The sequence below is a fragment of the Streptomyces sp. NPDC127177 genome (assembly GCF_042672475.1).
In the GTDB taxonomy this organism is placed as follows: domain Bacteria; phylum Actinomycetota; class Actinomycetes; order Streptomycetales; family Streptomycetaceae; genus Streptomyces.
In genome coordinates, this window is record NZ_JBHXUW010000063.1 from 1 (window position 1) to 46992 (window position 46992).

General features: G+C 71.4%; 43 protein-coding genes. 22 read left to right on the forward strand and 21 right to left on the reverse strand.

All coding sequences use genetic code 11. The features are described from left to right. Positions 1–144: 144 nt before the first annotated feature. Positions 145–858, reverse strand: a complete 714-nt coding sequence (locus tag ACFVJX_RS29790; protein ID WP_384123138.1) for an RDD family protein — start codon at positions 856–858, stop codon at positions 145–147. Positions 859–1086: 228 nt separating this feature from the next. Between ACFVJX_RS29790 and ACFVJX_RS29795 the strand changes: the two genes are divergently transcribed. The 4 genes from ACFVJX_RS29795 (at position 1087) to ACFVJX_RS29810 (ending at position 5693) form a co-directional block, all read left to right on the forward strand. After that, on the forward strand, positions 1087–1953 hold the full coding sequence (locus tag ACFVJX_RS29795; protein WP_384123136.1) for a bifunctional methylenetetrahydrofolate dehydrogenase/methenyltetrahydrofolate cyclohydrolase: 867 nt from the start codon (positions 1087–1089) through the stop codon (positions 1951–1953). A 20-nt stretch (positions 1954–1973) separates the two neighbouring features. Next, positions 1974–2792 (forward strand): DUF3017 domain-containing protein, encoded by an 819-nt coding sequence (locus ACFVJX_RS29800; RefSeq protein ID WP_384123134.1) that lies wholly within the window; start codon positions 1974–1976, stop codon positions 2790–2792. A 504-nt stretch (positions 2793–3296) separates the two neighbouring features. Further along, positions 3297–4496 (forward strand): helix-turn-helix domain-containing protein, encoded by a 1200-nt coding sequence (locus ACFVJX_RS29805; protein ID WP_384123132.1) that lies wholly within the window; start codon positions 3297–3299, stop codon positions 4494–4496. Between the two features lie 207 nt (positions 4497–4703). After that, complete coding sequence (locus tag ACFVJX_RS29810; RefSeq protein WP_384123130.1) at positions 4704–5693, forward strand: malate dehydrogenase; 990 nt, start codon at positions 4704–4706, stop codon at positions 5691–5693. A 91-nt stretch (positions 5694–5784) separates the two neighbouring features. On the opposite strand, the gene ACFVJX_RS29815 is transcribed toward ACFVJX_RS29810, so the two are convergent. Then, positions 5785–6513 (reverse strand): isocitrate lyase/phosphoenolpyruvate mutase family protein, encoded by a 729-nt coding sequence (locus tag ACFVJX_RS29815; RefSeq protein WP_384123128.1) that lies wholly within the window; start codon positions 6511–6513, stop codon positions 5785–5787. A gap of 70 nt (positions 6514–6583) precedes the next feature. Further along, positions 6584–7096, reverse strand: a complete 513-nt coding sequence (locus ACFVJX_RS29820) for a carboxymuconolactone decarboxylase family protein (RefSeq protein ID WP_384123126.1) — start codon at positions 7094–7096, stop codon at positions 6584–6586. A gap of 47 nt (positions 7097–7143) precedes the next feature. On the opposite strand from ACFVJX_RS29820, the gene ACFVJX_RS29825 reads away from it, so the two are divergent. Continuing rightward, positions 7144–8547: a PLP-dependent aminotransferase family protein gene (locus ACFVJX_RS29825; protein WP_384123124.1), complete on the forward strand. Its 1404-nt coding sequence runs from the start codon at positions 7144–7146 to the stop codon at positions 8545–8547. 122 nt (positions 8548–8669) lie between these two features. Here the strand turns inward: ACFVJX_RS29825 and ACFVJX_RS29830 are convergent, their stop codons facing one another. Continuing rightward, complete coding sequence (locus ACFVJX_RS29830; RefSeq protein WP_384123386.1) at positions 8670–9524, reverse strand: hypothetical protein; 855 nt, start codon at positions 9522–9524, stop codon at positions 8670–8672. A gap of 47 nt (positions 9525–9571) precedes the next feature. Further along, entirely contained in the window at positions 9572–10777 is a 1206-nt protein-coding gene (gene rocD, locus ACFVJX_RS29835) for an ornithine--oxo-acid transaminase (RefSeq protein ID WP_384123122.1), read from the reverse strand. Between the two features lie 407 nt (positions 10778–11184). On the opposite strand from rocD, the gene trpS reads away from it, so the two are divergent. Next, a complete protein-coding gene (trpS, locus tag ACFVJX_RS29840; protein WP_384123121.1) occupies positions 11185–12198 on the forward strand; it encodes a tryptophan--tRNA ligase in 1014 nt (337 codons plus the stop codon). Between the two features lie 106 nt (positions 12199–12304). Continuing rightward, on the forward strand, positions 12305–12895 hold the full coding sequence (locus ACFVJX_RS29845; protein WP_384123119.1) for a 2'-5' RNA ligase family protein: 591 nt from the start codon (positions 12305–12307) through the stop codon (positions 12893–12895). Positions 12896–12945: 50 nt separating this feature from the next. Here ACFVJX_RS29845 and ACFVJX_RS29850 read toward each other — a convergent pair whose 3' ends face one another. Continuing rightward, positions 12946–13764, reverse strand: a complete 819-nt coding sequence (locus tag ACFVJX_RS29850) for a decaprenylphospho-beta-D-erythro-pentofuranosid-2-ulose 2-reductase (RefSeq protein ID WP_384123117.1) — start codon at positions 13762–13764, stop codon at positions 12946–12948. 64 nt (positions 13765–13828) lie between these two features. Continuing rightward, on the reverse strand, positions 13829–15187 hold the full coding sequence (locus tag ACFVJX_RS29855; protein ID WP_384123115.1) for an FAD-binding protein: 1359 nt from the start codon (positions 15185–15187) through the stop codon (positions 13829–13831). A gap of 140 nt (positions 15188–15327) precedes the next feature. Here ACFVJX_RS29855 and ACFVJX_RS29860 point away from each other — a divergent pair, with 140 nt between their 5' ends. After that, positions 15328–16347, forward strand: a complete 1020-nt coding sequence (locus tag ACFVJX_RS29860; RefSeq protein WP_384123113.1) for a YihY/virulence factor BrkB family protein — start codon at positions 15328–15330, stop codon at positions 16345–16347. Here ACFVJX_RS29860 and ACFVJX_RS29865 read toward each other — a convergent pair. Continuing rightward, entirely contained in the window at positions 16295–17557 is a 1263-nt protein-coding gene (locus ACFVJX_RS29865; RefSeq protein WP_384123111.1) for a D-alanyl-D-alanine carboxypeptidase family protein, read from the reverse strand. The two genes, ACFVJX_RS29860 and ACFVJX_RS29865, sit on opposite strands and share 53 nt — an antisense overlap. A gap of 121 nt (positions 17558–17678) precedes the next feature. On the opposite strand from ACFVJX_RS29865, the gene ACFVJX_RS29870 reads away from it, so the two are divergent. The 3 genes from ACFVJX_RS29870 (at position 17679) to ACFVJX_RS29880 (ending at position 21099) form a co-directional block, all read left to right on the forward strand. Beyond that, positions 17679–17924: an SCO4848 family membrane protein gene (locus ACFVJX_RS29870; protein ID WP_384123109.1), complete on the forward strand. Its 246-nt coding sequence runs from the start codon at positions 17679–17681 to the stop codon at positions 17922–17924. 63 nt (positions 17925–17987) lie between these two features. Further along, positions 17988–19322 (forward strand): metallophosphoesterase, encoded by a 1335-nt coding sequence (locus ACFVJX_RS29875; RefSeq protein WP_384123107.1) that lies wholly within the window; start codon positions 17988–17990, stop codon positions 19320–19322. Between the two features lie 223 nt (positions 19323–19545). Beyond that, the gene (locus ACFVJX_RS29880) at positions 19546–21099 is read left to right on the forward strand and encodes an ABC transporter substrate-binding protein (protein ID WP_384123105.1); all 1554 of its coding nucleotides are present in this window, start codon (positions 19546–19548) and stop codon (positions 21097–21099) included. Between the two features lie 82 nt (positions 21100–21181). On the opposite strand, the gene ACFVJX_RS29885 is transcribed toward ACFVJX_RS29880, so the two are convergent. From ACFVJX_RS29885 to ACFVJX_RS29900, 4 genes are all read right to left on the reverse strand, one after another. Then, positions 21182–21904 carry a TetR family transcriptional regulator gene (locus tag ACFVJX_RS29885; RefSeq protein WP_384123104.1) on the reverse strand — a complete coding sequence of 241 codons (723 nt, stop codon included), beginning with the start codon at positions 21902–21904 and terminating at the stop codon, positions 21182–21184. Next, positions 21898–22365: a thiol-disulfide oxidoreductase DCC family protein gene (locus tag ACFVJX_RS29890; protein WP_384123102.1), complete on the reverse strand. Its 468-nt coding sequence runs from the start codon at positions 22363–22365 to the stop codon at positions 21898–21900. Before ACFVJX_RS29890 ends, ACFVJX_RS29885 begins: the two co-directional genes overlap by 7 nt. Positions 22366–22374: 9 nt before the next feature. Beyond that, a complete protein-coding gene (locus ACFVJX_RS29895) occupies positions 22375–22806 on the reverse strand; it encodes a hypothetical protein (protein ID WP_384123100.1) in 432 nt (143 codons plus the stop codon). A gap of 67 nt (positions 22807–22873) precedes the next feature. Continuing rightward, positions 22874–24100: an MFS transporter gene (locus ACFVJX_RS29900; RefSeq protein ID WP_384123098.1), complete on the reverse strand. Its 1227-nt coding sequence runs from the start codon at positions 24098–24100 to the stop codon at positions 22874–22876. A gap of 87 nt (positions 24101–24187) precedes the next feature. On the opposite strand from ACFVJX_RS29900, the gene ACFVJX_RS29905 reads away from it, so the two are divergent. Beyond that, positions 24188–24697 carry a MarR family winged helix-turn-helix transcriptional regulator gene (locus tag ACFVJX_RS29905; RefSeq protein WP_384123096.1) on the forward strand — a complete coding sequence of 170 codons (510 nt, stop codon included), beginning with the start codon at positions 24188–24190 and terminating at the stop codon, positions 24695–24697. Between the two features lie 78 nt (positions 24698–24775). On the opposite strand, the gene ACFVJX_RS29910 is transcribed toward ACFVJX_RS29905, so the two are convergent. From ACFVJX_RS29910 to ACFVJX_RS29935, 6 genes are all read right to left on the reverse strand, one after another. Continuing rightward, a complete protein-coding gene (locus tag ACFVJX_RS29910) occupies positions 24776–25597 on the reverse strand; it encodes a hypothetical protein (protein ID WP_384123094.1) in 822 nt (273 codons plus the stop codon). A 153-nt stretch (positions 25598–25750) separates the two neighbouring features. Then, positions 25751–26527 carry a succinate dehydrogenase iron-sulfur subunit gene (locus ACFVJX_RS29915; RefSeq protein WP_384123092.1) on the reverse strand — a complete coding sequence of 259 codons (777 nt, stop codon included), beginning with the start codon at positions 26525–26527 and terminating at the stop codon, positions 25751–25753. Next, on the reverse strand, positions 26527–28287 hold the full coding sequence (gene sdhA, locus ACFVJX_RS29920; protein ID WP_384123090.1) for a succinate dehydrogenase flavoprotein subunit: 1761 nt from the start codon (positions 28285–28287) through the stop codon (positions 26527–26529). Before sdhA ends, ACFVJX_RS29915 begins: the two co-directional genes overlap by 1 nt. Positions 28288–28317: 30 nt before the next feature. After that, the gene (locus ACFVJX_RS29925) at positions 28318–28791 is read right to left on the reverse strand and encodes a succinate dehydrogenase hydrophobic membrane anchor subunit (protein ID WP_384123088.1); all 474 of its coding nucleotides are present in this window, start codon (positions 28789–28791) and stop codon (positions 28318–28320) included. 5 nt (positions 28792–28796) lie between these two features. Further along, positions 28797–29177 (reverse strand): succinate dehydrogenase, cytochrome b556 subunit, encoded by a 381-nt coding sequence (gene sdhC, locus ACFVJX_RS29930; protein WP_073732547.1) that lies wholly within the window; start codon positions 29175–29177, stop codon positions 28797–28799. Positions 29178–29397: 220 nt separating this feature from the next. Next, on the reverse strand, positions 29398–29850 hold the full coding sequence (locus ACFVJX_RS29935) for a 2-oxo-4-hydroxy-4-carboxy-5-ureidoimidazoline decarboxylase (RefSeq protein WP_384123384.1): 453 nt from the start codon (positions 29848–29850) through the stop codon (positions 29398–29400). Positions 29851–30232: 382 nt separating this feature from the next. On the opposite strand from ACFVJX_RS29935, the gene ACFVJX_RS29940 reads away from it, so the two are divergent. From ACFVJX_RS29940 to ACFVJX_RS29965, 6 genes are all read left to right on the forward strand, one after another. Further along, positions 30233–31840 carry a glycoside hydrolase family 20 protein gene (locus tag ACFVJX_RS29940; protein ID WP_384123086.1) on the forward strand — a complete coding sequence of 536 codons (1608 nt, stop codon included), beginning with the start codon at positions 30233–30235 and terminating at the stop codon, positions 31838–31840. A gap of 170 nt (positions 31841–32010) precedes the next feature. After that, positions 32011–32802 carry a DUF4328 domain-containing protein gene (locus tag ACFVJX_RS29945; RefSeq protein WP_384123085.1) on the forward strand — a complete coding sequence of 264 codons (792 nt, stop codon included), beginning with the start codon at positions 32011–32013 and terminating at the stop codon, positions 32800–32802. 135 nt (positions 32803–32937) lie between these two features. Beyond that, positions 32938–33507, forward strand: coding sequence for a hypothetical protein (locus ACFVJX_RS29950; protein ID WP_384123083.1), 570 nt, complete (start codon positions 32938–32940; stop codon positions 33505–33507). A 17-nt stretch (positions 33508–33524) separates the two neighbouring features. Further along, a complete protein-coding gene (locus tag ACFVJX_RS29955) occupies positions 33525–33677 on the forward strand; it encodes a hypothetical protein (protein WP_384123081.1) in 153 nt (50 codons plus the stop codon). A 373-nt stretch (positions 33678–34050) separates the two neighbouring features. Beyond that, positions 34051–34872 carry an RNA polymerase sigma factor gene (locus ACFVJX_RS29960; protein WP_384123383.1) on the forward strand — a complete coding sequence of 274 codons (822 nt, stop codon included), beginning with the start codon at positions 34051–34053 and terminating at the stop codon, positions 34870–34872. Beyond that, the gene (locus ACFVJX_RS29965; RefSeq protein WP_384123079.1) at positions 34872–36014 is read left to right on the forward strand and encodes a hypothetical protein; all 1143 of its coding nucleotides are present in this window, start codon (positions 34872–34874) and stop codon (positions 36012–36014) included. Before ACFVJX_RS29960 ends, ACFVJX_RS29965 begins: the two co-directional genes overlap by 1 nt. Before the next feature lie 197 nt (positions 36015–36211). Here ACFVJX_RS29965 and ACFVJX_RS29970 read toward each other — a convergent pair whose 3' ends face one another. Continuing rightward, positions 36212–37126, reverse strand: coding sequence for a L,D-transpeptidase family protein (locus ACFVJX_RS29970; RefSeq protein ID WP_384123077.1), 915 nt, complete (start codon positions 37124–37126; stop codon positions 36212–36214). 187 nt (positions 37127–37313) lie between these two features. Between ACFVJX_RS29970 and leuE the strand changes: the two genes are divergently transcribed. Next, the gene (gene leuE / locus ACFVJX_RS29975) at positions 37314–37976 is read left to right on the forward strand and encodes a leucine efflux protein LeuE (protein ID WP_384123075.1); all 663 of its coding nucleotides are present in this window, start codon (positions 37314–37316) and stop codon (positions 37974–37976) included. A gap of 4 nt (positions 37977–37980) precedes the next feature. On the opposite strand, the gene ACFVJX_RS29980 is transcribed toward leuE, so the two are convergent. Then, on the reverse strand, positions 37981–39402 hold the full coding sequence (locus tag ACFVJX_RS29980) for an FAD-dependent monooxygenase (protein ID WP_384123073.1): 1422 nt from the start codon (positions 39400–39402) through the stop codon (positions 37981–37983). A 60-nt stretch (positions 39403–39462) separates the two neighbouring features. On the opposite strand from ACFVJX_RS29980, the gene ACFVJX_RS29985 reads away from it, so the two are divergent. Continuing rightward, positions 39463–40107, forward strand: a complete 645-nt coding sequence (locus ACFVJX_RS29985) for a TetR/AcrR family transcriptional regulator C-terminal domain-containing protein (RefSeq protein ID WP_384123071.1) — start codon at positions 39463–39465, stop codon at positions 40105–40107. A gap of 34 nt (positions 40108–40141) precedes the next feature. On the opposite strand, the gene ACFVJX_RS29990 is transcribed toward ACFVJX_RS29985, so the two are convergent. After that, positions 40142–42646 (reverse strand): YfhO family protein, encoded by a 2505-nt coding sequence (locus tag ACFVJX_RS29990; protein ID WP_384123069.1) that lies wholly within the window; start codon positions 42644–42646, stop codon positions 40142–40144. Positions 42647–42934: 288 nt separating this feature from the next. Here ACFVJX_RS29990 and ACFVJX_RS29995 point away from each other — a divergent pair, with 288 nt between their 5' ends. Next, positions 42935–44491 (forward strand): hypothetical protein, encoded by a 1557-nt coding sequence (locus ACFVJX_RS29995; protein ID WP_384123067.1) that lies wholly within the window; start codon positions 42935–42937, stop codon positions 44489–44491. After that, on the forward strand, positions 44488–46854 hold the full coding sequence (locus tag ACFVJX_RS30000) for a glycosyltransferase (RefSeq protein ID WP_384123065.1): 2367 nt from the start codon (positions 44488–44490) through the stop codon (positions 46852–46854). The genes ACFVJX_RS29995 and ACFVJX_RS30000 overlap by 4 nt, the downstream gene beginning before the upstream one ends. The last annotated feature ends 138 nt before the right edge of the window (positions 46855–46992 follow it).

Consider the following 46992-nt stretch of genomic DNA (forward strand, 5'->3'; position numbering starts at 1 on the left):
TGGCCCGCAATCTGGGGGGGTTTTCTTATTACAAACCGGGCCCCCGCAAATTTCACCCACTGCCGCGGCCTACCCCAACGACCAGGGGGGCCCCCCCCCCACGGTGTGGGGCCCCCCCGGCCCTTCGTGCGTTGCTCCGCGGTGTTACTTCTTGATCACCAGGGTGTTCGCGGCCTTGTCGTGCCAGCCACGCAGCTGTCCGGTGTTGTCGAAGAACGGCGAGATCACGATCAGGATGTAGCCCAGGAAGCAGGTGATGTAGCCGAGGCCGATGGGGAAGCCCCAGCGGACCAGCGCCGGGCCGAAGGTCGGCTTCTGACCGGTCCGGGAGTTGACGATCCGCATGCCGAGGATCATCTTGCCGGGCGTGGAACCCATCGTGCTGACGAAGATGACGTCGTAGAAGATGAACGTCAGCGCCGAGACGAGCAGCGAGGCGAAGAGGGACCCCAGGGCCACTCCGGCGGACGCGCCGTTGTCGTCGTTCGTGCTGGTACCGGCGAACGCGGCGCCGAAGATGATCAGGTTGAGCACGATCACCACGATGTACGCGAAGATCATGTCGAGCAGTCGTGCGCCGAAGCGCGCACCGTAGGTTCCGACCTCCACCGTTCCCAGGCCGGGCACGTTCGCGTAGCCCTCGGGCGCGGGGCCTCCCGGCTGGCCCGGGTAGGGCGGAACCCCGCCGTAGGGAACCTGGCCCGGCTGCTGCGGGTAGCCGTAGCCCTGCGGCGGAACGCCCTGCGGGGCCTGCTGCGGGTAGCCGTAACCGGGCTGGCCCTGGGGCGGCTGCCCGTGCGGCGGCTGACCGGGCTGCTGGCCGTAGGGGTTGTTCGGATTCGGGTCGCCGAAGCTCATCTGGGGTGTTCCTCCAACGGGACGTACGGGGACGAATGCGGCCGCGCGGAGGAAGAAAACATCAGCGGTCCGCCCCCCGGGTACTTCTGCGGCACTGCGGCCTTCATCGTTATAAGCGGGAAGTAAGTTTGTCCACCCGCTGCGTAAGACGTTGTCCAAGTGCAACCTTGTGTCCACGGCCGGTGCCCGCAATTGGTCCGGGGTGGGGTCATCCGCGAGAATGCCCGCATGACTGCCCAGATTCTCGATGGCAAGGCCACCGCAGCCGCGATCAAGTCCGATCTCACCGTCCGCGTGGCGGCTCTCAAGGCCCGGGGTGTCACCCCCGGCCTGGGAACCCTGCTGGTGGGGGACGACCCGGGCAGCAGGTGGTACGTGAACGGCAAGCACCGTGACTGCGCGCAGGTCGGCATCGGCTCCATCCAGCGCGAACTCCCCGACACCGCGACCCAGGAGGAGATCGAGGACGTCGTACGGGAGCTCAACGCCGACCCCGAGTGCACGGGTTACATCGTGCAGCTGCCCCTCCCCAAGGGGATCGACACCAACCGCGTCCTGGAGCTGATGGATCCGGCCAAGGACGCAGACGGTCTGCACCCGATGAACCTCGGCCGGCTCGTGCTCAACGAGACGGGCCCGCTGCCCTGCACCCCGCAGGGTGTCGTGCAGCTGCTCCGCCACCACGGTGTGGAGATCAACGGGGCGGATGTCGTGGTCGTCGGACGCGGTGTCACCATCGGCCGCTCGATCCCGCTGCTGCTGACCCGTAAGTCCGAGAACGCCACGGTCACCCAGTGTCACACCGGTACCCGTGACCTCTCCGCCCACCTCCGGCAGGCCGACATCATCGTCGCCGCCGCCGGTGTGCCGCACATCGTCAAGCCCGAGGACGTGAAGCCGGGCGCGGCCGTGCTCGACGTCGGTGTCAGCCGGGACGAGAACGGCAAGATCGTCGGAGACGTCCACCCGGGCGTGGCCGAGGTGGCCGCCTGGATCTCGCCCAACCCGGGTGGTGTCGGCCCGATGACCCGCGCCCAGTTGCTCGTCAACGTGGTCGAGGCGGCCGAGCGCGACTCCGCTCCGTCCGCAGGCTGATCAGAACCGGAAGGAACCCCATGGGTGCTGGTACGAGTCCGGCCGACCGGGCTGCCGCCGCCGCTGCGGACGGTCCGGCCGCCGAACAGGCCGACGGCGCGGCCGGGCCCCCGGCCGACGGTGGTGCCGACGCCTCGGCCGGCCGTGCTGCGGACGCCCCCGACGGACCGGACGGCAATGAGTCGGCGACCGGACCGGAGGACGGGGCACCGGCCGGTTCGGATGACGGTGCGTCTGCGGAGTCGGGCGAGGGCGCGTCTGTGAAGTCGGGTGAGGGTGCGTCGGGCGAGGGTGCGTCGGACGAGGGTGCGTCTGCGGAGTCGGGTGACGGCGCGCCGGATGACGGTGCGTCCGGCGACCGCGTGTCCGCGGAGTCGGATGACGGTCCGGATGCCCGCCGCACCGGCAGCCATCCGGCACCCGGTTCCGCCCCGGCGCCCGCGGCTGGGCGGTCGCGGACGGAGCTCACCCGGGACACCGCGCGCCCCGAGGGCGGCGGCCGGGCGGCCGGCGGGGACGCTCCCGCGCCCGCCCGTCAGTGGCCGTTGCTCGCGGTGCTCTGCACGGCCGGGATCGGCCTGCTGATCGTGGCCTCCGACCCCTTCGAGGAGGCCTTCAGGATCGGCACGATACTGATCGGCGTGGCCCTCGTGGGAGGTGCGGTGCTCCGCGTCGTGGTCCCCTCGGTGGGCATGCTCGCGGTGCGTTCCCGCTTCACCGACCTGGTGACGTACGGACTGCTGGGCGTCCTCATCATCATGCTCTCGCTGATGGCGCAGCCCAAGCCGTGGCTGGACATCCCGTTCCTGGAGAACGCGGTCCACTTCACCATCCGCTGACCCGCGCGGCCGCTCGGCCGCGGACGGTGCCCGTCCCCTCCCCCGAGGAGGGACGGACACCGGGGACAGGGCACGCCGGAGCGAAAAGCTCCGGAATACGGCGACTTGAGCGGCCTTGCCCTGTCCTGGTTCCAGCCTTGTGGTCGGCGCACGTCTGTTCAAGGGATGACTGTGGCCTGTGGCACGGAAGTGACCATTCCGCCACGGTGTGATCGTCAGGCAACGGTGGCAGACTGGCCGGGCAGACGGCCGACAGCAGACAGGGCGAGGCGGACCCGGACAGGGCGAGGCGCGGGCGCGCGAGGGTGCGGGCCGCTCGCCCGAGTGCAACCGTGCGCTCCCTCGCCAGGAACTGGCAGTCTGCGTTCGCGCATCTACCTGAGTAGTCCGGAACGGAAGACCACCGCTTCCGGACAGGGGGCAGGGCGGCGTGCGATGTCCCGGGCGTACGGGGCAGCGGAAGCCGATACGGAGTGACGTGGGAACGGGAAATAGGGGGAAGTAATGCCTCGCTGGAAGGCACTGCCGGAGGATCTCGACCCACAGGTACGGGAGTTCGCGGGACAGCTCCGCAGACTCGTCGACCGCAGCGGCCTGAGTATCGCCGCGGTGGCCGACCGCACGGGATACAGCAAGACCTCGTGGGAGCGGTATCTGAACGGGCGGCTGCTCGCCCCCAGGGGTGCGATCGTCGCGCTCGCCGAGGCGACGGGCACCAATCAGGTGCACCTCAACACCATGTGGGAGCTGGCGGAACGGGCCTGGAGCCGTGCCGAGATGCGCCACGACATGACGATGGAAGCCATCCGGATAACCCAGGCGCGGGCGGCGCTCGGTGAGACCGGGCAGCCCGCGCGCGGACACGGCAGGAGCCGTCCACCGGGCGGTGTCGGCACGGCCGACGGCGGGGCGCACGTGGCGCCGGGCGAGAGTGACGGGGACCGCTCGGCGTCCGTACCGTTCCAGCGCGGCAGCGTCCCGCGGGTGCCGCAGCAGCCCTGGACCCGGCCGGAACCGGCGACGGGCAGGGACCCGCGCCTGCCCGTGGAGGCCCACCGCGGTTATCCCGGCGTTCCGGGCTCGCCGCCCGCGGCGGACGCCCATGAAGACTTTCCCGGTGCTCCCGGTGCTCCCGGTGCTCCCGGTGCTCCCTATGGCCCCGGGCAGCCGTCGGCGCGGCGTGACAGCGGCCGGGGCCCGGCCGGTGGCCGCCGCAAACCGTTCGTGATCGCCGCGGCCGCGGTGGGCGTCCTGCTGGTGGTGACCGGCGTGGTGCTGTTGACCGGGCCGGGCGACAACCCGGACGCCGACAAGGCAGCCGCCCCCTCCCCGTCGCCGACGACCAGTGCGCCGAAGCTGCCGGCCGGCGTCGGCTGCAACGGCGCCGACTGCTCCGGACAGGACCCGGAGGAGATGGGCTGCGGCGGCGACTACGTTCGTACGGTCTCCAGCGCCACCGTCGGCGGCAGCCTCGTCGAGGTGCGCTACAGCAGGACCTGCGCCTCGGCGTGGGCCCGGATCAGCAAGGCGGGCGCGGGCGACACCATACGGATCAGCGCGGGCGGTGCGGGGCAGGACGGCACGGTGTCCGGATCCGCGGACACGTACACCCCGATGGTCGCCGTCAAGCGGATCGCCGACGTCAAGGCGTGCGCCACGCTCTCGACCGGGGCGCAGGGGTGCACCGCCGAAGCATCAGGCTGAGCGCGCCGTCGAGGTGAGCGCGCGCCGCCGGTGCGAGCGGGGTGAGCGGTGAGTGACCGGTTGTGTGCGGTGCCACAGGGGGCCGGGCGGCCACGGGGTTCCGGGTCGGATAGCCTGACCGACGGATATCTCTTCACATCAAGATTCAGGGATGTCCCGCACCAGGGGCCAGGAGCCCCCACCGCCAGCTGTCTAACGGAGATCGCCATGACCCGCACTCCCGTGAATGTCACCGTGACCGGCGCAGCCGGCCAGATCGGCTACGCGCTGCTCTTCCGCATCGCCTCCGGCCACCTGCTCGGCCCGGACGTGCCGGTCAACCTGCGTCTCCTGGAGATCCCGCAGGGGCTGAAGGCCGCCGAGGGCACCGCGATGGAGCTCGACGACTGCGCCTTCCCGCTGCTGCGCAACATCGAGATCACCGACGACGCGAACGTCGGCTTCGCCGGCGCCAACGTCGCCCTGCTCGTCGGCGCCCGCCCGCGCACCAAGGGCATGGAGCGCGGCGACCTGCTCTCCGCCAACGGCGGCATCTTCAAGCCGCAGGGCAAGGCGATCAACGACAACGCCGCGGACGACATCAAGGTCCTCGTCGTCGGCAACCCGGCCAACACCAACGCGCTCATCGCGCAGGCCGCCGCCCCGGACGTACCGGCCGAGCGCTTCACCGCGATGACCCGCCTCGACCACAACCGCGCGATCTCGCAGCTGGCCGCCAAGACCGGTGCCGCCGTCTCCGACATCAAGAAGCTGACGATCTGGGGCAACCACTCGGCCACCCAGTACCCGGACATCTTCCACGCGGAGGTCGCCGGCAAGAACGCCGCCGAGCTCGTCAACGACGAGGCATGGCTGGCCGACAACTTCATCCCGACCGTCGCCAAGCGCGGCGCCGCGATCATCGAGGCCCGTGGCGCCTCCTCGGCCGCCTCCGCCGCGAACGCCGCCATCGACCACGTGCACACCTGGGTCAACGGCACCGCCGCGGGCGACTGGACCTCGATGGGTATTCCGTCGGACGGCTCCTACGGCGTCCCCGAGGGCATCATCTCGTCCTTCCCGGTCACCACCGAGAACGGCACGTACAAGATCGTCCAGGGCCTGGACATCAACGAGTTCTCCCGTGCGCGCATCGACGCGTCGGTGAAGGAGCTCACCGAGGAGCGCGACGCGGTCCGCGAGCTCGGCCTCATCTGATCCACCCACCCGTTCACGGGTACGCCTACGCCCCCGGCAGCAGTCGCTGCCGGGGGCGTTCGCGTTTCCGCCGTGGACCGGGGGAGGGCGGTCAGTCCGCCCGCAGGTCGTCGGCGATCTGGCGGAGGGCCGCCATGGCCCGGTGCTGGAGCCCGGGACCGAAGGTGATCCGGGTGGCTCCCAGCTCGCCGAGCCGGCGCGGGCCGGGGCCGTCCGGCCGGGCAAGCGCGTTGAGGGGTACGGGCACGGCGGCGGCCAGGCGGGGGAGCGCCTCGGGCGGGGCGAGGATCGGGTAGACGCAGTCCGCGCCCGCCGCCGCGTACAGCAGCGCGCGGCGTACGGTCTCCGCCTCCTGGTCCGTGCCGTCCGGGACGCCGCGCACATAGGTGTCGACGCGGGCGTTGACGAAGAGCCGGTCCCCGGCGACGGCCCGTACCTCCGCCAGCCGGTCCGCCTGCCACCGCGCATCCATCAGGACCCCGTCCACCGAGTCCTCCAGGTTGCAGCCGACGGCCCCGGTGGCCAGCAGCCGCTCCACCAGCTCCTTCGGTGCCAGCCCGTACCCCGCCTCGATGTCGGCCGACACGGGTACGGGAACGGCTCGGGCGATCCTGGCGACCGCCGCGAACATCTCGGCGGCGGGCGTCGCCCCGTCCGCGTGCCCCAGCGCCGCGGCGACCCCCGCGCTCGGGGTGGCGAGGGCCGGGAATCCGGCGTCGGCGAGGACACGGGCGCTCGCGGCGTCCCAAGGGCCGGGGAGGACCAGGGGATCACCGGGGGTGCGGCCGTGGTGCAGCGCGCGGAGGTCGGACGCGGTCATCTCAGTGGCTCCTGGGTGGCGGGAGGGCGGGATGCGGGCGGTGCGGGGACGGCGAACGGGCGCGGGCCGATCAGCCCCGGTGCTCGCCGGGGGTGTAGTGGCCCGGGACCATGCGGGTGGTCACGGCGAACCGGTTCCAGGCGTTGATCGTGATGATCGCGGCGATGAGGCGGGTGAGTTCGGCCTCGTCGAAGTGCTTGGCGGCCTTCGCGTACACCTCGTCCGGCACGAAACCGTCGGTCAGGACGGTCACCGCCTCGGTCAGCTCGATCGCCGCGATCTCCTTCGGCGTGTAGAAGTGCTGCGACTCCTCCCAGGCGCTGAGCTGCACGATCCGCTGGATGGACTCACCCGCCGCGAGCGCGTCCTTGGTGTGCATGTCGAGGCAGAACGCGCAGTGGTTGAGCTGTGAGGACCTGATCTTCACCAGCTCGGCCACGACCGGGTCGAGGCCCTTGCGGGACGAGGCCTCCAGCTGGGCCATGGCCTTGTAGACATCGGGGGCGTGCTCGCTCCACTGGATGCGGGGCGTGTGCTCGGTCGTGTACTCGGACGTTGCGTGGCTGTGCTGGTTCGTGGTCATGCATACGACGCTACGCGCGTGATGGCGCAGCGGTATGGTCCATTTTCATGACGGATCCCTGGGCCACTTTCGGTGCTGACCTGCACATCGACCCGACCGGCACCGCCGGGCTGCGGGCCGGGCTGATGGACGCCCTGCGCGAGGCGGCCCGGACGGGGCGGCTGGCCCCGGGAACCCGGCTGCCGTCGTCCCGCACACTCGCGGCCGACCTCGGCGTCGCCCGCAACACCGTCGCCGACGCCTACGCGGAACTGGTCGCCGAGGGCTGGCTCACCGCCCGTCAGGGCTCCGGCACCCGGGTGGCGCAACGGGCCGAACCGCGCCGGGGGGCCACCAGGGCGCCACGCTCCCGGCCGCCCCGCAGCAGACCGGCGTACAGCCTGATGCCCGGCTCGCCCGACCTGGCGACGTTCCCGCGCGCGGAATGGCTCAAGGCGGCCCGGCGCGCCCTCACCAAGGCGCCCAACGACGCCTTCGGCTACGGCGATCCACGCGGACGCATCGAGCTGCGCACGGTGCTCGCCGAATATCTGGCCCGGGCCCGCGGGGTGTACGCCGACCCCGAACGCATCGTGCTCTGTGCCGGCTTCGTCCACGGCCTGATGCTGATGGGGAAGGTGCTTCGGGAGCGGCGGGTACGGGAGGTGGCCGTCGAGTCCTACGGACTGGACGTGCACACGAGGCTGCTCGCCGAGGCCGGTCTGCGCATCCCCTGTCTGCCGCTCGACGAACTCGGCTCCCGGACCGGCGAACTGCCCGGGATGCGGGGCGCGGGCGCGGTGCTGCTGACACCCGCGCACCAGTTCCCGACCGGGGTGCCGCTCCACCCCGACCGGCGGGCCGCCGCGGTCGACTGGGCGCGGAGCACCGGCGGTCTGATACTGGAGGACGACTACGACGGGGAGTTCCGCTACGACCGCCAGCCGGTCGGTGCGCTCCAGGGGCTGGACCCCGAACACGTCGTGTATCTGGGCACGGCCAGCAAGTCCCTGGCGCCGGGGCTGCGGCTGGGCTGGATGGTGGTCCCGCGGGAGATGGTGGCCGAGGTGACCGCGGCCAAGGGGGTGAGCGACTGGGCGTCCAGCGCACTGGACCAGCTGACCCTCGCCGAGTTCATCGCATCCGGCGCGTACGACCGGCATGTGCGCTCCATGCGGCTGCGCTACCGCAACCGCCGCGACGAGCTCGTCGAGGCCCTGGCGGAACGAGCCCCGTCCATCCGGGTCAGCGGTATCGCCGCCGGGCTGCACGCGGTGCTCGAACTCCCGGAGGGCGGCGAGGCGGCGGTGACCCGCGCCGCGGCCTGGCAGGGGCTAGCGGTCGAGGGGCTCTCCTTCTTCCGCCACCCGGAGGCCGAGGTGACCCGGGAGGCCCTGGTCATCGGCTACGGAACCCCGACGGACAGCGCTTGGGCGGGCACGCTCGACGCACTGTGCCGAGTCCTGTCCTGAACCAGCCGGGCGTCCCATCCGGGGCCGTGGGCCTCAGCGTCCGCCCGGCGGCCCCACCGCGTGCGTGCCCGGGACCTCAGCGCGTGCGTGCCCGGGACCTCAGCGCGTGCGTGCCCGGGACCTCAGCGCGCGCCCGGGACCGCCGGTTCGGGGGTCTGAGCCGGGGCCTCGCCGAACCGGGCCAGGGCCAGCGCGCCCGCCACGGCCACCGCGAATCCGGTGATCGCCAGCCAGCCGAGCCCCTCGCGGGTGCGGTCCCCGAGCCAGACGACGCCCACCAGCGCGGGCCCGATCGTCTCGCCCAGGACCATCCCGGCGGTGGCCGTCGTCACCGAGCCGCGTTGCAGCGCCGATGTGAGGAGCAGGAAGGCCGAACCGCCACCCACCAGCAGCGCGTACACGGCAGGGTTGGCCACCAGCGCGGACGGTGACACATCGTCGATCAGCCGGACGGCGACCTCCACCACCCCGAATCCGCATCCCGCACCGAGCCCCAGCACCAGGGCACGCGCCCGCTCGGGCAGCCGACCGGCCACCGTGCCGATCAGCAGGATGGCGAGGGCGATCCCGAGCATCGACCAGCGCAGCGCGTCCGATCCGGCCCGATGACCCTCCCCGCCGGAGGCCAGCCCCAGCATGCCGAGCCCGGCGCAGACGACGGCGACGGCCGTCCACTCGGTGGCGCTCAGCCGCACCTGGAGGAGGCGGGCGGCGACGACGGCCGTCACGGCGAGGCTCGCCGCCAGCGCCGCCCCGACCGCGTAGATGGGCAGGGAGCGCAGGGCGATGATCTGCAGGACGAAGCCGAGGCCGTCGAGTCCGAGCCCGGCGACGTAACGCCACTGCCGCACGGCCCGCAGCAGCAGCGCCGGATCGACCCCCGCACCGGCCCCCGGCTCGGCCGCGGCCCGCGCGGCGACGGCCTGAAGAACGGAGGCCGTACCGAAGCAGACCGCGGAACCGAGCGCACAGATCATCCCCAAGAGCACACCGCGGACTCTACTGGGGTGCGCCCCGGCGGGTGTCAGCCGCGCAGCACCTCACGGAGCTGTTCCAGGCCCCAGTCCAGGTCCTCCTTGCTGATCACCAGCGGTGGGGCGATGCGGATCGTCGAACCATGGGTGTCCTTCACCAGCACCCGGCGATCCATCAGCCTCTCGGAGATCTCCCGGCCCGTGCCGTGTCCGGGCTCGATGTCGACGCCCGCCCACAGCCCGCGCCCCCGCACCCTCTCCACCGCACCGCCACCGACCAGCAGCCCCAGCTCCTGATGGAGATGGTCGCCCAACTCCGTCGCCCTCTGCTGGAACTCGCCGGTCCGCAGCATCGCGATGACCTCCAGCGCTACCGCGCAGGCCAGCGGATTCCCGCCGAACGTCGAACCGTGCTCACCGGGCCGGTACACCCCCAGCACGGCGGCCGACGACACCACCGCCGACACCGGCACCACCCCGCCGCCCAGGGCCTTGCCGAGGACGTACATGTCCGGCACGACACCCTCGTGCTCACAGGCGAAGGTCTTCCCGGTCCGGCCCAGGCCCGACTGGATCTCGTCCGCGATGAACAGCACGTTCAGCTCGCTGGTCAGCTCCCTGACCCCGGCGAGGTAGCCGGGCGGCGGCACCAGGACCCCCGCCTCGCCCTGGATCGGCTCCAGCAGCACCGCCACGGTGTTCTCGGTCATCGCCGCACGCAGCGCGGTCAGATCCCCGTACGGCACGATCTCGAACCCCGGTGTGTACGGGCCGAAGTCCGCGCGGGCCTCCTGGTCCGTGGAGAAGCTGATGACGGTCGTCGTCCGGCCGTGGAAGTTGTTGGCGGCGACAATGATCTTCGCCATTCCGTCCGGGACGCCCTTGACCCGGTAGCCCCACTTCCGGGCGGTCTTCACCGCCGTCTCCACTGCCTCCGCCCCGGTGTTCATGGGCAGCACCATCTCCATGCCGCACAACTCGGCGAGCTGCGTACAGAACTCGGCGAACCTGTCGTGGTGGAAAGCCCGCGAGGTGAGTGTCACCCGCTCCAGCTGAGACCTGGCCGCGTCGATCAGACGCCGGTTGCCGTGGCCGAAGTTGAGTGCCGAGTAGCCGGCGAGCATGTCGAGGTATCGCCGTCCCTCGACATCGGTCATCCAGGCGCCGTCAGCCGAGGCGACGACGACGGGCAGCGGATGGTAGTTGTGCGCGCTGTGCGCCTCGGCGGAGGCGATGGCGGTTTCCGTGGTCGACACGGGATCTCCGTTCGTCGTGCGGCGTGGGCATGGGTGGTGCCCACTTTGTATCGTCGGTCGGATCTCGCACGAGGAAACCTCGGTTCCCGGCGCGCCCCGCGTTTTTCCCTGTGGCTTCCCCGCGCCCGACCGCCGTTTCGGAGGTCGAGAAGACCCCACGGCCGCCCGGACCGGTCAGACTCTCCGGCTCTCCGTACCGCGTGTCCACGACGGCGAGCGCCGTCGTCGTCCCCGTCCCGGGAGGGGTGACGAGGACCTCCTCGCCCTGCCGTCTCCGGCGCCGCTGTCGGTGCCGCCGCCGCTGCTCCGCCGGCCCGGCCGCCGCCGGATCCGCCGTGTCCCGGGTCCTCACACCTTTCCCGCACCGGCTGCCCGAGATCGGTTCCGCACCTGAGACAATGACTTCCATGGCCTCTGAACGTCCCCGTGTGCTTTCCGGAATCCAGCCCACCGCAGGCTCGTTCCACCTCGGCAACTACCTCGGCGCGGTCCGCCAGTGGGTGGCCCTGCAGGACTCCCACGACGCCTTCTACATGGTCGTCGACCTGCACGCGATCACCGTCCCGCAGGACCCGGCGGAACTGCGCGCCAACACCCGGCTCGCCGTCGCCCAGCTGCTCGCGGCCGGACTCGACCCGGAACGCTGCACGCTCTTCGTCCAGAGCCATGTCCCCGAGCACGCCCAGCTCGGCTGGGTCATGAACTGCCTGGCCGGATTCGGTGAGGCGTCCCGGATGACGCAGTTCAAGGACAAGTCCGCCAAGCAGGGAGCCGACCGCACCACCGTCGGGCTCTTCACCTACCCGATGCTGATGGTCGCCGACATCCTGCTCTACCAGGCCGACCAGGTCCCGGTGGGCGAGGACCAGCGCCAGCACCTGGAGCTGACCCGGAACCTCGCCGAGCGGTTCAACGGCACCTACGGCGACACCTTCACCGTGCCGGACCCGTACATCCTCAAGGAGACGGCCAAGATCTACGACCTCCAGGACCCGTCGGCGAAGATGAGCAAGTCGGCGGCCACCCCGAAGGGCCTGATCAACCTCCTCGACGAGCCGAAGACCACCGCCAAGAAGGTGAAGAGCGCGGTCACCGACACGGACACGGTGATCCGCTTCGACCGGGCGGAGAAGCCGGGCGTCAGCAATCTGCTGACCATCTACTCCACCCTCACGGGCACCTCAGTCCCGGATCTGGAGCAGAAGTACGAGGGCAAGGGTTACGGTGCGTTGAAGACCGATCTCGCCGAGGTGATGGTCGAGTTCGTCACACCGTTCCGGACCCGCACCCAGGAATATCTCGACGACACCGAGACGCTGGACTCCATCCTGGCCAAGGGCGCGGAGAAGGCGCGGGCCGTGGCCGCCGAGACCCTGGCTCGCACCTATGACCGAATGGGCCTTCTGCCCGCGAAGCACTGAGTCCAAGGACCCTGGCGGTACACCCCGCACAGGCGGCACACTGGCGGCGTGAAGCTTGTGTCCTGCAGTGGCTGAAAACAGACCATCGAAGATTGAGGAGAACGACGTGGGGACCGTAACGCTCGGCGTTTCGATCGCGGTCCCGGAGCCCTACGGCAGCCTGCTCCAGCAGCGGCGCGCGAGCTTCGGGGACCCTGCCGCACATGGCATTCCCACCCACGTCACCCTCCTGCCGCCGACCGAGGCGGAGGCGGCCACCCTGCCCGCGATCGAGGCGCATCTCGCCGGGATCGCGACCGGCGGCCGCCCCTTCCCGATGCGGCTCTCCGGCACGGGCACCTTCCGTCCGCTCTCACCGGTCGTCTTCGTCCAGGTCGTCGAGGGCGCCTCGGCCTGCTCCTGGCTGCAGAAGCGGATCCGGGACGCCTCCGGCCCGCTGGTGCGTGAGCTCCAGTTCCCGTACCACCCGCACGTCACCGTGGCGCACGGCATCAGCGAAGAGGCGATGGACCGGGCGTACGCCGAGCTCGGCGACTACGAGGCGTCCTGGACCTGCGGTTCCTTCGCGTTGTACGAGCAGGGCCCGGACAGCGTCTGGCGCAAGATCAACGAGTTCCCGTTCGGCGCGGGCGGCGGAGCCCCCGCCCTGCCCGCGCAGAGCGGCAGCTCCGTGGACGCGCCCTCGTTCCACCCCTGAGGCCCTGAGGCCCTGAGGAACCGGCCCGGCCCCGGGCGCGGCCCCGTTCCTCAGACCGGCAGGCGCCTGAACAGCGGCCGCGGTACGTGCCGCAGCGCCGACATCACCGCCCGCAGCGCCCCCGGCACCCACACCGTCTCCGAACGCCGCCGCAGACCCGTCACGATCGCGGCCGCGACCGCGTCGGGCGTGGTCACGAGCGGTGTCCGGGTGAACGGGATCGTCGCGAGCGGTGCCCCGGCCGACGTGTCCGCCCGTCCATCCGTCCCGGCACCGGCCCCCGCCGCACCCGCCGGCCGGACGAGACCGGGGCGGACGACCATCACATGCACACCCGTACCGTGCAGCGCGTCCCCGAGCCCTTGGGCGAACGCGTCGAGGCCGGCCTTGCTCGACCCGTAGATGAAGTCCGCGCGCCGGGCGCGCTCTCCGGCCACCGATGACAGCACCACCAGCGAGCCGTGCCCCTGCGCCTGGAGTGCGCCCGCGCACACCAGCCCGGCCGAGACGGCCCCCGTGTAGTTGGTCTGTGCGACCCGGACCGCCGAGAGGGGCTCCTCCTCGTCGCGCTCCTGGTCGCCGGGGATGCCGAAAGCGAGGAGAACCATGTCGATGTCGCCCTCGGTGAAGATCTTGCCGAGGGTGGTCTCGTGGGAGTCGGTGTCCAGGGCGTCGAAGTCGACGGTACGGACGTAGGCCCCGCGCCTGCGCAGCTCGGACGCGGCCGACTCCAGCGCGGGGGAGGGCCGGCCGGCCAGGCAGACCGTACGGGTACGGCAGGCGATCAGGCGGCGTGCGGTGGCGAGCCCGATCTCCGATGTGCCGCCGAGGATGAGCAAGGACTGCGGGGCACCGAAGGCATCCTTCACGGAAACGCTCCTTACAGAAGGCGGAAGTCAGGGGGAGGAAGACGAGCAACAACCGAGGCGGCGGTCAGATCGACAGCCGGCGCGAGAGGTCCGAACGGAACGCCCCGTTCGGGTCCAGCTCGGCCCGCAGCGCCCGGAACTCGCCCAGCCGCGGGTACATCGCTGCCAGCGCTTCCGGACGCAGCCGGGAGTCGTTCGTCAGCGCGACCCGGCCACCGGCGGCCGCCACCTCCTCGTCCAGGCCGTCGAGGAATCGGGCCAGACCGGGCAGGGCGGCCGGCAGGTCCAGGGACAGCGTCCAGCCGGGCACCGGGAACGACAGCCAGCCGGGATCGCCCACGCCGAGCCGTCCGAGCGAGGCGAGGAACGAAGGGCAGCGCCGCTGCGAGATCTGCCGGACGATCCGGTGCAGCGTCTCCTCCTGGCCGTGGCCGACGGCGAACTCGTAGTGCACGAAGCCGCCGCGGCCACGGATCCGGTTCCAGTGCGGTACGGCGTCCAGCGGGTGGAAGAAGGCGGGGATCTGCTGGAGCTCACCGGTGCGGGACCGGGGCGCCCGGCGGTACCGGAGCTCGGCCAGGGCGGTCGCGGAGGCTCGGCCGAACAGCCCGCCCGGGAGGAGTTCCGGAACGAGGGAGCGGGGGGCGGGCAGCGGAGCAGCGCGCAAGGAGAGTGGTCTGCGCCGGGCGTGCGCCGGGAGCGCATCCAGGGGTGCGTGCTCCCCCCGGGTCAGCACGGCCCGGCCCGTCGCCCTGCCGCGTGCGGTCAGATCGACCCAGGCGGACGCGTAGCGGTGGCGACTGCCCGTGGTGAGCCGGGCCATCAGGTCGTCGAGGTCGGCGGCCCGTTCCGTGTCGACCGACATCAGCGACGTCGCGACGGGGTGCATCCGGAGCGTGACCGCGAGGATCACCCCGGTCAGGCCCATGCCGCCCGCCGTCGCGTCGAAGAGCGGGGAGCCGGGACGGACCGTACGGACCTCGCCGTCGGCGGTGAGCAGTTCGAACTCCGTGACGTGGCGGGAGAAGGTCCCCGCCACGCGGTGGTTGTGGCCGTGCACGTCGGAGCCGATCGCGCCGCCCACCGTGATGTACCGGCTGCCGGGCGTCACCGGCACGAACCAGCCGAGCGGGAGCAGCACCTCCAGCAGCCGGTGCAGGCTCACACCCGCGTCGCACACCACGACACCGGCCCCGGCGTCGAAGGCACGGATCCGGTCCAGCGCAGACATGTCGAGGACGGAACCCCCGGCGTTCTGTGCCGCGTCGCCGTGCGCCCGGCCCAGTCCGCGGGCGATCGATCCGCGGGGCCCGCCGCCGCGCACGGTCGCCGCCGCCTCCTCGTGACTACGGGGGCGGAAGCGCAGCGCGGTCGTCGGGGCGGTACGGCCCCAGCCGGTCAGGGACACGGTGTCGACAGACATGAGGGTGACCGTATCGCCCGAGAAAACACCTTTGAGGGATTTGTTACAGCACTCACCGAAATGGGTGATTGAAAGGGTGTCATCTCCTACGCGGTGCACCGGACACCGGTTTTCGGTGGCAGGGAGGGTAGTCGTACGTCATGGACTGGCTGAAAAAACTCCCTGTCATCGGGCCGCTCGTCTCCCGGCTGATGGAGACGCACGCCTGGCGCAGTTACGAAACGCTGGTACGGGTCCACTGGGCGAGGCTCGCCGCGGCGATCACGTTCCTCAGCTTCCTGGCGCTCTTCCCGCTGATCGCGGTCGCCGCCGCGATCGGTGCGGCGCTGCTCTCCGACAAGCAGCTGGACAAGATCGAGGACAAGGTCGCCGAGCAGGTGCCCGGCATCTCCGACCAGCTGGGCATCGACAACCTGGTGGCACACGCGGGCACGGTCGGGCTGGTGGCCGGTGCGCTGCTGCTCTTCACCGGTATCGGCTGGGTCGGTTCGATGCGGGACTGTCTGCGGGCGGTCTGGGAGATGGACGACCTGGACGAGGGCAATCCGGTCATCCGCAAGCTCAAGGACGCCGGGGTGCTGTTCGGCCTGGGCGGGGCGGCCCTGGTGACCCTGGCGATCTCCTCGGTCGGCTCGGTCGCCGTCGGCTGGGTGGCGGACCTGCTCAACATTCCGGAGAACGGCGCGGGCGGCGTGCTGCTGCGGATCGCCGCCCTGCTGGTCGGGGTGGCCGCCGACTTCCTGCTGCTGCTCTACCTGCTGACCCTGCTGCCCGGCGTGGAGCCGCCGCGGCGCCGGCTGGTGGTGGCCTCACTCGTCGGCGCGGTCGGCTTCGAGCTGCTCAAGCTGCTGCTCGGCAGCTATATGAGGGGCGTCGCGTCGAAGAGCATGTACGGCGCGTTCGGAGTGCCGATCGCCCTGCTGCTGTGGATCAACTTCACCGCGAAGCTGCTGCTGTTCTGCGCCGCGTGGACGGCGACGAGGAGTAAGGACGCCGAGGAGCCCCGGCCCGTCGACGCATCCCGGTCCGCCGACGAATCCCGGTCCGTCGAGGACGGCACGGCCGGAGACGGCCGGGCCCGGGGCGCGGGGGCCCCGGGCGGCCGGGTCAGCGGCGAGGAAGGCGGCGCACCAGGTCCGGCAGCGGCCAGCGCCGGTTGACCAGGAAGGCGGCCCCGGCAAGCAGTACCAGCACCCCGCCGGCGATGCCGAGTGCGATCCCGACTCCGCCGGAGCCGCTCGCGGCGGCGGCCTTCGTGGTCCGCGCCGCCCCCTGCTTGTCCTTGCCCGCGGTCGGTCCGTCGGCCTCGGCGCCCTTGCCCGTGCCGTCGCCGGTCTCGGCGGACTTCGGGGGGACCAGCTCGCCCACCGGCGTCACCTTGCCGGCGGCGCTGAAGCCCCAGTCGAGCAGGCTCGCCGCTTCGTCGTACACGGCGTTCGACTCGTCGGACGACGGGTTCATGACGGTGACGAGCAGCACCTTGCCGTTGCGCTCGGCGACACTGGTGAGGGTGTTGCCCGCGTGCGTCGTATAGCCGTTCTTGACGCCCGCGATGCCCTTGTACGGGGTCACGCCGCTGGCCCCGGTGAGCAGCCGGTCGGTGTTCTGGATGCCGAAGCTCTCGCGCTTCTTGCCCTTCTCCTTCTTGCCCGGGAACTCGGCCGTGGCGGTCGAGCAGTACTCGCGGAAGTCCGCGTTCTGCAGCCCGCTGCGGGCGAACAGCGTGAGGTCGTAGGCGCTGGAGACCTGTTCGGGGGCGTCATAGCCGTCGGGCGACACGACATGGGTGTCCAGGGCCTGGAGCTCCTCGGCGTGCGACTGCATGTCGCGGACGGTCTTGGGGACACCGCCGTACATCGAGGCCAGCACGTGCACCGCGTCGTTGCCCGAGCGCAGGAAGACCCCGAGCCACAGGTCGTGGACCGTGTAGGTGAGGTCCTCCTTGACGCCGACCAGGCTGCTGCCCTCGCCCATGCCGGCGAGGTCCTCGTCCTTCACCGTGTACTCGCGGGTCTTCGGCTGGACGGCCGGCGCCGGCAGCACGGTGTCCGCGAAGAGCATCTTCAGCGTGGAGGCGGGGGGCAGCCGCCAGTGCGGGTTGTGGGAGGCGAGCACCTCACCGCTCTCGGCGTCCGAGACCATCCAGGACCTGCCCGTCAGGCCCTTGGGCAGGACCGGGGCGCCGGGGCCGAGATTGACCTGGGTGCCGGACCGGCCCAGCTGTTCGCCACCGACCTGCGACATGCCGGAGGGTGGCTTCGGCACACCGTCCGAGGTGTCCTTGGGGACCGCCGAGGCCGGGCTGACGGCAAAAGTGGACAGCAAAGCGGCAGAGGTGACCGCCAGTGCGGTCTTCTTGAGAGCTGACACGGTCGAAAACGTACATGCAGTTGATGTGAAAATAGGCACCGACGGTATGACCCGCCGTGCGTACCGCCAGGACAGCCCACCCCGGGCGAGGCGAGGCGGGCGAGGCGGAGATACTGGGTCCATGAAGCTCAGCCGCCCCGTCTCCTGGTTCCTGCTCGCATTCGGGGTGTGGAGCTGGTTCATCTGGATCACTTTCGTCAAGAACCTGTGGAAGGACGGCAGCGGTCTCGCCTTCGACGACGCCGGAGACCCTACTGCGTACTTCTGGGTGCATCTGCTGCTCGCCATCACGTCCTTTCTTCTGGGGACGGCGGTTGGCGTGATCGGGTTCCGTGGCGTCAGGGCATTGCGCGGCCGGGCCTCGTAACGACGCGGCACCTCGTACGGACCGGATACGGACAAAAAGGGCAGGGCGGTACACGTGGCGGTCATGGGATTCGCTCTGCTGGGACTCGTGGTGCTCGCACTGCTCGTCGCCGTGCACCGCTATGTGTGGCGCCGCCTCGTCGGTGACACGACGGCGGCGGGCAGCCCGCTGCGCCGGGCGGGCACGGTCGCGGCGTACGTCCTGCCGCTGCTGAGCGTCGGCGCCCTGGTCTCGGGCCGTACGGGCGTGCCCTTCTGGCTCCAGCGGGTGCTGGCCTGGCCGGGCTATCTCTGGCTCGCCGCGCTGCTGTATCTGACGCTGGCCCTGCTGGCCGGCGAGGCGCTACGGCCACTGCTGCGCAGGCTGCTCGCGCGCCGGGCGGCGGCGTCGGGGCCCGAAGAGGCACCCGAGGTGGCGCAGGCGCAGACGCCCGAGGCGGAACCGGCCGGAACCGTCGCCGGCGGCCCGGCGCGGGCAACGCAGCCCGGCCCGGCCGGAACCGTCACCGCCGAGGCCTCCGGACCGGGCACCGGGACGGCCCTCGCGCCCGCCGCTCCGCCCGCCGTCGAGGGGCCGTCGCGCCGGCTCTTCGTCGCCCGTGCCGTCGGCGGAGCCGCCGCCGTCGCCGGGCTCGGCACGGTCGGCTACGGCACCTACGGGGTGCTGCGCGGACCGAGGGTCAAGCACGTCACCATCCCGCTCGCCCGGCTGCCGCGCTCCGCGCACGGCTTCCGGATCGCCGTCGTCAGCGATATCCACCTCGGGCCGATCCTGGGACGGTCACACACCCAGCGCGTCGTCGACACGGTCAACCGGACCCAGCCCGATCTGATCGCCGTCGTCGGCGACTTGGTCGACGGATCGGTCGCCGATCTCGGCCCGGCCGCCGAGCCGCTCGCGCGACTGCGCTCCAGGCACGGCTCCTTCTTTGTCACCGGCAACCACGAGTACTACTCCGGTGCGGCCCAATGGGTGGATCATGTAAGGGAATTGGGTCTGCACCCGCTGGAGAATGCCCGAGTGGAGATCGACGGCTTCGATCTGGCCGGGGTGAATGACATCGGTGGTGAGGCCGAAGGGCAGGGTCCCGACTTCGGCCGCGCCCTCGGTGACCGGGACCGGTCGCGCGCCGCCGTCCTCATGGCCCATCAGCCCGTACTCATCGACGAGGCCGTCGCGCACGGCGTGGACCTGCAGCTCTCCGGCCACACGCACGGCGGCCAGCTCTGGCCGGGCAACTACATCGCGGAGCTCTCCAACCCCACGGTCGCCGGGCTCGAACGCTACGGCGACACCCAGCTCTACGTCACCCGGGGCGCGGGTGCCTGGGGCCCGCCCGTGCGGGTCGGCGCCCCCTCGGACGTCACCGTCGTCGAACTCGCCTCCAAGCAGGCCTGAGTACTGGCCCGTAGATCCCGTAGCCGGGCGAATTCGGTGACCGGTGACCAACCCTCTGTATTCGGCTATCCCGCCCAAGGTTTCAAGTAGCGAACAAAAGGCTATGAGCCTCTGATTTCCTCTTCCAGATGTGAAAATCGTGTGATTGGGTGAGCTTGAACGTGCGGTGATCTGCGTATCTGAGCGCGACACCGAGGTGGGGCTGTTAAGGGAGAGCACGGCAATGCGGTCGATCCGACTACGGATTCTCGCGATTCTCGCGGTTTTGGTCATCGCAGGCGTCGGCGCCTGGCAGCTGATCCCCTCGGACGGGGAGAAGAAGGATCCGGTCCTGGTCGGCACGACCGACGAGGTGACCTCGCTCGACCCGGCGGGCGCCTACGACGCCGGCTCCTGGGCCATGTACAGCAACGTCTACCAGTCCCTCATGACGTTCAAGTCCGGGGCGATCGTGCCCGAGCCGGACGCGGCCGAGAGCTGCGGCTTCATCGGCGGGAAGCTCCAGACGTACCAGTGCAAGCTCCGTGACGACCTGACGTTCTCCAACGGACGGAAGGTCACCGCCGAGGACGTCAAGTACTCCTTCGAGCGCATGCTCCGGATCAAGACGGACGTCGGTCCTTCGGTGCTTTTCCCCAGCCTCAAGAACGTGGTCACCGAGGGCCGGACGATCACCTTCAACCTCTCCTCGCGCGATGCGACCTTCCCGCAGAAGCTCGCCACCGGGGCCGGCTCGATCGTCGACCACGAGGCCTACTCGGAGAACAAGCTGCGGGACGACGGCCAGGTCAGCGGCTCCGGTCCGTACGTGCTCAAGTCCTACGAGCCGGGCGTCAGCGCCGAACTGGTGCCGAACACCAAGTACAAGGGCGCGCTGAAGAAGACCGGCGGTCCGGTCACCGTGCGCTACTACAAGGAGTCGAGCGAACTCCTGGCCGCCTGGAAGTCGGGCCAGGTCGATGTCACGCACCGTCAGCTCCCGCCGTCCACGCTCGCGGAGCTGAACCCCGGTGACTCCGACCAGCGCATCACCGAGGCGGACAGCGCCGAGATCCGCAACCTCGTCTTCAACGTCCGTAACGGATCCCCGCTCCACGACAAGCGGGTCCGGCAGGCCATCGCGGCGATCATCGACCGCGCGCCGCTGGTGACCGATGTCTACAAGGGCACCGTCGAACCGCTCTACTCGCTGATCCCGCAGGGCTACATCGGGCACAGCACCCCGTTCTTCGACGCGTACCCGGCGCCCGACCCCAAGCGCGCCAAGGAGTTGATGCAGGAGGCGGGCGTGCAGCTGCCGCTGCACATCACCTTCGCCTACCGCGCCGACGACGCCTACACCAAGGAGACGGCGGAGATCCGGCGTCAGCTGGAGGCGGACGGGCTGTTCAAGGTCACGGTGAAGGCCGTGGAGTGGAAGGCGTTCCAGAAGGGTTACGCCGCCGGTGACTACGACGCGTACACCGTCGGCTGGCTTCCCGACTACCCGGACCCCGACACCTTCAGCCAGCCGCTCGTCGGCCGCGACACCAGCCTCCACAACGGCTACAGCAGCAAGAAGATGGACCGGTTGATCAGCTCCACGCTGGAGTTCAGCGACCGCAGCCGCACCTCGGCCGACTTCAAGGAACTCCAGAAGCTCGTCGGCGACGACGTGCCGCTCGTACCCCTGTGGCAGAAGAAGGACTACGTCGTCGCCAAGCCCGACGTCGCCGGTTCGCAGTACCTCTCGGACGGCACCGGCATCTGGCGCCTGTGGGAACTCGGCTGGATCTGACCGACCCGCACAACCGCACCGAGCGGCCGCCCCCGCACCGGGGGGCGGCCGCTCGGTCGTTCGCGCCGTCAGCGGGCCGCGGTCAGCGGGGTCCGCCCGCGGCCCGGCCCGCCGCTCCGGGCAGGAACTCCTCCAGCACCTCGTGGACCTGGCGCACCAGTGGCCGCAGTATCCGGAACCGGGACAGGGCGATCGCCCGCGCGATGATCGGCGCGGTGCGCTCGACGAGACGGCGGCTGCGTTCGGCGTCGTCCGTCCGGTCGTAGACCCAGTAGAGGACCAGCCCCATCTGGTTCAGCCACATCAGCTGCGGCAGCAGCTCGGCCAGCTCGGGGTCGACCTTGGTGCCGGAGCCCGCCAGGCAGCGCTCGTGTACGGAGATCGCCGCCTCGCGCGCGGCGAAGGAGTCCTTGGAGAACGGGCTGAGCGGGCTCTCCGGGTCGGCGGCGTTCTTGAAGAACTGGGCCGCGAAGCGGTGGTACGGCTCCGCCACGTCCAGCCAGCTGAGCAGGACCCCGCGGATGCGTACCGCGAGGTCCTTGTCGCCGGCCAGAACCGGCCGGACCGCCGCCTCGTGCTCGGCGGCGATCCGGTCGTAGAAGCCCTGGACGAGGTGCTCCTTGGACGAGAAGTAGTAGTACGCGTTCCCTACGGAGACCCCGGCCTCCTGGGCGATGGCCCGCATCGTCGTCTTGTCGTAGCCGCGTTCCTGGAAGAGCCGGAGCGCGGTCTCGAGGATGAGTGTGCGGGTCTGCTCGCTCTTGGGAGCCTTGACTTCCTTCACGTCCTTCTCTTCCTTCACCACGGTCCCGAGGGTATCCGGGATACCTGGAGGGCGGGCTCCGGGCCCTCTGCCGCGCAGGAGCCGTTCCCGTCCGCCCGGCAGGGCGCGGCGGTCAGGGAGCGGTACTTCGCGGCGGCGAGGACGGTCGCCCTGGCGAACGGCCGGCCGGCCGGGGTGCTCAGCCAGTGGGCCTTCGGCCGGTGCTCGGCCAGTGCCCAGAGGCAGACGATCCACGCGGAGGTCGAGCGGTAGATCTGCCCGCCGTCACCGATCACCGTGATCTCCTCCAGCGTCTGCGCGTGGTCGAGACCCGGGAAGCGGCGCTGTGCCTCCGCGGAGGCTGCCGGGACGAGGTCGAGCGGGACCAGCTGACGCTGCCTCATCAGCCACTGCCGCAGATGGACGCAGAGCGAGCACTGTGCGTCGTAGAGCACGGTGAGCCGCTCGACGGCCGGCTGCCGCCCATCGGTCCGGGACCGCACGGCCGGCCCTCACGCCTTGGTGGCGGGCGCGGTCCACGGCCCGGTGCCCGGCGGCATCCAGCCCTGCGGCGGCACGGGCGGGGTCTGCTCACGCTCCATCAGGCCCCGGCGGCGGATCTTGTTGAGCACATAGACGTTGCCCAGGTGCATGATGCCGAGGACGAGCAGTACGACGCCGACCTTGACCGAGAGCGCGTCGAAGAGCCCGCGGGCGTCGGCGACCTCGTCGGAGTTCTTCAGATAGAGCGTCACGAACCCGAGGTTGACCAGGTAGAAGCCGACCACCAGCAGGTGGTTGACGGCGTCGGCGAGCTTCTCGTTCCCGTGCAGCACGTCGGCGAGGAACACCTTGCCGTTGCGGCTGAGCGTGCGGGCCACCCAGACCGTGAGTGCCACGCTGATGAGCAGGTAGATGACGTACGCGACAACAGTGAGGTCCATGCCCCACCCTCCCTTGAACGCGTTCAAATGCTGTTGTCATGGACTGTAGACCTGCATTTGAACATGTTCAAGCCGGTGCTTCGGTGGTGCGCGTCACCTTGTCGGAGGGCGCCCGGAGACGCCGTACGCCCGGTACCGCGGCGGTGGCCAGGCAGGCCGCGCCGACGGCCACCCCGGCCGCCGCGAGCGGGACTTCGGCGCCCCAGGCCGAGGCCGCCGGCGGGGCGAGGGCGTAACCGAGCGGCATCGCGCCGAGGGAGAGCAGCCAGTCGTACGAGGTCACCCGGGCCAGCGCGTGTGCGGGCACGGCGGACTGGACCGCGGTCTCCCAGACGGGGTTGAGGTAGCCGAGTCCGGCCTGCGAGATCCCGTACGCGCAGATGGTCGCCGCGACCGGCGCGTGCGCGGCCAGCAGGCAGAGCGGCAGCGCATACAGGGCGAGGCCCATGTTGGCGATCAGGACCGGGCGCCGCGGCCGGGCCCGGCCCGCCAGCAGGGAGCCGAGCAGGAGTCCGACCGCACCGGTCTGGAGAAAGGCGATCCAGGTGCCCCTGCCTCCGGGTTCGTGCAGGAAGAGGGCCGGTCCCACCGTCATCAGGACGGCTGCCGCGCCGTTCCAGACGGCGTGGGCGATCAGGCTCGTCCAGTACCAGTCGCGGCCCCGGACCTCGCCCCAGCCCTCCCTGAGGTCGCTGAGCACGGAGCTGCGCGCCACGCTGACGTGCCGCACGTCGATCGCGGACAGCAGTGCCGCGCTCACCGCGAAGCTGGCGCCGTCCAGCACGAACGCCCAGCCGGGTCCGGCGGTGAGGACCAGCGCCCCGGCGACGGCGGGGCCGCCGATCCGGGTCGCGCTGTTGACCACCGCCATCAGGGAGTTGGCGCGCAGCAGTCCGGACTCCGCCACCGTGCCGCGGATCAGCGGGGAGACGGTCGGCATGGCGAAGGCCCCGGCGGCACCGCCGAGCGCCTCGGCCACGGCGATCTGCCACAGGGCCGGCGAACCGGAGAGCAGTTCGGCGCCGACGAAGAGCTGGCTGGCACACCGCACGAGGTCGGTGGTGAGTGCGACCGTACGGGCGTTGAAGCGGTCTCCGGCCACGCCGCCGAGCGGCAGCAGCAGCAGTTTGGGCACCATCGCGCAGGCGAGGACGAGGGCGAGCGCGCCGGTCGAGCCCGTGGCCAGGTAGACGGCGAGGGTGAGGGCCGCCGGGATCGCGGCGTCGCCGAGCATCGAGAGGCTGCGGCCTATGAAGAGCAGACGGAAGGAACGGGTGCGTAAGGGATGGGACATGGCGCAGAATATATTTCGCTTCCGAACTATTCGTCAACGAAATATTGTGCTCTGAAGGGAAGTCGGGGTCCGGCGTAGGCTTGGGCCATGGAGCCACGGGACTGGACCGACGGACATGTGGAGCGGTGGATGCCGGTCCTTCCGGAACTCGACCCGGACGTCGAGGGCGCGGTGACCCGGATGAAGAAGCTCTCCGTCCATCTGCGACGGGTGCGTGAGCAGTCGCTGGTCGATTTCGACCTGGACCGCCAGGAGTTCGACACCCTGCACAAGCTGGCCGGCCGCGGGGGCAAGGCGGCCCCGTCCGATCTGGCCGCCGATCTCGATCTGGCGCCCGCCTCCGTCACCGGCCGACTGGACGCGCTGGAGCGCCGCGGGTTCGTCCGGCGCACTCCCTCGACCACCGACCGGCGGCGCGTGGACGTGGAGTTGACCGACGCGGGGCGCTCGACCTGGATCGGCGCGATGGATTTCCTCGGCAATGAGGAGGACCGGCTGCTCGGCGTCCTCGACAAGGACGAACGCAGGCTGCTCAACGCCATGCTGCGGCGTGTCATGGTGGTCGCCGAGGACCGGGGCGGCGCGGCCTGGGACTGACGGCGGTCCGGGAAGCCCCCGAAGCCCGCCCCTCCCGGCCGTCCGGAAACCCCTGAGCGGCCCCGCCGCACGTCGAGTTCAGCCGCGTTCCTCCCGGACCTCCTCGGAGTCCTTGCGGTCCCCGGACGGCTGCGCTCCTTCGGCCGCGTGCCGCAGCAGCTCGGCGCGGAGTTCGTCCGGTCCGAGGGCCAGCAGTTCGCCGAGCGCCTCGTCCCATCCCTCGGCGGCCCGCTCCACCCCGGTCCGGAAGCCCCGCCGCAGCGGCCCGCCGGCCAGCAGCAGGACGACCGCGGCGACCGGCCGCAGCAGCCACCTGCCGCGCAGCGTCACGGCGACCTCCACCCGCCACCAGCCGTCATCGGCCCGCCGCGGCCGCAGGTACAGCCGGGCCTCGCCCAGCCGGTGCTTCACCCGTGCGGTCGCCGGGGCGCGCGCCACCGGAGGGGCCCCGGGCGCGAGGTCCGCCGCCGTCCACCACGCGCCGAGATCGATCCGTGCCTTCCCCGATCCGCTGTACATCGCGCCCGAGCCCTGTATCCGCCCCTCGGCCTCCAGCAGCCGCGGCCGGTCCGGGCAGGCCAGACGCGCCGTCAGCCGGGCGTTCACGTCCGGCGAGCCCAGCAGCTGTTCCACGGCGATCGCGCCGCCGCGCCGCCACTCGCGTATACGCAGCGACACCTTGTCCGTGGCGCCGGCCTCCGCGAGCTCGTACCGCGCACCGGCCCGCAGATGACGTCCGCCGGTCAGCCGGACGTCCGCCACCGGCTGCCCGTCCGGCATGACGATCACCTCACCGCGGGCCCGGGTGGACTCGGCGACGTCGCAGAACAGGGTGGTGAGCTCGGCCAGCCGACCCGGTTCCAGGGCACGGACGGTGACGGCGTGCCGGAGAACGGCCATGGCCGGGCCTCCCTCGGTGTCGGGCCCCGGGACCACACCGAGGGCGTACCCGACCGTACCGCCGGGGCGCCCCCGCAGAGCCGAGAGGCCCCGCCTCCCGCACTGTTCGTGCGGAAGACGGGGCCTCTCGGTGTAACGGGTGTGACAGGCGGATCAGAAGCGACGCGTGATCAGCGCGCGCTTGACCTCCTGGATCGCCTTGGTGACCTCGATGCCACGCGGGCAGGCGTCCGTGCAGTTGAAGGTGGTGCGGCAACGCCACACCCCGTCACGGTCGTTGAGGATCTCCAGGCGCTGCTCGCCGCCCTCGTCGCGCGAGTCGAAGATGAAGCGGTGCGCGTTGACGATCGCCGCCGGGCCGAAGTACTGCCCGTCGTTCCAGAACACCGGGCACGAGGACGTGCACGCGGCGCACAGGATGCACTTGGTGGTGTCGTCGAAGCGCTCGCGGTCCTCGGCGGACTGCAGACGCTCGCGGGTCGGCTCGTTCCCCTTGGTGATGAGGAAGGGCATGACGTCGCGGTAGGCCTGGAAGAACGGGTCCATGTCGACCACGAGGTCCTTGAGGACCGTGAGGCCCTTGATGGCCTCGACCGTGATCGGCTTCTCCGGGGACAGGTCCTTGATCAGCGTCTTGCAGGCGAGCCTGTTCTTGCCGTTGATCCGCATCGCGTCGGAGCCGCAGATGCCGTGGGCGCAGGAGCGGCGGAAGGTCAGCGTTCCGTCGGTCTCCCACTTGATCTTGTGAAGGGCGTCGAGGACACGCTCCTTCGGGTCGATCTCGATCTGGAAGTCCTGCCACTGGGACTCCTCGGAGACCTCCGGGTTGAACCGGCGGATCCGGAAAGTGGCGGTGATGTACGGGGAATCGGCGAAGCCGGCCTCGGGCTCAGGGGCCTTGTCCGCCTTCTCCATCGTGGGGGTAGCCATCAGTACTTACGCTCCATCGGCTGGTAGCGGGTCTGGACGACCGGCTTGTAGTCCAGCCGGATCGACTCGGTGCCGTCGTCGGCGACCTCGCGGTACGCCATGGTGTGGCGCATGAAGTTGACGTCGTCGCGGTTCGGGTAGTCCTCGCGGTAGTGACCACCGCGCGACTCCTTGCGGGCCAGCGCCGAGGTCGCCATGACCTCGGCGAGGTCGAGCAGGTTGCCCAGCTCGACGGCCTCCAGCAGGTCCGTGTTGAACCGCTTGCCCTTGTCCTGGATGGACACGTCGAGGTACCGCTTGCGCAGCTCGGCGATCTTGTCCACCGCGGTCTTGATGGTCTGCTCGGTGCGGAACACCATCACGTTGGCGTCCATGCACTCCTGCAGCTCCAGCCGGATCGCCGAGACGCGCTCGGTGCCGGTGGAGTTGCGCAGCCGCTCGACCTGGTCGACGACCTGCTGCGCCGGGTTCTCGGGAAGCGCGACGTAGTCGTTCTTCGCGGAGTACTCGGCGGCGGCGATGCCCGACCGGCGTCCGAAGACGTTGATGTCGAGCAGCGAGTTGGTGCCCAGACGGTTGGCGCCGTGCACCGAGACGCAGGCGACCTCGCCGGCGGCGTACAGGCCCGGGACGACGGTGGTGTTGTCGGCCAGCACCTCGCCCTCGACGTTGGTCGGAATGCCGCCCATGGCGTAGTGCGCGGTCGGCTGGATCGGGATCGGGTCCGTGTAGGGCTCGATGCCGAGGTACGTACGCGCGAACTCGGTGATGTCCGGGAGCTTGGCGTCCAGCTGCTCCGGCGGCAGGTGCGTCAGGTCCAGGTAGACGTGGTCGCCCTCGGGGCCGCAGCCGCGGCCCTCGCGGATCTCCGTGTAGATCGAACGGGAGACGACGTCACGGGACGCGAGGTCCTTCATGACGGGCGCGTACTTCTCCATGAAGCGCTCGCCGTCCTTGTTGCGGAGGATGCCGCCCTCACCGCGGGCGCCCTCCGTCAGCAGGATGCCCATGCGCCAGATGCCCGTCGGGTGGAACTGGAAGAACTCCATGTCCTCCAGCGGCAGACCGCGGCGGTACGCGGCGGCCTGGCCGTCACCGGTCAGGGTGTGCGCGTTCGACGTCACCTTGAAGAACTTGCCGGTGCCGCCGGAGGCGAAGATGATCGCCTTCGCCTGGAAGACGTGGATCTCGCCGGTCGCCAGCTCGTACGCGACGACGCCGGCGGACTTCTTCACGCCGGTCTCGGGGTCCTCCTGGAGCAGGAGGTCCAGCACGTAGAACTCGTTGAAGAACTCCACGCCCTCCTTGACGCAGTTCTGGTACAGCGTCTGGAGGATCATGTGGCCGGTGCGGTCCGACGCGTAGCAGGACCGGCGGACCGGGGCCTCGCCGTGGTTACGGCTGTGGCCGCCGAAGCGGCGCTGGTCGATCTTGCCCTCGGGCGTGCGGTTGAACGGCAGGCCCATCTTCTCCAGGTCGAGGACGGAGTCGATGGCCTCCTTCGCCAGGATCTCGGCGGCGTCCTGGTCGACCAGGTAGTCGCCGCCCTTGATCGTGTCGAAGGTGTGCCACTCCCAGTTGTCCTCCTCCACGTTGGCGAGCGCGGCGGCCATACCGCCCTGCGCGGCGCCCGTGTGGGAGCGGGTGGGATAGAGCTTGGTCAGCACGGCGGTACGGCTGCGCTTGGTCGACTCGATGGCCGCGCGCATGCCGGCGCCGCCGGCGCCGACGATGACGGTGTCGTACTTGTGGATCTGCATGGTTTACCTCTGGTCCCTCGGGCCCGGCGCCTAGCGGATGTTCGGGTCGAAGGTGAAGATCACCAGCGTGCCCAGCAGGACGGTGAACACCGTGGCGGTGTACAGCAGCATCTTCAGCCAGAAGCGGGTGTTGTCCCGTTCGGCGTAGTCGTTGATGACCGTACGGAGACCGTTGGCGCCGTGCAGCATGGCGAGCCACAGCATCGCCAGGTCCCACATCTGCCAGAACGGCGAGGCCCAGCGGCCGGCCACGAAGGCGAAGCCGACCTTGGACACACCGCCGTCCAGCACCAGCTGGATCAGCAGGTGGCCGATGACCAGGACGACCAGGACGATGCCCGACAGGCGCATGAAGAGCCAGGCGTACATCTCGAAGTTGGTGCGTGAACCCTTGGGGGTCTTGCCGGTCCGCGTACGCGGGGGCTCGATCACGGGGGCCGGGTTGTCGGAGTCGTACAGGCCGACCCCTTCGACTGCGCCGATTGCGGAAGTCTCGGTGGACATGGGCCTCAGCTCCCGAAGATGGAACGGACGGCGTGACCGAGGACGGGGTACAGGGCCCCGACCATGAGCACGATCCAGATGCCCAGCACGGTCCAGAGCATCTGCTTCTGGAGGCGCGGGCCCTTGGCCCAGAAGTCCACGGCGATGATCCGGAGACCGTTCAGCGCATGAAAGAGAATCGCGGCCACGAGGCCGTATTCGAGCAGCGCGACAGGCCATGTCTTGTACGTGGCCACGACTTCGTCGTAGGCCTCGGGCGAGACACGGACAAGAGCGGTGTCCAGGACGTGTACGAACAGGAAGAAGAAAATGAGGACACCGGTGACTCGATGAGCCACCCAGGACCACATGCCTTCCCGGCCGCGGTACAGCGTTCCAGCCGGCACGGAAGAACCCTCCGGGAGCGGGGATTGGGGTCGGCCGGCTTGACTGTCGGTCTGACCCGGCCGGGTACGGTCCACCGGCCCCGGCCATCGTAGCGACGCTTTGTCGGTTCGTTCGCGCCGGGGCCTCTGGTGTGATCAAAGTGGCAATCAATCAGGCACGGACGGGCTAGGGAGAGCCCCGTCCCCGGGCGCGGGGCCGTCCCTGGGCGGCCGTAACCCGTTACTGACTCGATACCAGCCCGATGATGCGGCCCCGGGCGAGTCGCCGCATCTCGTCGGCCGTCACGATCCGCTCCTGGTCCGGGTCGTGGCCCAGCCGGGCCCGGATGCCGGCCAGTACCTGGTCGGGGCGCTCGGCGGACCGGACACCGTCCAGGCAGATGACGAAGACGTGGCCGAAGCGGGACTCGTACGCCGCGTGCGCTGCGGCCAGCGCGAGGTGGGCGGAGGGCGGCGCCTCGGCGGGCAGCGCCGGGGAGGCCTCGGCGGCGAGCGCCTCGGACCGGTCGGTGGGGGAGAGGTCGTAGCCTGCCTCGTCGGCCGCGGCGAGCAGCGCGTCCACGTCCGGGTAGGGGCGGTGGGCGGTCAGCCGCTGTGCCCAGCGCCGGCTGCCGAAGCACTCCAGTAGGGCGGCCTCGACGTCGGCCGGGGGAGCGGTGTTGAAACGGTGCAGGTCGAAGCCGGGCGCGGCGGGCGTGCCGGAAGCCGGTCCGCAGCTCTGGAGAGGTACGGCGGTCCGCCGGACGGACCCGTGCGGTTGCTCCGGGAGGCCGGCGTGGGAGTCGCTGGACCTGGACAGCGTGGGCTCCTCGGATCAGCGGCATCTGTGAACCTGGAGTGGGGAGGGGCCGGAGAGACCAGGTGGATGCAGGGTGAAGGGAGAGACGAATGTGCCTCAAAGTTAGCGAGGCCGAGCAACGGCCGTCCGACGGATGCGCGAATTTCACCCGGACGGGAGAGTTTCGGGATGACTGATGGATGAATCACCGAGGAGAATGCCCGACTATCTCCTTATTTTTGCGTTGTTTACCACTGAAACCGGAGGTTTCTGACCGATGTCGCTCTCACGCGGCGCCCTCGCGGCCGGAGCGGCCGTCACCGCGGCCGCCGCGGTGACCCTCACCGTCGTCCTGTGGCCCGACAACTCCGACAACGAGCGCAGGTCCGGGGCCGAGAACTCGCCCTCGGCCTCGTCCGCGAGCCCCACTCCCTCGCCGACCCGCAGCTATCCGCTGTCGAAGTCGCCCCGCACCATCCCCGCCGTCCGCGAGCACACCGCCGCCCGCGGCCCCGGCTGGCGGCCGGGCAAGGACAGCGGGGTGGTGATCGCCGCGGGCAGCAAGGGGCTCGACGACGAGGGGCGGCTCCTCGCGGGCGAGCTGAAGATCGCCTACCGGGGCAAGGTGCAGGCCCGTGCGGGCGACGTGGAGCTGGCCCTGACCCCGTCCGCCAAGGGCGGGTCCGAGTCGTACACCCTCAAGACCCACGACGGCCGGGTCACGGTCAGCGGACCCGGTCAGGCGGGCGTCTTCTACGGGACCCGGACCCTCAAGCAGTCGGTGCGGGCCGACGGCCTCATGCCCGAGGGGGAGGTGCGCGACCGGCCCGACCGCCCGCAGCGCGGGCTCAACCTCGACATCGCGCGCAAGCACTACAGCGCCGACTGGATCGAGGACCGGCTGCGTGAGATGGCCGATCTCAAGCTCAACCAGCTCGGCCTGCACTTCTCCGACGACCAGGCCTTCCGCATCGAGTCCGACACCCACCCCGAGGTGGTGTCGCCGGACCACCTGAGCAAGGCACAGGTGCGGCACATCGTCGCCCTGGCCGAACGGCTGCACATCCAGGTCGTGCCTGAGATCGACTCCCCGGGCCACCTCGGCGCGGTGCTGCGCGCCCACCCCGACCTCCAGCTGCGCAACGTGTCGGGAGTGGCCTCGAAGGGCTCGCTCGACATCTCCAAGCCGGGCGCGGCGAAGATCATCGACGACCTTCTCGGCGAGTACACGAAGCTGTTCGGCGGCGCGTACTGGCACCTGGGCGCCGACGAGTACCTCGCGCTGATGGCGAGCGACCCCGCCGCCTCCTACCCGCAGCTCCAGCAGGCCGCCGTGAAGAAGTACGGGGCGAAGGCCGGCATCAAGGACCTCACCACCGGCTGGCTCAACGACCGCGCGGCGGTGGTACGCCAGCACGGCATGAAGCCCAAGGCGTGGAACGACGGCTTCTTCACCGGGGGCGTCGTCCAGGCCGACAAGGACATCGAGGTCGAGTACTGGACGGGCAAGGAGTACGGGGCCCGCTCGCCGGAGGAGTACCTGCGCGAGGGCCGCAAGGTGCTGAACCTCAACGACGAGTTCCTCTACTACGTGCTCGGCCAGCCCAACGACTTCGTCTACCCCACCGGCAAGCGCATCTACGAGCAGTGGACCCCGCTCGTCCTGCGCGGCACCGAGCCCGTCCCGGAGCGCTACTCCCGCCAGATCCTCGGCGGCCGGTTCGCCGTCTGGGGCGACCTGCCGAACGCCCAGACCGCCGCGCAGGTGGCGCAGGGCATCCGGATGCCGCTGCGGGCGACCGCCCAGAAGCTGTGGGACCCGGGGAAGCCGAAGCTGAGCTGGGGCGGGTTCCAGGCGCTGGCGAAGGAGGTCGACGGGGGCTGAGGGGAGGGCGCCAGGGCCGTATTCAGTCTGGACACGGTGCTGACCTGGGGCTATGTTCCGGATGTCGCGCGCCCCTGGAAGGGGCGCGCGCTTTTGGTGTCCGCGCCGGAGTCCTCCGCGCGGGCTCTCCTCGCGATTTCTTCGCGCCATGACCCCGGGGGGTTTGCTCCATGCTGTGTTCCACCTGCCGTACGAGACCGCCGGCCACCGACGACGGACGCTGCCTGCTCTGCGCGGGCCCGGCCGGAGCGGCGGGGGCGCCCGCCCCGCCGTTCACCGCTCCGCAGCAGTACCTGCGCTCGCCCGACGTACTCGCGAAGGCGGTCGTCGTCCTGCTGGCCGTCGTCGCCGTGGCGGACCTGCTGGCGGTGGGCGCGGGTGTGCACATCCGCAGCCTGCTCGGCGGCGGCATCGAGAACGGCTTCGCGACACTCGACGAGTCGGAGGCCGACCGCGCCGACACGCTGTACACGGCCGCCGGTGTCCTCCAGGTCCTCATGACCCTCGCCACCGCCGTCGTCTTCCTCCTGTGGTTCCGGCGGGTCCGGGCGAACGCCGAGATCTTCGACGCGAGCGTCCAGCCGATGAAGCCCGGCTGGGCCGTCGGTGGCTGGTTCGTCCCGGTCGCCGGGCTGTGGCTGCCACGCCGGGTCGCGGGCGGGATCTGGACCGCGAGCGCGCAGACCAACACGGACGGCAGTTGGCGCACCGTCCCGCAGACCCCGGTCAACCTGTGGTGGGGCGCGTGGGTGATCTCGCTCTTCGTCGGCCGGTTCGCCTCCCAGCGGTACGACCGGGCCGAGCTGCCCCAGGACGTCATGGACGCCGCCGCGCAGCTGATGGTGGCCGATGTGCTGGACATCGTGGCCGCGGTGTTCGCGATCCTCTTCGTACGGAAGCTGACCCGGATGCAGGGGGAGCGGGCCGCCCTCGGCGTTCACCCCGTCGGCGCCTCCTCCTGAGAGGCCCCGGACCGGCAGAAGAAGTGATTCCGGCCTCCCGCAGTGACGATTTTCGGCCATTCGGCGCTGAATGCGATGAGACGAAGCGCTGCGCCCCCGCGCGTCCGGGCACGGGGAGGCCGACGGGAGACGCCGATGAGCCTGCTCGAACTGATCGCCGCCGCTGATGAACGGGGGCTCGCCGCAAGCGGGGCGGCCTGCCTCGACCGGTGCCTGCCACAGCTCCCCGAGGGGGCCGGGCCGGATCCGCTGCGACCGCTCTGGGCCGGCTGCGCGGAGCGGTCCGCCTGGCCGGACCGGCTGGCCGAGGCGTGTGCCGCACTGGACGCCGTGCCCGGCCCTGAGGAAACGGTCCTGCGGATCCGGAAGCTGCTCGGCGAGGCGCCCGCGGACCGGGCGGGCGAGGAGTTGCGTGCCTGGGCGGACGCCTGCTCGGTGCTGGCCCTGGATGTCCACCGCGGGCACGACGCCGCACGCGCCGACGGCACGGAACTGGTGGCCCGGTGCCGGGCGGGCGATCCGAGGGGAGCGGGACCGCTGCTCTCCGGGGAGGCCGCCCGGCAGGTCCGGATCCTGGAGATGCTCGCGGAGATCGGCGAGGGCGCTCCCACGGGAGCCGGGCTGCGCCAGGTGATGGATGTGTCGACCGAGGGGCAGCGGGTGCTCCGCGCCGCGGCCTCGCGGCGGGCCCGGGTGCGCGGCTGACACACAGTCGTCCCGGAGTGGCGCCCCGCTTCGATCCTTCGCACACGCCCGCCGGCCGTCCCGCGCGCCGTGGCCCCGGGGTCTTCACCTGGCAGGAGGCCCTCAGCGTCGTCGCCCCGGGTCGGGGCACCGCCGACGTCACCGCTGAAGTGGCCGACTTCTACGCGTGAGCCCGGCCTTCGTGCCCATCCGGGACGCTCCGCCCTGCCGGTGGGCCTCCGTGCGGCGCACCGCGAACGAGGCACCTTCGCCCGTGCGTCCGCCGATGCCGATCGCCCGGCGCCGGGACATGGAATGACGACCGGGGCCGCCACCCCCCACAGGAGAGGCCCCGGTCGTCTTCCGCGGGGCCGCAGGACGACCCCGTACTCATCTCAGCGCCGTGACTGCGTTTTCTGTCACACCGCGCCCCGGCCGTGGAATGTTGCGGGTTGTACAAGTCATGGACGTGATGCCCGCGAAGGACGTAGCGTGCTGAGTCGCGCAGGGTGGCGCGGCAGTGGTGACCAGCTGCGATTCAGGACAGCAGGGCGGGTTGAGGGAGTGCTGGGGGACGACGCGGGGCTTACCGCCGCGGTGCTCGCGGCACAGGACGGGGACGAGGACGCCTTCCGTACTGTGTACCGCGCAGTGCAGCCGCGGTTGTTGGGCTACATAAGAACGCTGGTGGGGGAGCCCGATGCCGAGGACGTGGCATCCGAGTCCTGGCTCCAGATAGCGCGCGACCTCGACCGGTTCAGCGGCGACGCGGACCGGTTCCGGGGCTGGGCCGCGCGGATAGCCCGTAACCGCGCCCTGGACCATCTGCGGATGCGCGGCCGGCGGCCCGCGGTCGGCGGCGACGAGGCGGAACTGTCCGAGAAGCCCGCCGAGTCCGACACGGCGGCCGAGGCCATCGAGGCGCTTGCCACCGGCCGCGCCATGTCGCTCATCGCCCAGCTGCCGCAGGACCAGGCCGAGGCCGTGGTGCTGCGCGTGGTCGTCGGCCTCGACGCGAAGAGCGCCGCGCAGACGCTGGGCAAGCGCCCCGGCGCGGTACGCACCGCCGCCCACCGCGGACTGAAGCGGCTCGCCGAGCTGCTGCGGACGGACAGCGAGGGCGGTACGGAACCTCCGGACGGCGGCGGTCCGCCGGCCGCGGACGACACGGAGGACGGCCGTCCGCACGGCGGCGCCCCGGCCCGCGGAGTGGCTCCGCCCAGGGCCCCGGCCGACGACCGGACCCCTGCGCGGTCCCCGCACGGCAATGCGGCAGGCAGGACGGCGGAACTCGGCGCCGTACCCGCGCAACGCCCCTCCCACACCGGCATGGTGGCGCCCTCCGGTGTGACGCATTCGCGTCTGTGGACGCAGAAGGACATGTGATGGCCGACGAGCAGTACGCATGGCTTGACAAGGAAGCGGCGGAGAGATTGCTCCGCCGCGAACCGGTCGATCCTGCCGACGGCCAGCCCGGACAGGACGCCGAGAGGCTCGCGGCCGCGTTGGACGAGGCGGCCCGTACCGCCCGCCCGGCCACCGGTGAACTTCCCGGCGAGGCCGCCGCACTGGCCGCCTTCCGCGCCGCCCCCCGCACCTCGTCCGTCTCCCGGCGGGCGGGCCGGGCCCCGGCCGCCGGTACGGACAAGGCCGGCGAGACGGGCGTGCTCGCGCCCGTACACATAGGCAGGGCCGTCTCCGGGCACAGGTCCGGCGCCGCAGGTCCGCGCGGTGCCCGCCAGATGCGCTGGAGCCGGCCCATCCGCTTCGGTCTGGTGGCCTCCCTCGCCTGCTGCGCGATCGGCGGGGTGGCGGTGGCCGCCGGGACCGGGGTGCTGCCCGCGCCCTTCGGCCGGCACACCCCCTCGCCGTCCACCTCGGTGTCGGCCGCCGCCTCGCCCGAGGAACTCGGCTCCGGGCTCACCACCGACGACGGGACGCCCGCGCCGCCCTCCGGGTCCCCCGACGCGACGAGCCCGCCGCCCAGTACCGCGCACCCCGCCGACCCGGACCGTGAGGACACCACCGGCCCCGGCACCACTCCCACCGGACCGGGCGCGGGTTCCGGGAGGGGCAGCGGAGAGACCGAGGGCCCGGCGGAGGGCTCCTCGCGCAGTGGCAGCGGCGACGGCACGGGCGGTGGCGCGGGGAAGCCCGACCCCTCCCAGGACGACACCTCGGAGGCCTGGTACGCCAGGACTCTGAAGGCCTGCCGCGACTACCGCGACGGCAAGCTCGACGACGACCGCAGGCGCCGTCTCGAAGCGCTGGCCAAGGGCGCCCACAACCTGGACCAGTTCTGCGAGCGGATGCTCGACAAGGCCGGCGACGGCAACAGCGACGGCCACAACGGTGACGACGGCGGCGAATCGGACGGCGACGGCGCACCGTCCGGCGGTTCGGGCTCGCTGCCGTCGATCGGGTTCTCCAACGTCTCCCCGGAGCCCACGGCCGCGTTCGCCGGCTCGGGCCGGGCGGACGAGGGCGCCACCTCGCAGCCGACAAAAGCCCCCGTCGCCGCCCGCTGACCCCTTGTACCACCCCGCCCGCCACCGGGTGTGACGTTTTCCGGCGCGCGGACGCAGTACAGAGTGAGCCGACTGGTCATCGGCAGCGTCCTGAGCCGGGGTTCCCCCCGTACCTACGGCTCGGCGCAACGGCGCGGGCGGGATACGTTCCCCCGGTCCCGCCCGCGCCCCTCATCCCTCCGGGTCCGGCCCGGCACTCACCCGTAGACGATGACCTTGTCCCCGTTGTGGACCTGGTCGAACAGCGCGGCGATCTTCCCCTCGTCCCGGACGTTGACGCAGCCGTGCGAGGCGCCGTTGTAGCCGCGGGCCGCGAAGTCCGATGAGTAGTGCACCGCCTGGCCGCCGCTGAAGAACATCGCGTACGGCATGGCCGTGTGGTAGATCGTCGACACGTGGTGCCGGGACTTCAGGAAGACGGAGAAGCTGCCTTCACGGGTCGGTGTGTACTGCGAGCCGAACCGTACGTCCATCGACGAGACGACCTTGCCGTCGATCATCCAGGACAGCGTCCGGCTGTTCTTGCTGATGCAGATCACCCGGCCCGTCAGACAGCGCTTGTCCGGCTTCGCGACCGGGTTGGTGGTCGGCGGGTTCAGCTCCGCCGCCGTCGGCGCGTGGGTCATGCCGAGCAGCTTCTGCCAGGTCAGCGTGTCCGTCTTCCCGGTCCGGGAGAGCCCGCGCTTGCCCTGGAACGACTGCACGGCGGCGACCGTGACGGTGCCGTAGTAGCCCGTGGGGCTGCGGTCGAAGTGGCCGATCTGACGCAGCCGGGCCTGGAGCTCGCGCACCTGCTTGCTCTGTGCGCCGCTCGCCATCAGCACCTTGCCCTGCGGATCGGCCGATGGCGTGGGCTTCGTTGCCGTGCTCGGCTCCGCGCTCTTGGACGGCGTCGCCCTGCCCGGCCCGTCCGTGCCGGGCTTCGCGTCGTCGGCGGGCGCGCTGCCCTTCGGCACCGACGACGGGGCGGTCGGTTCGCTTCCCGCCGCCTGCGGTTCGCATCCGGCGGTCACGGCGGTCAGTGCGAGTACGGCGACGGCCGCGACGCCCGCCGCGGCCCCCCGGCCGCCCCTGTGCGCGTGGCCGCGCCCGGTCCTTCTGGTGCGTATCATCTCGGCCCCCTGGGTCTCCGGTATCTCATGGGACGGATTCCCGCCCCGACCGGTTGCCGAATCCCGCACATGACGGCGAAAGCGTTATCGATCCCGACGGCGACGCGACGAGGACTGACGGAGCGGGTCGTCCCAGGACCTGAAACCCGGGTCCGGACCGGTGCGCCGACGTGCGACACTCCGTTTCATGCTGGGTGTCACCGACCTTCCGACCTATCTCGCCGGCCTCGTGCTGATCGTTCTGCTGCCGGGGCCGAACTCGCTGTACGTGCTCTCCGTCGCCGCCCGGCGCGGGGTGCGTACCGGCTATGTGGCCGCCGCCGGGGTGTGGACCGGGGACACCGTGCTGATGACGCTGTCCGCGCTGGGGGCCTCGTCGCTGCTGCAGACGACGCCCGTGCTGTTCGCCGTGGTGAAGTTCGCGGGGGCGGGCTATCTGACCTGGCTGGCCATCGGGATGCTGCGGGCCGCGGTGTCCATGTGGCGCGAGCGGCACCGCCGGGTGGCGGAGATCACCGGCGGGACGGCGGACGAGGCGTCCGGCACCATGGAACGGCCGTACCGCCGGGCGCTGGTGGTCAGCCTGTTCAACCCGAAGGCGATCCTGTTCCTGATCTCGTTCTTCGTGCAGTTCGTCGATCCCGGGTACGCCTACCCGGCGCTCTCCTTCCTGGTGCTGGGCACCCTGCTCCAGGTCGCCAGCTTCCTGTACCTGTCGACGCTGATCTTCGGCGGCACCCGGCTGTCCGCCGCCTTCCGCCGCCGCAAGCGGCTCTCGGCGGGGGCCACCTCGGCGGCGGGGGTGCTGTTCCTCGGCTTCGCGGCCAAGCTCTCGCTCAGCAGCGTCTGAGCGCTCAGCCCGCTGCGGGCGCGACGCCCAGCGGGGCGAGGTACTCCGTGAGCCCGGCCGCGTCCTCGCCCGCCCAGCCGATGTAGCCGTCCGGCCGGATCAGGAACAGCCCCTCGCCGTACGCCTCGTACGCCCGCGTGCGGTGCACCCGGACCGCCTGTGCGGCGAACTCCGGCAGCTCCGCGTCGGTGCCCACCGCCAGCAGGGTGAAGTGCGGCCCCCTGAAGACGTCGAACAGCCTCCGCCCGTCCGCGGGCCCGTCGGGTGCGCGGTCGCCGGCCTCCAGGACGCCCGCCCGGCCCGCCGACAGCGGACCGCCCCGGTAGCCGAGGCCCAACTGCTGGGCTGCCGCGCCGCGTTCCTGCTGGCCGCGGTGGATGCGGGTGGACAGGCCGAGCATGTCGGCGGCGATCGGGCGGCGCTCCCGCTCGTACGTGTCGAGCAGGGCGGCGGGTGCGCCGTGGTTCAGTACCCGGCCGAGTTTCCAGCCGAGGTTGTACGCGTCCTGGACGCTGGTGTTGAGCCCCTGCCCGCCCGCGGGGGAGTGGACGTGGGCCGCGTCCCCCGCCAGGAAGACCCGGCCGTCCCGGAAGCGGTCGGCCAGCGCGGCGCGCGGCCGGAAGTCGGAGGTCCAGAGCACCTCGGTGACGTCCGCCGCCTCCAGGTGGGTGCGTTCGGCGACCACCGCGCGCACCCCGGCCGCCGAGGTGTCGGGCTCGCCGTCCTTGTACTGGGCGACCAGCTGGAAGTCTTCGGTGCCGGGCAGCGGGCAGAGCGTGATGAACCCCGAATCGGTGTTCATCATGTGCCAGTTGAGCCGGTCGAGGGCCGGTGCCGCGATCCGCACGTCGGCCACCAGCATCGGAGCCGGGTCCACCGTCTCGCCGGTCATCGCGATGCCCAGGGCCCGCCGCACGGTGGAGCGTCCGCCGTCCGCCGCGACCAGGTAGGAGGCGCGCACCGGGCCGGTGGACAGCCGTGCGGTGACCCCCTCGGCGTCCTGGGCGAGGCCGGTCAGCGTGGTCGAGAAGGTGACGTCGCCGCCCAGCTCGCGCAGCCGGGCCAGCAGGATCTCCTGGGTCCGCCACTGGGGCATCATCCACGGCTCGCCGTACGGCTCGGCGTCCGTCGGGGCCGCCACCCGGAACATGCGGTGCTCGCCCATCCGCTCGCCACCCTGCCAGGCCATCCCGACCGGCGCCGGACCGCCGTGCTCGCGGACCGCGTCGCCCACCCCTAGATCGTCCAGGACCTCCCGGGTGCGGGGCTGGATGCCCTTGCCCCGCGAGCCGGGGAAGAGCGTCGGCGCCTGTTCCACGACGAGGGCGGGCACGCCCCTGCGGGCCAGGTCGCAGGCGAGGGCGAGGCCGCAGGGGCCGGCGCCGACGATGAGGACCCCAGTCTCCTTAACAGTGTTAAGTTCCATGTTCGACAGTCTGAACTTAACGCTGTTAAATTGTCAAGATCGGGCTGTTAACTTGTCGAGGTGGGTACGACGAAGATCGACCGGTCACGGGTGGCCGACACGGCGCTGCGGCTGCTGAACGAGGTGGGCCTGGACGGGCTCAGCCTGCGTGCCATCGCGAAGGAGCTGGACGTCAAGGCCCCCGCGCTCTACTGGCACTTCAAGGACAAGCAGGCGCTGCTCGACGAGATGGCCACGGTGATGTACCGCCGGATGCTCGACGAGGACCTGCCGGGGCCGACGCCGCAGAGCTGGCAGGACCAGCTCGTCGCGTACAACAGCGGGCTGCGCCTCGCGCTGCTGCGCTACCGCGACGGGGCGAAGGTCTACGGGGGTGCGAAGTTCACCGGCACCGATCACGCCGACGGGCTGGAGGGCCATCTGCGCACCATGGTCGGTGCGGGGTTCGAGCTGTGGCAGGCGGTGCGGGCCGGCACCACGGCGTACTCGTACACGATGGGCTTCGTCAGCGAGGAGCAGGGCGTGCGCCCGATGCCCGACCAGCGGCGCGACGGCTTCGACGTCGGTGAACGCGCCGAACGGCTGGCCCGGTACCCGCTCGCCGCGGCGGCCGGCTCCGAGATCTTCGCCAACTACGACGAACGCTTCGAGGACGGCCTGCGACTGATCATCGCGGGCATCGAGGCCCGGTACCGGGTGGGGTGAGGCGGGCCCGGTTCGTACGCGGCACGGCCGTGGCTCACGTGCGCGCGCGCCGCCGCCGTACCCGGCCCAGGACCGCCGGTGCGAACGCCACGGCCGCCAGGCCCGCCAGCGCCGCGGCCCCGGCGAGCGAACCGGCCCGCAGCCCCGGTGGCCGGAACACGCAGTCCACCGCCGTCCGGCCCCCGCCCACCGGCGCCGCGACGAGGCCGAGGTACGAGCCGGCCGGACGCCCGTCGCAGCTCCAGCCCGCGATCCGGGGCGCGGCCAGTACGGCGACCCCCTCGGTGCCCGGCGGGAGTTCGGCGCGCACACCGCTGCCGGAGACGGTGACCCGGGTCGCGCCCGTCCTCTTCAGCCCGGCCACCGCCGAGGTCAGCCGCCCCTGGTCCAGGCAGCCGACGGCATCGTGCGGAACGGTCCCCGCCCGCTCGGCCCGCAATGTCACGTCGACCTTGCCCGCGCCCGGCCCGAGCGGCAGCATTCCGGCCCGGCGCGTGGGCACGTCGCCCCGCAGATCGTTCGTCTCCCCGGACGCGCCCAGCCGGGCGGTGCCGAACAGATCGGGCGCCCACAGGAACACCCGGCTGCCCGCGGGGCAGCTCGCGCTCAGGGTGTAGGTGCCGGGCCGCACCGCGTACGCGTTCGCGTTCCGGTCGGTGGCGGCCGCGCCGTCCGCGGCCCGCAGCGCCGTCCCGGGCAGCGTGTACACCCGGGCGCCCAGCAGCTTCTCCTGGTTGCGGAAGGGCGAGCGCCCCCAGCCCCCCGTGGCGCCGGCCGGCCGGACCGTCACCAGCGGCGGGACATCGTGCCGGGTCACGGTCACCGGCCGCCCGTCCGGACGGTTCCAGACCTGGTGCGGATCGCGCGGCACGTGCACCCGGGCGCCGACCGAGAACACCGCGTCCGTCACCGGGTTGTCCAGGCTCTCCAGGGCGCGGCCCCGCGAGGTCCAGCCGCCGCCGAGCGCGAGGAAGGTGCGGGTCGTCACGTCGGGCGTGAGGCTGCTGTAGTACGCCCCGCCCTGTCCGCCGACCACCAGCGGATCGTTGTCGGTGCTCTGCTCCAGGCCCGGGTCCGTGCGGTAACGCGGCCAGCCGTCGGCGCGGGCGACCGCGTCGGCCTGGAGGCGCTGGCGCTCGCCCCAGGGCGCGTAGTCGTCGAGCAGCCTCAGCCGCTGCCGGTCGGCGTACGCGGTGGTCGCGGCGGCCTGCCCGGCCTGCGCCCCCACCAGCAGCAGCGCGGCGAGCGCGAGGAACCTGCCGCTGCGCACCAGAGCGAGCGAGCAGACCGCCGCCACCAGACCGGCGGCGAACAGTGGATACGTCCACCGGGTGACCAGTGCGCTGGACGCGGCGCCCGCCGCGATCAGCACCAGCACCGCCGCCCCGCCCAGCAGCGCCCGCCGGTCCGGCCAGCCGCGGGCGACCGCGGTCCAGGCGGCGATCACCACGATGCCGCAGAGCACGAAGGTCTGCCGGAAGGGGCTGCCGTTCGGCGTCGCGAAGGCGTGCCAGAGCAGATGCGTGGGCTCCCACTGCATCGACAGCGCGACCACGGCCACCAGCCCGGGCCACACCCAACGCTCGGCGCGCGGCACGGCCCGGTGGAAGGCCAGGGCGCAGGCGAGCAGCAGGGCGCCCGTGCCGAGGAAGAGCGCAGGGCTGAAGAAGCCGTACGTGGCCGGCAGCAGACGGGCGGCGACGTCCGGCCAGGCTGCCGGGGTGAACTGCCGGTTCCAGCCCGGGTAGGCGTGCTTGGTGCCGAGGAAGACCGGCAGGAGGACCGGCGCGGCCAGACCGATGCCGAGCAGCACCGTCCGTACCGCGCGCACCAGCCCCCGCACCCGCTCACGGGACGTCCCGTCCTCCAGCAGCAGCCGTACGACCAGCACCAGCGCCGCCCCGAGCGTGGCCATGTACGCGGTGTAGAAGTTGGAGACCCAGGCGAACGTCACCAAGAGCGTTCCCAGGACCGGACGCCGCGCGGTCCTCGCCCACTCCCCGGCCAGGCACAGCAGCGGGAAGGCGATCAGCCCGTCCAGCCACATCGGGTTGTACACGGCCTCGGCGACCGACCAGCCGCACAGGGCGTACGCGCCGCCGAGCACGGCCGCCGGCCACTCCCGGCCGCGGCCCCGGCGCAACGCGGTGAGCAGCCAGGTCATCGCCGCCGCTGCCGTGCCCGTCTTCACCAGCGTGACCACGTAGACGGCCAGGTCGATCCGGTCCCTCGGGAACACCCCGACGAGCAGCGCGAACGGGCTGGTCAGATACGTACCGAGGTCGGGCAGGAAGCTGGTGCCGAAGCCGGACTGCCAGTTCAGCAGCAGCCCTCCGTCGGCCCGCCCGTGCAGCAGGTCCCAGAGGTGGGCGTGGAACGGTACGAACTGGTTGCCCAGGTCGTTCACGCTGCGGGTGCGCGGGCCGAAGGGGTAGCTGCGGGCCACCGCGTCCCCGGCGCAGACGGTGACGAAGGTGAGCACGGCGGCCAGGGCGGCGCCCCGGCCGCGCGGCGATCGGAGAATCGGCGGAGTCCTCATGGTGCGTCGAATATGTCATCGAACATCGTGAAATCCCGCTGGGGAAAAGGCGGTTCACCTGATGGTCCGCGGCCCTTCACGCTCCGGCCCCCGCCAGGTCACCGTGGGCCCCGGGAGCCGGGCCCGGCCCGCGGAGGCCGGTCGCAGCAGTTTCCCGCGCCGACAGGGCGAGTTCACCCTGCGGCCGTTCAGGTTTCTTACCGTGCCACGGAACCCCGAACGGTTGACGAACATCCGCCCCCCTCCATACGCCCCTTCCCTCACGGGCATCAGACGCTTTGGAGCGCCATGACGAAAGCCCGCACCCGTTGGCCACGGCAGCGTGACGCGGAGGCCCCGCTCCCGTCCGAGGACCCCGCGTCCTCCCTCGCCGCCGTCCGTCCGACGGAGCTGGAGACCTGCCTGCGCGCCTGCGCGGCCCACAGCGGAAAGCTGGTCGCCGGCCTGGACCGGCGGCGCACGGCGCTCGCCGAGGCGCTGCGGAATCTGCTGGCCACCCACGCCACGATGGAACAGGCCCCCGCCGCTGCCGCCCCGATGCCCCTGTTGCGGCGCACCGGCAGGAGCGGCCCCGGATCATCCCTGGTCCTCGGCGACCGGCTGCTGGACCCGCTGCTCGCGGTCGGCGGCAAGGCGCTGGACTGCGGTTACGAGGACGAGCTGAAGCTCGCGCTCCTCGTCGCTGACGCCGTGCTGACCCAGCGCATACGCTCCCGGGCGGCCTGGCGGCTGCGGGCCCGCGTCCTGGAGGCGATGGGCGCCGAGGCCGAAGCCGTGGAGGCGTACGAGCGCTACCTCGGCCTCACCGACGAGGACGGCTTCGGGATCGTGGCGAAGACGGCCGGTCTGCGGGCCGGGGCGGAGCGCCAGGGCGAGCTGTTGCGGAAGCTGGAGCAGGACTGCCCCGAGGCCGCGGGCTTCGCCGCTGGGCCGGTCACCGACACCTGGGCCGAGGGCCTCGCACTGCACGCCCGCGGGGAGTGGGACCGCGCCCGGTCCCGGCTGATCGGCGCACTGCTGGCCCAGGACCGCGACCGCGCGCCGGTGCCGGAGATCCAGGAGGCCCTGGCCCACTACCTCGGCCTCGCACTGGCGGCCGAAGGCGCTCCGGGCAGCGGCGGCGGCCCCCGCACCACCACCGCGGGCGCCGGCGACCCCGCCCGCCTCACCGAGCTGATCGCCCTCTACGCGGCCCAGCGCCGGAGCCGGATGCGCGGACCTGTCGCCGACCCCACCTTCGGCGGCGTCGAATGGACGACGCTCGGCGAGTTCCGCAACCACATCGCGGGCCGGTCGATCTGCCTGATCGCCAACTCGCAGCGGGTCGGCGACGGTTCACTGGGCGCCGAGATCGACGCGTACGACCTGGTGGTCCGCTTCAACTCGTACCGGATCGACCCGGCGGCCACCGGCAGCCGCACCGACATCCACGCCACCATCCACAAGCACGGCTTCAACTGGGACCAGAAGGTCCACACCCGGCTGGTGTTCGGCGGGCTCGCCGGGGACTGGAAGTACTCGCTGCGCAACCGGCTGGTTCCGGGCGCCCAGCAGTACCTGGGAGACGAGTCGCTGCGCTGGCCGCTGCGCGACATCGGAAAGGTCGGCACGGACGTCTGGCCGTCCATCCCCACCAGCGGGTTCAACATGCTGTGGCTGCTGGACCACCTGGACGTCAGCCCGCGACTCGACCTGATCGGCTTCGACTTCTACGAGAGCGGCGCCTACCGGCTGCCCGCGGCGATGAAGATGCCGATCACCTCCGTGCACGAGTACACCAGCGAAAAGGCGTGGGTCATGGAACGCGCCCAGAGCGTCACCGATACGAGGATCCGACTGCGATGACGACGACGCCCCCTACCGACGCGCCCACAGCCCACGCGTCCACGAACCACGCGCCTGGGCCCGCGCCCGCCAACACGCTCACCGGCAAGCGCCGTGTCGCCTTCGCGAGCTTCGTCGACGAGAACTACCTGCCCGGATTCCTCACCCTGCTGCGCAGTCTCGCCCTGTCCAACCCGGCGGTCTGCGAGGACTTCGTCGTCCTGCACGACGGGCTGCGCCCCGCGTCCGTCGCGCGGATCCGGGCGCTGCACCCGCGCGTCGACTTCCGCCGGGTGGACGCCGGGCACTACGACACGTACGCCAAGGGCGACCAGGACAACTACCTGGTGCGCAAGGCCTACTTCATCCTCGACGTCTTCCGGGTGCGCGACTACGACACCGTCATCACCCTGGACACCGACATGGTGGTCCTCGGCGAACTGGACGAACTGCTGCGGCTGCGCGACGGGCTCGCCGCCGTACCGCAGTTCTTCTACGGGCAGCACAAGCTCAACAGCGGTCTGCTGGTCATCCAGCGCGAGTATCTGAGCGACGCGTTCTGCGCCCGGATCGACGAGACCGGCCGCTCGGGCGCGTACGAGCTCGACAAGCACGACCAGGGCATCCTGAACGCCGTGCTCGACGGCGACTTCGTGCAGCTCGACTCCCGGTACAACTACGTCAAGCGGCGGCTCTCCGGCGACCTCCCGGTGCCCGACACCACCGCGATCCTGCACTTCACCGGCCGGCACAAGCCCTGGCAGGGCGGCGAGGCCGGTTACGGGCTGGCCGAGGAACGCTGGCGCGAGTTCGAGCTGTCCGACCCGGAGTTCCACGCCGCTTACCTGGCGCTGCCCGGTGCCAAGCACCACGACCTGCTGGTGCACTACGGCACCCCGCACGTCCGCCGTACCGCCGACCCCGACAGCGCCCGCCGGGTCGCCGCCGCGCACATCGGCGCCGGTGAGTACCAGGAGGCGGCCGAACTGCTCGGCTCCGTCCCGATCCCCGTCGACGAGGCCTGGCCGCACGAGGTGCTCGGCCACGCGCTGATGAGCGTCTCGCGCTACGAGGAGGCCCGCGCCCAGCTCCTGCTGGCCTCCGCCGCCCCCAACCGGGCCGCCACCGCCTTCTCGCGCCTCGCCCAGATCGCCTGGATCCACGGCGACGACAGCGGCGCGGCGCAGTACGCGCTCGAAGGGCTCGGCGTCGACCCGACCCACCGGGCGAACCGGCTGATGTACAAGCGCACCAGGGACGCCGAGACCCCCGCCGAGGGGTCGTCCGACGGGCAACTGGCCCACGTCGCCTTCTACATGGACCGGCAGGGCAACGCCGGGGACAAGCTCCTCCCGGAGAGCGTCCGGCTCGCCTTCGGCCGCGACACCGGCCCGGCCCGCTGGCACTCCGTCCACGCGCACCGGCTGTTCGACGAGGCCGCGCTGGAACGGGTCAACGCCCGTCGCGGCCTGGTCATCGGCGGTGGCGGCCTCTTCATCCCGGACACCGCCCCCAACGGCAACAGCGGCTGGCAGTGGAACGTCCCCGACGAACTGCTTGAGCGGATCGACGTACCCGTGATGGTGTACGCGGTCGGTTTCAACGCCTTCGACGGGCAGGCGTACGGCCACGGCCGGGAGCGGTTCCTCTCCTCGCTGCGCAAGCTGGTGGAGCGCTCGGCGTTCTTCGGGCTGCGCAACCACGGCTCGATCGCGAAGGTCAGGGAGCTGCTGCCGTCCTCGCTGCACGACAAGGTCCGCTTCCAGCCCTGCCCGACCACGGTCACCCGGCAGCTGGTGGACGGCTGGACCGATCCGCAGCGGCGCGAGAACACCGTGCTGGTCAACGCCGCCTACGACCGCTCAGGACTCCGCTTCGGCCACGACTACGGGCACTTCCTCGCCGAGATGGCCACCGCGGTGAAGGGGCTCGGCGAGCACGCCGAGGTGAAGTGTGTCGCCCATTCGCTGGACGACGAGCGGATCGCCTTCGACCTGCGGCGTGAGCACGGGATCGCACTGCCGGTGATCCCGATGTACGACTTCGACAACGACGCGATCCGGGACACCTACGCCCGGACGAAGCTGGTCATCGGGATGCGCGGGCACGCGGGCATGATCCCGTTCGGTGTCGGTACACCGATCATCAGTCTGATCTCGCACCCGAAGATGGCGTACTTCCTGGCCGACATCGAGCGGCCCGAGTGGGGCATCTCCGTCCACGACCGGCACCTCGGGGCGCGGCTCCTGGAGCGGGCTGCCGGACTGCTGGACGACCACACCGCGGCGGTCGCCGATGTGCACGGGCGCCAGCAGGAACTGTGGAAGGTCACCGAGGCGAACGCCGCGGACCTCCAGCTGATCCAGGCCGGCGTGCGGGTCTGACCTCACGCCGTCACGACGGCGTACGGGAGGGGGGCGGCGCGCATGTCTCTAATACACATAACCTAGCCCACGACACGAACCAGAAACGCGTAAGCCCACTTCAGGTCTAAAACCTTGGCTGCGGGGGGCGGGGGCGGT

Excerpts from the sequence above, each read along its gene's own strand:
- ACFVJX_RS29895 (WP_384123100.1), bottom strand. The coding sequence starts at position 22,806 with ATGGACCTCACTGTTGTCGCGTACGTCATCTACCTGCTCATCAGCGTG.
- ACFVJX_RS29970 (WP_384123077.1), bottom strand. The coding sequence starts at position 37,126 with ATGATACGCACCAGAAGGACCGGGCGCGGCCACGCGCACAGGGGCGGC.
- sdhA (WP_384123090.1), bottom strand. The coding sequence starts at position 28,287 with ATGCAGATCCACAAGTACGACACCGTCATCGTCGGCGCCGGCGGCGCC.
- ACFVJX_RS29855 (WP_384123115.1), bottom strand. The coding sequence starts at position 15,187 with ATGTCTGTCGACACCGTGTCCCTGACCGGCTGGGGCCGTACCGCCCCG.
- ACFVJX_RS30000 (WP_384123065.1), top strand. The coding sequence starts at position 44,488 with ATGACGACGACGCCCCCTACCGACGCGCCCACAGCCCACGCGTCCACG.
- ACFVJX_RS29860 (WP_384123113.1), top strand. The coding sequence starts at position 15,328 with ATGGACTGGCTGAAAAAACTCCCTGTCATCGGGCCGCTCGTCTCCCGG.
- ACFVJX_RS29900 (WP_384123098.1), bottom strand. The coding sequence starts at position 24,100 with ATGTCCCATCCCTTACGCACCCGTTCCTTCCGTCTGCTCTTCATAGGC.
- ACFVJX_RS29810 (WP_384123130.1), top strand. The coding sequence starts at position 4,704 with ATGACCCGCACTCCCGTGAATGTCACCGTGACCGGCGCAGCCGGCCAG.
- ACFVJX_RS29905 (WP_384123096.1), top strand. The coding sequence starts at position 24,188 with ATGGAGCCACGGGACTGGACCGACGGACATGTGGAGCGGTGGATGCCG.
- ACFVJX_RS29870 (WP_384123109.1), top strand. The coding sequence starts at position 17,679 with ATGAAGCTCAGCCGCCCCGTCTCCTGGTTCCTGCTCGCATTCGGGGTG.
- ACFVJX_RS29995 (WP_384123067.1), top strand. The coding sequence starts at position 42,935 with ATGACGAAAGCCCGCACCCGTTGGCCACGGCAGCGTGACGCGGAGGCC.
- ACFVJX_RS29945 (WP_384123085.1), top strand. The coding sequence starts at position 32,011 with ATGCTGTGTTCCACCTGCCGTACGAGACCGCCGGCCACCGACGACGGA.
- ACFVJX_RS29925 (WP_384123088.1), bottom strand. The coding sequence starts at position 28,791 with ATGTCCACCGAGACTTCCGCAATCGGCGCAGTCGAAGGGGTCGGCCTG.
- ACFVJX_RS29805 (WP_384123132.1), top strand. The coding sequence starts at position 3,297 with ATGCCTCGCTGGAAGGCACTGCCGGAGGATCTCGACCCACAGGTACGG.
- ACFVJX_RS29825 (WP_384123124.1), top strand. The coding sequence starts at position 7,144 with ATGACGGATCCCTGGGCCACTTTCGGTGCTGACCTGCACATCGACCCG.
- ACFVJX_RS29880 (WP_384123105.1), top strand. The coding sequence starts at position 19,546 with ATGCGGTCGATCCGACTACGGATTCTCGCGATTCTCGCGGTTTTGGTC.
- ACFVJX_RS29800 (WP_384123134.1), top strand. The coding sequence starts at position 1,974 with ATGGGTGCTGGTACGAGTCCGGCCGACCGGGCTGCCGCCGCCGCTGCG.
- ACFVJX_RS29950 (WP_384123083.1), top strand. The coding sequence starts at position 32,938 with ATGAGCCTGCTCGAACTGATCGCCGCCGCTGATGAACGGGGGCTCGCC.
- ACFVJX_RS29815 (WP_384123128.1), bottom strand. The coding sequence starts at position 6,513 with ATGACCGCGTCCGACCTCCGCGCGCTGCACCACGGCCGCACCCCCGGT.
- ACFVJX_RS29795 (WP_384123136.1), top strand. The coding sequence starts at position 1,087 with ATGACTGCCCAGATTCTCGATGGCAAGGCCACCGCAGCCGCGATCAAG.
- ACFVJX_RS29820 (WP_384123126.1), bottom strand. The coding sequence starts at position 7,096 with ATGACCACGAACCAGCACAGCCACGCAACGTCCGAGTACACGACCGAG.
- ACFVJX_RS29910 (WP_384123094.1), bottom strand. The coding sequence starts at position 25,597 with ATGGCCGTTCTCCGGCACGCCGTCACCGTCCGTGCCCTGGAACCGGGT.
- ACFVJX_RS29990 (WP_384123069.1), bottom strand. The coding sequence starts at position 42,646 with ATGAGGACTCCGCCGATTCTCCGATCGCCGCGCGGCCGGGGCGCCGCC.
- ACFVJX_RS29965 (WP_384123079.1), top strand. The coding sequence starts at position 34,872 with ATGGCCGACGAGCAGTACGCATGGCTTGACAAGGAAGCGGCGGAGAGA.
- ACFVJX_RS29790 (WP_384123138.1), bottom strand. The coding sequence starts at position 858 with ATGAGCTTCGGCGACCCGAATCCGAACAACCCCTACGGCCAGCAGCCC.
- ACFVJX_RS29875 (WP_384123107.1), top strand. The coding sequence starts at position 17,988 with ATGGGATTCGCTCTGCTGGGACTCGTGGTGCTCGCACTGCTCGTCGCC.
- ACFVJX_RS29940 (WP_384123086.1), top strand. The coding sequence starts at position 30,233 with ATGTCGCTCTCACGCGGCGCCCTCGCGGCCGGAGCGGCCGTCACCGCG.
- trpS (WP_384123121.1), top strand. The coding sequence starts at position 11,185 with ATGGCCTCTGAACGTCCCCGTGTGCTTTCCGGAATCCAGCCCACCGCA.
- ACFVJX_RS29915 (WP_384123092.1), bottom strand. The coding sequence starts at position 26,527 with ATGGCTACCCCCACGATGGAGAAGGCGGACAAGGCCCCTGAGCCCGAG.
- leuE (WP_384123075.1), top strand. The coding sequence starts at position 37,314 with ATGCTGGGTGTCACCGACCTTCCGACCTATCTCGCCGGCCTCGTGCTG.
- ACFVJX_RS29980 (WP_384123073.1), bottom strand. The coding sequence starts at position 39,402 with ATGGAACTTAACACTGTTAAGGAGACTGGGGTCCTCATCGTCGGCGCC.
- ACFVJX_RS29830 (WP_384123386.1), bottom strand. The coding sequence starts at position 9,524 with ATGATCTGTGCGCTCGGTTCCGCGGTCTGCTTCGGTACGGCCTCCGTT.